A 57,671-nucleotide genomic window follows, 5' to 3' on the forward strand; every position below is an offset into this window, starting at 1 on the left:
TCTGTCAAATAATGAATAGACTTTTATGCAACGCTAGTGATTTAATATAATCGTTTTTCTCTCCGCTGAATTGGTCAAAATCTCAGTATTCACCACGACAAGGGCCAATAAAATCATAAACCAATATTCAAAGCTAGAGCGAACAGCAGCAACCTGCCATCGTTTATTATATCCTTTTTTCCGATAGTTAATGAAGGTGCACGCTATGATCACAGCCCAAAGAATATGTAAGCTAGACAGAGTGAAAACACCACCACTTCCTGCGAGGTCTCCTATATTTTGAGGCACTAATTGCACAAGGAATTCGTTAAACGATGTCCTTGAGCTATAAAAGTAAACAAAAGCACCATAAAGTATGGGCAGACCCACGATGGAGACCGAAAGCAGCGATGACCGTTTTAACACACAATGGTATAACCCATAACAGATGAGCAAACACATCAAAGGAGCGGTGACAAAGTAAGACTGATACTGGGCATTAATGAGTAAAACGGGACCAATAGACCCAGCAATGAGACAAATCAACCAAATCAGAGACTCCTTGGTGATATGCTGCTTGTACACAGAATTGAAATGACTTTTGACTTCATTCTGTAATAAATCTTCCGCTCCAAATTGTGCCATCGCTTTCTTAGTCGCTTCCTTTTCACTTAATTCTTCTGCTTGCATCAAGTGTTGTTTGCTTTCTTCAAGGTGCTGTAGCCACTCTTCTCTTAGATCTTGCTTTTCCTGTGTATCTAAGGCCAAATCACCAAGTATACGTTCGATGTAGGTGTGAAAGTCTGTCACCGATTGCTTAGCCAATGGGCTCACCTACCATTCGATTGACCACTTTTTGAAAGGTACTCCACTCTTCTCTACGGTCTCTGAGTGCGCTTTTACCTGTTTTAGTGATACTATAGTACTTGCGTCGTGGACCGTCATTAGACTGTTGCCAATAGCTTTCGACCCATCCATGTGTCTCTAAGCGTTTAAGGGTGGGATATAACGTCCCTTCTTTAAAGCGTAGGAACCCCTCCGACTCTTCATCAATCTTCCTAGCTATTTCATAGCCATACATCGTCTTGTCTTCTAGTAATGATAATAAGATCATTTCGGTACTGCCCTTTACTAATTCTGTTTTACCCACGAAGCATCACCTCACTATATCGTCATGCAACATAGTCTATATCGTATCACGATGTAGCGACAAGAGCAAGGCTTTATATGCTTTCCCAGGCATATTAAGTCTGCTTTTACTCAATTCACTCAATTCGAGAGGAGAGGCGTAGTTGCAAATTCTTTTTGATCGGCTCTTTGCTGATCATCCCCCCACGGAGGGTGATGTAATAGATTTCACCCGCTTCGACTTCGAAGCTTAGCATCTGTGTGGGTCTCCCTGCGCTTACGCCTGTTCTAGTGATCAGTTCTCGATTCTCGCCGTACAGGGAGATTTCTGCGTCTCCATTTTGCCCATCAATAAGCTCTATATTAAGCTTAAATAGCCCTTCCTCCTTACTTTTTAAAATAAAACTCTTATCATAAAATTTCTCATGCACCTCTGTTTGAGTGGATTGGCGAATATTAGGCGAGACATCAATGGTTTCACCAACTGGAAACGTATCAGCCTTTTCTACCAACCGATTACCAATTTCGGGAGTGCGGTCGTAAAGAATATCTTCTTCGATCGTGTCTAATACATTAGACATGAATTGCTGATCGGTGATGAGCTTATATCCCACAAATAGGACCATGGGCGTCACTGTTAAGAGTAAAATGGGTTTTCTTAGGTGCTGATGTTTCCCAATATAATAGACAATAAAAAAATAAAGGCCAAACAAAGGTAACCCTATCACAGCGACAAAGGCAGGGATCAATACGTCCACTTCCTCGAAAACAGAGAAGGCGTAGACCAACCATCCCACGAAGACGTTGAGTAATCCCATACCGGTGATATAACCTAGACGCATCTTAAATCCTCCTTCGGGATGTTTCCTACCATTCTAACCTCTTAACAACACACACACCAGTCTAATTTAAGACAAAAGAGTAGATAACATGGTTCATTAAAGCTTAAGAAAAGAAAAACGGTGACTTATCTATTACGTTCTTGGGTATAAAATCATCATTAAACATTGACAGATGGAAGCCTATGAGAACATAATATATAAAACGTAAGGTAAACCTAGATGAAAATCTTAAACATATACAAATAAACGATGATGAGACGAGTAAATAAATGGACCATGTCAGAGAGTGGAACTCATAGGCTGAGAAGTTCCTCATGCAAAGTTTATTGAACCTATCTCTGAGTTGTTGGCATAATAAAGCCAAACGCGAGCCCAGCGTTAAAGGGTAAAGTGGAGGGGTACTCTTGCTAAAGCGGTTTAAAACGCTATATTCAAATATTCAAGTTCAAGAGTATAACTCAACAAAGGTGGTACCGCGGAGTTCTCCGTCCTTTACAGGATGGAGGACTTTTTTGTTTTTGAATATTTAGGAGTGGTGGAACACAGATGAATAAAAAAAGAATTGTCGTTAAGATTGGGAGCAGTTCACTAACCAATACGAGCGGGGGACTGTCCCTAGAAAAATTACACGATCATACTGAAGCACTGGCCAAGCTGATGAACAACGGTCATGAGGTGGTACTGATCTCCTCTGGAGCTGTGGCTGCAGGATTCACCTCTCTTGGCTATCCGAGTCGCCCCGTCACAGTGGTGGGTAAACAGGCAGCAGCAGCAGTGGGCCAAGGATTGTTAATGCAAGGTTATACCGAACGATTGGCGCAACACGGTATCACAACAGCTCAGCTACTACTCACGCGGCAGGATCTGATGAAAAAGGAGCATTATCATAACGTCTATTCAACGTTAAGCGAACTGATCCAACGTCGCGTCCTTCCGATTATCAACGAGAACGATTCTGTATCCGTAGAAGAACTGACTTTCGGAGATAACGACATGCTTTCAGCTTTAGTGAGCGGTTTTATTCATGCAGACATGTTGATGATGTTGACGGATGTAGATGGCATATATGACCAGAATCCTGCTCACCCAGAAGCTCGTCGTTTTCACTATATTGACCATGTGACAGATGAATTGCTAAATATCACGAGCGAGAACGGGTCAAAAGTCGGGACTGGCGGAATGAAATCTAAACTCAAGGCGGCCCAGACGGCCACGTCACTCAGTGTGAAAACCTTCATTGGTACAGGACAAGGTGCACAGAAACTCACGAATATCCTAGAAGGTAAAGGCGAAGGCACGTATATATACGACAAGTCTGGAACCGATCTTAAGAACCACAAACAATGGATTGCTTATCATTCTCAATCAAGTGGTCACATCGTCATCGATTCTGGCGCTGTCGAAGCGATCATGAAACACAGTAAAAGCATATTACCCGTGGGTGTGTCAGACGTTCAGGGCTCGTTTTTACAAGGAGATGTGGTTGACGTATTGAACCCTAGGGGGGAACTTATTGCTAAAGGGATGGTCCATTATACTGCCCAAGGCTTAAGAGACATCATGGGGAAACCCAGTTATGATATACAATCGCATGACCCGTTCAAAGCCGAAGTTATACACAGAGACCACTTAGTATTAATTAAGAAAGGAATGAATGTGACATGAGTGACCTAACGAAGCAGAGTGAAACGGTTGAAAAAGCGAAAAGTGCCTATCAAGCTTCACGCGCCCTATCCCAGCTCGAAGCAGAACAGAAAAACAAAGCCTTAACAGCGATGGCGGCAGCACTGAGAGAAAACACAGACTGGTTAATTGACGAGAACCGAAAGGACGTACAGTCAGGTAAGCAGAAGGATTTATCGTCATCCTTACTGGACCGATTGACACTTAATCAAAACCGGATCGATGATATGGCCACAGGGTTGGAACAGATCGCTGGATTAAGAAATCCCATTGGCGAGACACTTGAACAGTGGAGCAGACCTAATGGCCTGAACATTGAAAAAGTACGTGTCCCTCTAGGTGTTGTGGGTATCATTTATGAAGCACGACCTAATGTTACGGTTGATGCTACCGGTCTTTGCTTAAAAACGGGCAATGCTGTTGTCCTTCGTGGGAGCTCATCCGCTCTTCATTCAAACAAGGCCATTGTTTCCGTATTACATGAAGCCCTAGAACAAGTCGGCCTCCCACCTCAAGCCGTTCAGCTTGTTGAGGATACCACCCGTCAAGGCGCACAGGACATGTTCCGCTTAAAAGAGTATTTGGATGTCCTTATTCCGCGGGGCGGCGCATCGTTAATTGAGAGAGTCGTACAGGAGGCCACTGTCCCCGTCTTAGAAACGGGTGTCGGTAACTGTCATGTGTACATTGATGAAACTGCAAAGCCAGAACTCGCGATCGGAGTGACAGTCAACGCTAAAACACAACGCCCATCCGTATGTAACGCTGCAGAAACGATTATCGTTCATCACAGTTGGGCACAGAAGCACGGGGATGCTCTCATCACTGCTCTACAAGATAAAGGCGTTGAGATGAGAGGGGATAACGAAGCCCAATCCCTCTTTCCATCCATATCAGGCGCAACAGAGGAAGACTGGCATACAGAATACCTAGACGATATTGTAGCCTTAAAAATCGTACATTCAACACAAGAAGCGATTGAACATATTCAATACTATGGCACGAAACACTCCGAAGCTATATTGTCTGAAACGGAAGATAATGTTTGTCTCTTTCTTAATAGCGTCGACGCATCGACTGTCTATCATAATGCATCGACCCGTTTTACAGACGGTTTCGAATTCGGGTTTGGAGCAGAAATCGGGATCAGTACACAAAAGTTACACGCACGTGGCCCCATGGGACTTGAAGCGCTTTCTACAACCAAATACGTTGTGCGCGGGTCGGGGCAAATGAAGTAAAGAGCTTGGATATAAGTCAGTGTAAGAGGCAGCGTCAGTAGGTTTAAGCCAGTGTCTGGACACTGGCTTACTTCTATTTTGTTGTTCCTATCTGTCTCAACCGCATTAACAATTGGGAGAACCCTCTTGCTTGTAATAATAGGAACGACTCGCTGTATGTGTGTTTTGCTCTAGAGGGTGGTTTTGCGTTATATCTTTTTTTAGCAGTCCGTATACCACATAGTCAACGTAATGGTCATAAAGCCATTCTCCCTCTCTCGTGATACCTTCCTGTGTAAACCCTAAGCGTTCGGGGATGGCCCGGCTTCGAGTGTTACCTTCTGCACATTGAATCGTGATACGATTCATATTCAGTTCATCTAAGGCATAACGGATCAAGGCTTTTGTTGCTCTGGTCATGATCCCGTTGCCCTCATACTCTTTTCCTAGCCAATAGCCGATCGTTGTTTTCCTGTTTGCTCGATCTATATCGTGAAAACCTATGACACCAACAAGTTCTCCCCGCCACCAAATGCCGACATCAAGACCGGTGCTTGATGCAAATTTTTCCCTAGTCAGCCTAATAAAAGTGTCAGAGTCTTCCTGTTGTTGCGTTCCGTCGACCCAAGGAAGCCACTCCCTTAAGTGTTTACGATTGCGGTCGATGAGCTGAAAAAGTGGTTGGGCATGATTAAGCTCTAGGAGTCTGAGTTCTAGTTCATGATCGATTGTAAATTTGAACATATATGTACCTCCTTCTCCCCCTTCAAAGAGTTAAAGATTTAAGCCTTGCCTTTGTTTACGTGTGTTTGGCCCAAAAGTTGCAAAAAAAAGAGAGAAAGAGCTTCAGTGAAACCCTTCTCTCTTTAAAGATAATGTATTTTTAATCGATGATGCCCGCGGCCTTTAAAACATCTCCATTGATATCATAGTCCTGCTTAATGATCTCATAAAAATCTTCAGGACCTGCATAACTTGTTGACACACCTAAGTTTTCGAAAGTCTCGATAACCTGTTCATCTTCTAACACTTCTTTAAAGACGTCATGCAAAATTTGAACAACTTCATCAGGAGTATCTTCTGGCGCTACTAAGCCAGTCCAAACGTCTGACTGGACATCCACCCCTTTTTCTGTAAGAAGCGGCACGTCCGCCAACTCCTCAGGTTTAAAAGTGCCTGTGTTCACAATCGGGCGGAGTTCCCCTGACTGAATGTGAGGAAGAGCCTCCGTTGTTTGTACGAGAGCACCTTCCACATGACCCCCTAGTAACGCCGATAAAGCTGGAGCTCCACCTTCAAATGGTACGTGCGTTAATTCTGCTCCTGTCTCAGCCGTAAATGCTTCCATTGAGATATGTTGTGTAAGACCTGCGCCAGAGGTTCCGTAAGAGAATGCTTCTGGATTGTTACTCACATACTCAAACCACTCGTCATAATCTTCCCATGGTGCATCAGCCTGTACGACCAAAACATTCGGTGTTCCGACAACCTGTAGAATAGGCTTTAGAGTATCAGGGTTGTACGCAGTGTTATCTGTATGCGGTTTGATCGTCATCGGACCAGATGTTGTCATACCGATGGTGTAGCCATCCGGCTTAGCAGAAGAGGCTTCTGTTGTTCCGACAACACCTCCCCCTCCAGCTTTATTAATAACGTTCACTTCTACTTCATTCGGCATATATTGAGACGCCACAGACGCTAGTGCCCTTGCTGAAGTATCCGTTGTCCCACCCGGCGCATAAGGAACGATAATATCAATAGATCTTTCAGGAAAGTCCGCCGCAGTTTCATTGGATGTACTCTCGCTTTGGCATCCGGCCGCAAACACTAACATCATAGCAAATAATATCATCATTTTTTTCATCAATGCTTTCATCCCCTTTTTTTAGTATTAGTTCTCATGAGTCTATACTAGTGATGACCATTTAGTGTTCTTTGTAACATTGTGTCAATTAAGATTTGAGATCTGATTCCATAGATGGTTTTGCCTTGTAGATGTACCATGCTTTCTTTAATAGTGGGAAGATAAAAGTTGTGATGGCGATTAACAAAAATGTGGCTGTGATTGGACGAGTCATAAATACGCTTAAATCTCCACCAGATCCAATTAATGCACGTCGTAAGTTAGCTTCAATGATAGGGCCGAGAATAATACCTAAGATTAATGGCGGGAGTGGGAAATCAAACTTCTCTAATAGATAGCCAATGACCCCAAAGACTAGGGCAACCCATACATCAAAAAGATTATTCGATAGTGAGTAACTTCCTATAAAGCACAACGTGACCACGATTGGTAAGAGAATATTTTTGGGGACGTCTACAATCTTCCCAACGTAACGTACTGCAAATAAGCCGATGAGAAGCATAAAGATATTGGCTATAATTAACGTCCCGAAAAGGCTATAAACAAGGTCTTGTTCTTGTTGGAACAAGAGCGGACCGGGTGTCAATCCTTGAATTAAAAGACCACCAAAAATAACGGCCGTCACCACATCACCAGGAATACCCAACGTTAATAAAGGAATGAGGGCCCCACCTGTCACGGCATTATTTGCTGTTTCAGTTGCAATAACCCCCTCTGGTGTCCCATTGCCGTATTGAGCCTTCTTCTCTGGTTTTTTAAAGCGCTTTGACTCGTTATAACTGACAAAAGTCGCAATGGACGTCCCAGTTCCTGGGATAATACCGACAAAGGTCCCGATGATAGCTGAGCGCAAAAATTCAAACCAGTTTGACATGACCTCTTTGATCGCAAGCTTATGTCTACGATATTTTACTTTCTGGTGTGCTGACTTCATCTTAGTTTCTACTTCTTTAATGACTTGAGAGACAGCAAATAACCCTATTAAAGCAGCAATAAATGATACGCCACTCGATAGATTAGAGCTCCCAAAGGTAAAACGCATGACCCCACCGATCGGGTCCATACCGATAGTTGAGATCAAAAGACCTATGCCTGCCACAATGAGTCCTTTAGTGACGTTTTTGCCCGACACGGTACCCACGATACTTAAACCAAAAACAGCTAGGGCAAAAAACTCAGCGGGTCCAAATTGTAAAGCGGCATTTGCTAGTTGTGGGGCAATAAGGATGAGAATGATACAACTGATAGTCCCACCAATAAAAGAGCTCACTGTAGCATAGTTAAGCGCTTTACCAGCTTCCCCGTTTTGGGCCATAGGATAGCCATCTAGCAAAGTCGCTGCAGCTGAAGGCGTCCCAGGGGTACGGATGAGTATGGCCGTAATTGCCCCCCCATACATACCGCCTAGATAAATCCCAAGTAGCATGCTGATACCGGCTAATTCGGGGAGTGCAAATGTATAGGGAATGAGTAATGCAATCCCCATTGTGGCTGTTAGTCCAGGAATCGCACTAAAAACGATTCCTAGTAGGACGCCCATAAACACTAGAACTAAAATTTGAGGCTGTAAAATTTGTGTTAACACTTGTTCCAACTAGATAACCTCCTCTCTATCATGGCATGGGTACATTGAGCATCCAGTCAAAGACAACAAAAATAATAAGTACTGAGACTAACGGAACTGAAATGAGTATTTTATAATTACGAACACCTAGCAAAGCTAACAGCAAAGAAATAAAAATTAACGTACTCAACTGATAACCTATTATTTCTAGACCAAACACATAGCCAATCATATTGGCAATAAGGAGCATAACCGAACCCATATTTGAATCGCCTGCACTCATTTGTTTATGATTGCTCAAAGTGATTGTCAGTATTTGAAGTATACAAAGTAAAATAATAAAATAAAGGATTAACTTCGGGAAAAAAGCAGGGCCTAATTCTACTGCACCTGTAGGTTCAGGTAGTTCCTTGACAAAGTAAAGCATCAGCCCACTAAAAGCTATGATGATCGCCTGAACACTCAATTCTTTCTTCACTCACCAGCACCTCCTAAGCACTGTTCTTTAGCAGTTCTCGCAGTATGCCGTAAACTAATGTACTTCTTTCTGCAATACTGTCTACCCATACGTACTCCTCAGGGGCATGGGCAAATCCACCATAGGCCCCTAGACCATCTAATACAGGTATGCCTGTTTGGGCTGCATAATTACCGTCACTGCCACCACCAACGAGTGTATCTTCTATCTTTAACTCCAAATCGTCCGCCACTTTCTGAGCAAGACTTAACAGTTTGAATGTTTGTTCTGTCTTTAGTAGAGGTGGACGGTACACGCTCCCGTGGATTTTGAGTTGTGTTCGCTGATTTTTCACCTGTAAATTTTTAAACGCTCGTTCCACCCGTATTCCCTCATCCGGCTCTAAAATACGAACATCGATTTTGGTAGAAGCATAAGCAGGGACAACATTGAATAAATCGCCACCTCTTATTTCTCCCGTGTTAATCGTGGTCCCCCTACTATGGTCGGCAAGTTTCACAATCTGTGTAATCTGGTAAGCCAGTTCCTCTATGGCGTTCGCCCCATCCTGTGGATTTAACCCAGCATGGGCAGAGATACCCAGTACCTCTAGACTGAAGTTGCCCCCACCCTTTCTCGCTGATTTGAGTTTCCCATCGTTTGTGGCAGGTTCAAGGACTAGAACGGCCTCACTTTGTTGTGCTTCCGCTAGTACAACATGCTGCCCAGTTGGGCTGCCAATCTCCTCGTCAGATGTTAATAACCAAACAATCTTCACTTTATTAAGATCATGGCTGTTATGCTGCAGTAATAGTTGAAAAAGATGATAGACCATAACATAGCTTTGTTTGATGTCGAGCACACCGGGACCCATCGCTTTTCCTTCATTGATCCAAAAAGGCATTTGTTTTAAAGTTCCCTTAGGGTACACAGTATCTAGATGACTTAAGAGCAGAATTTTCTTGCCTCCATGACCAAGTTGGATACGTAAATGATCGCCTTGCTCAACCTCCATTATCCGTTCGGTTTTGACAGGAAAAGCATCACTGAATACATCAATAATATCTTTTCCTAAACGATCAACCCCTTCTTTATCGTGGGAGTAAGATTCAATTTGCACAAAGCGTTCGAGTAAGTGCAAAGCATTATCATTATTCTTTTTTAGGGCGTCTAAGATTGTTTTATCCATGTATGATCTACCTTTACTTTTCTAGTTTTAACCGTGCCAAAGGTCTGGCCATAAGGCCGTTTCCATGGGATTTGCTATCCCATAAAACGACCACCATTCACATCTAGAACCGCTCCTGTGACATACTTAGATTCACTAGAGGCTAAGAACAGTGCTGCATCAGCTATGTCCTCTTTTTCACCTAACTTGTTTAAAGGAATCTCGCTCAGGACACTATGTCTATTTTCTTCTGTGTTTTCTTCATAGAAGAGATGGTGCATCCGTTCTCCACTAATAATTAAACCTGGGGCGATGGCGTTAACGTGAATCCCGTCTGGCCCAACTTCTTTCGCTAATCGCCTGGTAAAAGAGATAATACCTCCTTTAGCTGCAGCGTAGGCGACACCTGTCACAAGGCTAGCTGTTCGCCCACCAATAGATGACATGTTGATGATGCGACCACCACCATTTTCCTTCATGTATTTGACAGCTGTTTGAGAGGCGAGAAACGTTCCCTTAAGGTTGACGTTTAGCACTTTATCCCAATCTTCTTCCTCAATGTCCTCCAACACTCTAGGGGTTCTGAGGCTACCACCTGCATTGTTAACGAGAATGTCTATAGACCCTTGTTTCTGAACGATTTGCTCAATCATCGCCTTTACTTGGGTTTTATTAGAGATATCACCAACAGCATAGTCTACTTCAAATTCCTGTAATCCTTTCGCAGTCTCTTTGACTAAGGTATCATTCATATCATTGAGGACCACTTTGGCCCCTTCCTTGGCAAACTTGTGAGCAATTTCTCTACCTAGTCCCCCTGCAGCCCCTGTTACAAGTGCTACTTTTTGATCAAGTTTCCCCACCAGATTCACCTCACGTTTCCTTGATAATGTTTATTCCGACCCTACGACTGTCGTTAATATCTAAACCTCAAGCGTAATGTGACCGCTTTCAATTGTGACGTTATAAGTCATAACCTTTACATTTTCAGGATCGAAAAGAGAACACCCAGTCTTGATATCAAATTCCCAGCTGTGCCAAGGACACTTGAGTATTTCTCCTGCTTTTTCTAGCGTGTACTCCCCCGGCTCCGTTGCTGTACATGTGCCATCTAAGGAACCCTTTGAGAGTGCTGGACCTTTATGCGGACATACATTACGTAGGGCATACACGTCTCCGCTGGATGACCGAATGACAACGATTGGCTTTTTATTCACTGTGACTTCTTTCATTTCTCCATGCTTCAACTCATCTTCCCTGCAAACGGTGTATTTCAAAGTGTTTCACACTCCTTCTATCATTTACAGTCATTGTTCAAGAACACTATAGCTTGTACAGTTCTTTCGCATTCTTATATAAGATTTTTTCCTTTAACCCTTGAGGTATTTTAGGAGGTAATGTCCGCTTTGGAGAATCAAAGTCCCAATGGGGGTAATCGGTGGAGAACATGAGCATATCCTCCGATCCCATCATATCGACAATGTTGAGGAAGTGGTCGACAGATAGATCATGCCAAGGTTGAGTACAGAACTTTAAGTTTTCCCTAAAATAATCACTTGGCATTCGTTTTACCCACGGTGTTTCCTGTCTTAATCCTTTGTATGCCGCGTCCATGCGATTCATCATAAAGGGCACCCATTCGAAACCACCTTCAATCATAGCGACCTTCAAGTCTGGGAACTTATCAAAAACACCGTTAGTAATGAGACTGATGACCTGTGTCATGTATGCTTGGGGATGAGCAGAACGCCAAGCCACATAGTAGCGCAGGAAATCACCCCCTTGGAATGAAATATCTGCTGAAAGATGCATCCCAATAGCTAGACCTTGACGATGAGCAGCTTCAAATATGGGATGATAGTAAGGGTCACCCCAAGCAAAATTACCCACTGACATCATGACTTGAACCATTTGTGGGTGAGACCCTACACGCTCAATCTCTTTTACTGCTTCCTTAGGATCGCTAGGGATGGTCACTGAGCCCCGTAATCGTTCATCCTTTTCTAACCACTCATGTATGGTGTAATCGTTATAAGCGGCTGCACGTGCAGCCGCAAACTCAAACCAACCGTTAGCCACTGTAGCTTCATGGAACCAACCCCCAAGAATGGCAAAAGTAATCTCTTGTTCGTCTAGCAGTTGCTCCTTCAAAAGTTGAAAATCAGAGCCAGGTTCCCTACGTTCTCCACCAAACGTGTCAGCGCGATACTTTGTTCCCTGACGAACCTGGTGAAACGGGACCGTTTTGATTGGTTTCCACCCGTAATCAGTGATATATCTTTTCCAATGATCGTTCAGATAAGGGAGTAAATCATGAACGGAACTAATATTATGGTGTACATCCGTATCAATAACGTCTAGCTTCTTCCTTCTACTAGTTGTGTGATCTTGTGCATTGGCTTTGACTTCTACTGCCATCCTCAATCCCACCTTTCTTTTTTTCTGGTGACTAAGCTTCAAGTGGACTGATTTTCAATGCTTTCGCCATTTCATTTATCTTGTTAAAGGTTTTCTCTTCCATAGGGATACCCTGCTCTTTATTTCGTTTTTCCTTCAAGAATTCAATTTCCCCAGGTAAGTAGATTTGGTTGGCCCCTTCTGCTTTTTTAGACTCTTTAATATAAGAAACAAGTTGTTTCATACTCTCATAATAGAGCTCTAATGAAATCAGTTGCTTGATATCAATCGTTAACATAAAATGTGAGATGGACTGCTTCTGACTAACGTCGTACATAGACGGGATCATTTTGGAGAAATGCCCGCCAGACAGTACACCCGTTAATACTTCAGCCATTACAGCTAAGCCAAAACCTTTGGGTCCCCCAACTGGAGAAAGAAATCCTCCGTTAATAATCTGATCAGGATCAGTTGTAGAGCGCCCCTTCTCATCAACGCCCCATCCTTCCGGTACCTCTTGCCCTTTTTCCTTCGCGAAAAGAACCTTACCAAATGATGTGTTACTGAGCGCCATATCAAGTACCATGGGGTCTGTTTCTCCTGTCGGCGCTGCAATGGAGAGTGGGTTATTCCCTATCACCTTTTCTGCACCTCCTACAGCTGGCATAAGCGGAGACACGTTACTAATAACAATCCCAATCTTATCTTGTTGTGCCGCCATGAGTGAGTAATAGGCAGAAATGCCAAAGTGATTACTATTTTTGACCGCCACTACCCCGATTCCTGACTGTTCTGCCTTTTCAATTGATTTCTGCATTGCTTGATAGGCCACCACTTGTCCGGCTGAATAATGCCCGTCCAAAACGGCAAGGACATCGTTCTCATTGCTCTCTGTAATCTTAGCCTGGTTACGTATAAGCTCTTTCTGAATCCGCTCTACATAAATCGGTAATCGCAGAAACCCGTGGCTATGAATTTCTCTAAGGTCCGCTTCTAGTAATGCCTCAGTAATAATACTTGCCTCGTTTTCAGGCATATCTAGCTGGGTTAGGCACGTATTTGAGAACTGCCGAATATGATCTATATCGATGTACATGGGAAACTCCTTTCTGTGTTCATAGTCTTTATACACTCTCTACAGGGTTAGATAGCTTACCAATGCCATCAATCTCAATTACAACCTCATCCCCGGGCTTCATTGGGCCAACACCAGATGGCGTCCCTGTCATAATCAAATCCCCCGGTTCTAACGTCATAACTTCAGTGACCTTGACGAGTAAGTTCTCGATATCATGAATCAAGTCATTTGTATTAGAGTCCTGTCTCACTTCCCCATTCACTGTCAGCTTTATCCCCGCGTGGTTCGGGTCAATATCTGTTTCAACGACAGGCCCTACTGGCTTATAGGTGGTGAAGGACTTTGCACGTGTAAATTGGCCGTCCTTCTTTTGTAGATCTCGATCGGATACATCGTTGGCACACGTATATCCAAAGACATACTCTAGTGCATTCTCCCTCGTTAAGTCTTTTGCTGTTTTTCCAATGACAATGGCAAGCTCAGCCTCATGGTCGATACGATGCTCAAGATTTGGTAGTTTAATAGATTCACCGTCGCTAATGACAGCTGTCGGTGAGACCATGAACATCATGGGTTCTTCAGGTATGGCTTTACCTTGTTCCTTTGCATGAAGGACATAATTCAGCCCGATTGCCACAATTTGCCTTGGCTCTACCGGGGAGAGTAGCTCCACATTGGATAAAGGATATGTTTGATCCCGTTCTTTCGTTGCTGCATCAAGAAAATTCCCGTCCAATTCTCGGATCACGTCACCTTCAAGTTTCCCGTATTTCACTGAATTGTTTTTTTCAAATCGAACGTATTTCATATCGCTTCCTCCAAATTCAAATTATTTTTCTTGAGTAGTAAGTAAATGGTCAAGGTAGTTGTAAAATTCCCATTGTGTCATTCTCAGTACTTCTTTACCTGCTCGCGTTTTATGGTTAATCATACGGCTCTCTGCTAGCATGCTATCTTTTTTAACTAAAGCCTCAAAAATTGCTTCATGCTCCTTGATAGACTGGGTAATATGTTCATCGTTCTCCTTAAACAAAGACGGATAACGCCGCGTATTACTCCACAGTTCTCTTATTGTACGAATAAGTAGTTTGTTATCGCAGGCATTGTAAATGGTGTCATGAAAGGCAATATTTAATGTTTCAAATTGCTCATAATCTTTGAGCTCGAATGCTCTTTTAGACTCTTCTATCATCCGTTGAAGTTCATTAAAATCATCTTCCTGCAAATGTTCAGTGGCTAACCTAGTAGCCAACCCTTCTAGTTCTACGCGTAATTCAAAGATGTCTTGTATGTCTTTTGCCGATAGCGTACTGACAACTGCCCCTGTATGAGGCTTGAATTCTATGAGATTATCTGAATCTAGATGGCGAATCGCTTCCCTGACCGGTATTTCACTGCTATTAAACCGCTGTGCAAGTCGACTAATGACAAGCTTTTCGCCAAATTCGTACTCCCCATTAAGGATCTCTTCCTTAATGGTTTGGTAGATCATTTCGGTTTTTGTACGATATGCTTGCAAATAACGTAACCCTCCTTAGAAAACGCTTTCATATATCATATATGATATAGGATATATGACACGACATTTTTCGTCAATAGATTTTGAAAATTCTTGCTGCATCATTTCATTCTAGTCAGTCCACAAAAAGAGCGTTGATCTCGACAAAGACCAACGCTTGACAATGAATTGAATAATTATCTCTATATTAGTTTAAAGGGGCTACTTCAAATTCTAGTATCCTTCTGAGATTGACCTTAAACAGACTTCTCTGTCAAATGTCATTGTTGATCTCAACCCTATATATCATTAACTATCATGATCATCTACTTTACTCCAAACTAGTGAATCGCCATAAGACTCAACAAAAAATGCCATATCTTCTTCTTTAACATCGACAGTTATGTCAATATCTTCATCCTGTGCTTGAATAGATTTATTACGATTAATTTGCTCTAGAGTATGGTCTAAGCCGCTCAGAGCAGCCCAATAAATAGCCTTGCCTTTGGGAACTGTCACCTTGTAAGAGCCTGGTTCAATGTCCTTACCCACTAAGTACATCCCATCTGAGAAGGATTCGTTCATGACGTGCGGGTGCGTGTCTTCGTTATATTTTACCCAGTCTCCTCCAATAACTTCTAAACCTTCATCATCTTCTTTAACTTCCACATATAACTGTCCCTGTGAATACCCAGAGGTAATGTTATTACTCTCTCTTCCAAAGCTGCTTAATCTAGCGAAGAGGGTAACATAATCCTCATCCTCTCCAGACTCATAGTATATACCTGGTTCAATATCTACACCAACCTTATACTGACCAGAACTAAACTTTGTGAGTATTTCATGGTTATTTGGATTAAATGCCTCCCATTCTCCGTCATCGAAGAAGTATGGTTTAAATATATGATCAGACTCATTAATTTCAACGTAAGCCGGTTCTCCAGAAGCTGAATAGCCACTACTAATGGTATTCCCGTCTTCATCTATAAGCTGCCAATGTACTTCACCAGTTGTAAAGTAAAGACCAGGCTGTATATCCTCGCCAACAACGTAGACGTATGGGTCTTTCTCGTAAACATCTATCATATATGACTCGGTATATTCTCCGTATTTAATTGTAAGTTCAGCTGTTCCCTCATTTGCAGCAAAAAAGTAGGCGACGTCATCTGAGTTAACACCAGTTTCAATCACATCGGGATTACTGGAAGTTAATTCAATGTCTTGTGGTTCAATTTCTTTCGTCTCCTCTCTCTCTGTTCCATTGTATAAGGTGTTAATGTAGCGAATTGAGGTTTTGGGGACATGATGCTCTCCATCAACAACGTAATAGTGATCTAAGAAAGCATCTAGAAAAAAGTAACTATCTATTATACGATCAATCTTCTTATTGTAATGGTTTGTCACGGTCTTTGTAGTGGTTTCATTGTTAATATTGATTTCATTCATTTCGACCTCGGCATAAACGGTGGCACTCACAGAGATTGTAGTAGAGATGGACTCATCGACCGTGAGAACAAACCAACCATTACGATCAAGATCATCCTGTTTCTCGTAAACGGCCTTCTCTACCGTTTCATCATCTGCATTGGATATCTTTAATTCAATACCAGAAAATTCATTTTCGGGTTTGACCATTAAATGGACATCTTCTGGATTGGAAACCACTGCTAATTCAAAATCAGCTTCACTGTACACATCGTCTTTTACGGTATCGCGCAATATTAAGTGGCCGTACTCGTCTAAAGAGGTGTCACGATCCGGATCTTGTCCCCCAGGGGTACCGCCTCCACCAGCAGGTGGGGTTGAAGCGTCTTCATCGCCATCCTCTTCTTCAGGTGGTGTAGTTACACCGCCGCCATGTTGAGCATTGTCTTGTAGCTTCTTTTCTGTTCTATTAAGGATCACCACCGCTTCAGCTCTAGTCGCACCAGAATTAGGACTAAAAGACCCATCGGAGTAACCGGATATGAGTCCTTCACTACTGGCATATGACACATAACGCTTTGCCCACTCAGGTATACGATCCTCATCGGAGAAATGACTTTCTGCAGAAGGGACATTCTCTAACCCTTCTTCAAGCATGAGCGCACGGACTGCCATCGTCGCCATTTCTGCTCGAGAAATATCAGCGTTAGGTTTGAACGTACCGTCTTCATAGCCTGTAATAATACCAGCGTCAACGGCAGCATTAATAGCCCCCGTTGCCCAGTGATCCGTAGATACGTCCGTCAATGCGGTTTTGTCTTTTTCTTCGTCAAGGCCTAAAATACTGCTAATGACTACAGCAAACTCTGCTCGGGATATAGAAGCGTTTGGTTTAAACAATCCGTTCGGGTAGCCTGAGATATGACCTTTTTCTACCATAGCGTTAATCGTTGATTCCGCCCAATGTCCCTTTATATCGGATGCGCTGAAGACAGGAGTAGGTACAGATAATACCAAAGTTAAAATAAGTAATAAAATCAATCGTTGTCTCAAGTTACTCTCTCCCTTTTAAATTTTTCCTTGAAGTCTACAACCATGTTCATAATTCCGACTCGTCTAGTATTGTTAAAAATAAAACTATCAACCTATTTTGTTATCAAATCACCTCTTCCTATTCTACCAACTATTATTATGTATGGATTTTTTATCCACAAATATCATACTACAATACTATTGTTCTAAATTAAAGATTAAATTGAAAAATATGTTAAAAAAGTTACAATTAGTTCCAAAGTTCAGGGTACATGGCCTGGATTTTTTGTATACTCCGGTATCGTCAATGTTTGGAGATCATGAACAATTGCTGTACGATTAGGTTAGATTAACGGAAGACGGAGGTTACATCAATGGCGTTTGGCATTACACGTAAGGAATTGAACCAATGGAAAGCTAAAATAGACCGCGGGGAAATTGCGCTTATCACACATTATTGGGTTCACCCCAGATTCCCGGAGTGTAAAACGGTAACGAAAGCAGGTGCTAAGAACTTAGAAGAACTAATTCAGTGGGGCAAACAATACGGCTTGAAGCCTGAATGGATTGATTTACGGGACGACTATCCCCATTTTGATTTGATCGGGGACAAGCAGATTGAAATTCTGCGGGAAGAAAAGTGTGTAGATCAACTCAAGCGTTTCAACTTAGAGGATTAACTTACTTGCTCATGTGTTGGCATCTTAAACCAAAGGCCTTGTCTTCTATCCAATTTGTAGAACAAGTCAACATTAAAAAGAGGAGGTCTTACTAGACCTCCTCCACCTCAAAGCGATCATTTAGCCAATACGTGACTACTTCCACTTTAGGATACCACTCTTGCACAACAGCCTTCGCTTTTTGAAGGTGTTTTTTCTGCTCCTCCACTGTTGTTGGATTACCAGCACAATCGTGGTGTCCTGCAATGGCAATAACCGAAGACTCATGGTTATGGACTGAAATGTCTAGACGCTTTTTGATGTTTTCCATCGTTGGCTTGTCTGATTGATCAGCGATGATTTTATTGGGTCCAGGCTCTGTAATCATATCGACATGCTGTACCTGAAACGTTTCCCTCATTTTTTTGATCATGGGCAACTGTGCGCGTCCGTCCATACAATTAATCACTGTTCCAAATGTGTTCTCCATCTCTCACCACTCCTCGTCTCATTCATTAAGTGTGTTTCTTTCAATTAACCGCTCTAAAAATAGGTTAATCGACATACCTCAAATTGACAAGTCTTTCTTCAAGGCTGTATAGAACAAAAGCACTAGAGCTTAGGTTACTCTGATGTTCATGGTGGAAGCATCCGCATATATCACCGCTAACCATTCTTATATAAAGTTTATGCCATGTTGAAATAAGCCACTATCACAAGTAAGACGAATATAACACACGTCTCTCCTATTATCGATCCTGTTTTAACATGAAGTGGGGTTTTGATCTTAGACTTAATCGGATACAAAAATTGCACCCCTTGAGGTGTAATCATGTCTAGCACGATATGACTAATAACACCGGCCACGAGACCCATTTGTAAATCATAAGCCCCTCGAAAGTCTAGGTGACCCATCCCCCAGTAGATAAATAATATAAATAATAGACTATGTGTGATGGTGCGGTGACCAAAAAACTTGTTCACACCCTTTGATACGACAGGTATCTTCCTCCCTACCATTGATCTGGGGTGACAAATATCTGGGAGTAAAGAACCTACGATAGCCGCACTATAAAGATAAAGAGGTTCGTAAACCTGTATTGGATCTAAGTATACGGTTAAGGCAGCGGCGGCTACCCCCCCAACAATATGTGTAGGTGCATTCATGCTGTACCAACATCCTTTAAGCTAGTATGGTATGGATTTCCATAACCTTACCATACCATAGAACACACGTTCCTTGCAATGGATAAAGCTATCACGATAAAGAATATAAATCCTTTGTCACACTACGCCTGCTCTGCCTGTGGACCTTGATGGATGTCCATTGCATTGGTCTCTGGTAATAAGAGGTTAAGTCCGGCGGCTAACATCAGCAGTACAATGGCAGACACTAAGGATACAGCGTAACCACCTGTCAGATCAAAAAACAGCCCCGGAATATAGGCCCCGAGTGCTGAGCCCACCTGATGTCCTAAAGATAATAAACCGAACACAAACCCAACGGAATGGTTCTTAAAGAATACACTCGCTAGCATCGTCGTGGGAGCCACTGTAGCAAAATCCACAAGACCAAACATAATGGCAAAAATAAATAATAGTAACCATTGATCGGTGACGAGTAGTAGGAGGATCGTAAGTCCCCTCAAAAAATAGAGAATAGCAAGGAATTTACGGTTACTAAAATGGTCTGCTATCTGTCCCGAACTTAGCGTTCCAATCATATTAAAGGCGGCTAATAAACTTACGGCCAACCCCGTCACTTCTGTTGTGAACCCATGGTGATGAGACATCGGAATAAGGTGTGTATCAATAAGGCCGGTTGTGGTATATCCGCAGATGAAAAAAGGCGTCGCTAATAACCAAAACAAACGACTTTTTAATATAAAGAGGAGTTTGGGTTGCCTCTCTCCCTCTGCAGATTCTTTCTCTTTTGTTTCATCCTTGATATCAATTCCCCTGCTGGCTTCCTTCCCTGAACGACCACCATAGGGAGCTTCCCCCAACTCAGTGGGTGACGTCCTCAGAAACATGATAAGCAGCGGGAACACGATCAAGATCAAAAAGCTGCCCATCACCAATACAGCCAGCTGCCAGTTAAACCACTCAATCAAGAATAAGCATAGCGGAACCACGACGAGCTGACCCGCACTCATCCCTGCTGTGATCATCCCCATCGCTAATCCCCTTCTTTTCTGAAACCACTGTGTGACCGCAACAGATGCTGCTACGTTGGACGCCCCCCCAAACCCAATGGCAGAGACGAGACCATACAGAACAATGATCTGCCAAAATGACGTCACAAAAAATGTCAGCAATGTACTGACACCCACTAATAGGGCGCTGTAGGATAATATGATCCTCACCCCATATCGATCGACTAGTCGACCAAGAATAGGCTGAGATAGGCCAAAAACAACCAAGCTCAATGTGGCGATGAGCGAGGTGGCACCTCTTGTAGTTTCAAACTCGTTCTCCCATGGCTGTAAAAAAGCACCCACAGAAAGGCGCACCCCTTGTACAGATAGTAAGGCAATAAAACAAAGTATAAGAATCATCCAGCCGTAGTGTACCTTTTTCACGTTCCTCTCCATCCCTTTCATGTTTCAATGTTTCTCGTTAACCTTGTTCGCTAGCCTGTTATATTCTGATATGATTATCTTATAAAGAATCTGTCCTTACTGTAAGCTACAGTTTAACTTATTTTTATGGGGTCAGTTCTGGCCTTTACGGCGTCTTAGGAAAGGAAGGATATATGATGCTAGAGGTGACACTATCGTTAAATCCCGATTCGACACAACCTTTATACATCCAAATCTTTGAATACATTAAACACGAAATGATACAAGGAAAAATATCTGCGGGTACTCGTCTGCCTTCCATCCGACAACTCTCTGAGCACCTGAGAGTGAGTCGCAATACGATAGAAACGGCTTATCAACAGCTCATCATGGAGGGATATGTAGAAAGCCGCCCCCGCAGTGGACTATATGTAGTGGATGTGAATCAGGATGATGTCAAGTTACCAGGAAAAAGCGGCTACGATCAGTCACCGATTGACAAAAGTGAAAGTCAGCTAGAAGAAGAAACAGAAAACATCAGAATTGATTTTAGATATGGTAATGTTGACGCCGAACACTTCCCCTTTCATACTTGGCGAAAGTTAACCTTAGAAGCTTTACATCCTAATCATAAACGTTTGTTTATTTATGGCAATCCCCAGGGTGAACAAGACCTCCGGTTCGACATTGCAAAATACCTTCGTCACTCTCGTGGTGTGAATTGTACTGCAGAGCAAGTCGTGATAGGTTCGGGCATTCAATCCCTTTTGAACCTTCTTTCCCTTATGATTAAAGCTGAGGGCCGAATAATCGCTATGGAGAATCCAGGATATGATGGGGCACGGCGTGTATTTGAGGCACAGGGATTAGCCGTTGCACCTATATCCCTAGACAAACAAGGATTGAATGTTAAGGAGCTGTACCATAGCATGGCTAATACAGTATATATTACACCTTCACATCAATTTCCATGTGGGATGACGATGCCTGTTGCACGTAGAATGGCGTTGTTAAACTGGGCTTATGATCAAAACGGACTCATTATCGAGGATGATTATGATGGCGAGTTTCGATATAACGGTCGACCCATACCTGCTTTACAAGGATTAGACCAACACCAGCATGTCGTGTATGTCGGTAGCTTTTCTAAGTCATTACTTCCTTCCCTTCGCATCAGCTATATGATTCTCCCTCCAACACTTATTGAACGCTACCGCGAAACTTTTCTTGGTTATGACACCCCTGTCTCCTACCTACATCAGAAGACCTTACAATTATTTATGTCTCACGGACATTGGGAACGTCATTTACGTCGGATGAGAAAGGTTTATCGATCAAAACAGACTGTACTTTTAGACGCATTAAGTGAATATCTGGGTACACTCGAAATCGATATTTTGGGTCAGGATGCGGGATTACACATCTTACTTCGAGTCAGAAATGGACTGTCCGAAAAAGAACTAGTGGACAGAGCTTCACGACACCAAGTGAAGGTTTACCCGATCTCCCACCATTGGGCAGATCCATTACAAGCCCACTTAAATGTGGTCCAGCTCGGCTTTGGAGGGTTAACGGAGGATGAGATTATAGAGGGGGTACAGAGTTTAGCTCAAGCGTGGAAAACATAATGCTATCACTCTCTCGTCACCTTAAACTGTATGTCACCCTCTATCCTATACTTTTTGTCTTCTTCTCCTGGTTCATCATCCTTGACATTGAATTGCGCCGAGCCATTAACAATATAGAAACCCGGTGGGAAGTCTTGTTCCATAATGCGCTTCATAAAGGCGATGTACTCTGAGTCATCCTCGGGACCATAGCTCCCACTTCCCTTATACCGTTCACGTAACGGCTCATCCTTGGTCAGTGTTGTGGTCACAAGAGGCTGGGGCATAGAATACCCGATCTGGTATCCTCTCGTTTTCTCATACATGGGAAAATAAAACGGGGATGCAGCATGGGAGATAACCACTTCATCTTGATCACCGACATACTCTAGCTCAGCATAAAGATTAATGTTCTCCCCTTCCTTGTACGCTGCCTTCTCCGTTACGAGGCGATAAATAAAGTCCCCTTGCGTGACTTCCACTCGCGTCTCTTCAACCTTAAGCTCGTCTTCGTTTTGTTCTCCCGAGTGACCTGAGTGACTTTGGTTGGTATGCACTTGTTCACCCCCACAGCTTGCTAGTACTAGCATAAAGACCGCACACATGGATATGTAAAGCATTCGGTTTCGTGGTTTCATCTTCTTTGTCTCACTCCCTCTGTCTTGGTATTTCTTTATTTTTCATTCCTATCACTTGCTCTTGCTTACATAATCGCTTACATAATAGACGCCAACCAGTTGCGCATTGTTGCACCATAAAAAATGCGCTAAGTAAACTTAGCGCGCAAAGATTTACTCCTTACCCTTCCTTACCCTTGGCTTATGGTCTACGGTTTTATAACTGAGTACCACCAGAGCGGTTGTCATTTTACTCGTTTAGTGATTGTTTTTCATTGAAAACTGCTGAAACACGGTGTTCTCAGGTACGGGATAAACCTCACGCCCGGCGATGCTGTTGATGATTCTCTGGTTACGCTGGACGGACAATCGCAAGTTCGTTGCCCCAGCCCCGTGGGAATGCTCTAGATTTGAGACTGTAAAGATATGATTTGCACGCTTGTCCTTGTCCTTAAACTCTATCTTATAATCAAGCGATACTTTGTAGCGGTGTTCGTCCTCCCAAACGATCTGATCGCTAAACTTCTTCATAAAGTCGGGTATAAAAAATTGATAGCCTGTCGCTAAGATGACTTTTTCTGTTTGGTGAGTAAAGGATTGATCTTCTTGGTATTGATGACAGGTTAGCAGATATGTACGTTGTGGTCCTCCTTGATTTTCATTGACAGGCTTAATCCCTCTCACTTCAGCGACCGGTTGTATTTTTATGGGAGGGTCTTCACGAGAAACCGAACGTTCGTAGAGCAAATCATATAAATCTGCTAAAGTGTGTGGGTCTACCCCCTTACGAAGTGGATTCAATGTGGGTAATGTTTCCATTCGCGTGTCGAATGGTAATGAATGAAAATACTTAATGTAGTCAGGAGAAAACGCTTCTTGGGCCACCTTTCCCTGCTCTAATTGGAAGATACCAGGGGCCTGTGTAAGTAACGCCAATTCGTATCCAAAGCGTTCCTGATCCTGGAGCAAATCGTAAAAAACTTCAGCTGCACTTTGCCCCGAGCCCACTATGGTGATGGATTTTGCTTGGCCCAATGCGTCCTTATGAAACATATACTGACTGGTATGAAACACATCTTTATCATATGCTTCAAAGCCAGGGAGTATATTCGGAATGCCACCTGTCCCAAGGACGACATGTCGACTATAATAGTGTTCTGTCTCCTTTGTCTCGGTGGCAGTTTCTCCAGCTTCACTCGACACCACTACTTCATAATAGGGCTCTGATGCGTCTGAATGCTCTATAAGATCTACCACTTGTTTGCCAAAATGACAATCATCCAGTTGAGAAGCCACCCACTTGGCGTAATCATTATATTCTGTTCTCGGTATCTTAAAGCGATGAAAATTGATAAATTGATATAATCGGTTGTGGTGGTGCAAATAATTAAGAAACGTATAAGGACTCGTCGGGTCAGCTAATGTTACTAAATCAGAAAGAAAGGAGGTTTGCATATCTGCTCCCTCTATTAACATTCCTGGATGCCAGTCAAATGCTTTTTCCTGTTCAAAGAATAATGCCTCAATATCATCCACTCGGTCTAGTAATGCAGCTAATCCTAAATTGAATGGTCCTATTCCGATTCCAATGACATCATAAATTTTTTGCTGTGTCACTATGGCTCATCCCCCTATCCTTACTTTTGCGAAAACGATGTATTTATTATTTATCTTTACCCGCCGATGATTTTTCAATCCTCATTATGCATGTCTTCTACCGTAACTTCTTGCAAACCTCATCATGCGTTTATACATTTTGCGATCAATTTTTTTTAAAGGGTAGAATTGGGGTGAACTAGAGTTAACCTCTAGGAGCCATAGATGTCCATGATGATCATAAGCAAAGTCTATTCCCATTTCGTGCATGCCCGGTCTTTTTGAATTCAACACGCGTGAAATTTCAACTGCACTTTGGCTCAGTTCTGCTCTTCGTTTATCTTTCTCAGACGGAGATAATTTCAGCTTTTTAAATAATTGATTGAGGAGAACAATTCTTCCTCCTTGAGCAAAATTGGTCACAATGTTCCCCTTTTTTCCCACCTTGCTAAACATACCTGTGCAAGTCCAGCTCCCTCTAGGTTTGCGCTGAACCATCACACGTAAATCGTAAGGTCTCCCTTTCACTTTTTCTAAAGTAATCCCTTGCTGGATAATCATTTTGCGTCGTTTCTTTTTGTTGAGATAACGATATAAAGGTTTGATTTCTCTAAAGGTTTTCGTTTTTTTAAGTGACTTTAAACGAAGATACGTTCGTTTTTCGGACCTAGACTGTTTTCTAGTCAATTTATATATGCCGTGACCTTGGGCACCTTTATTCGGCTTAATATACAGTTTGGGGTATTCCCTCACCATCTTAAGTAAGTTCCTTTTTGAAAATAGGGTGGTGTCAGGCAAAAGGGGCTGTAATGTGTAAACATTGGATAAGTGTTGGTACACAAGATACTTTTGTCTCATACTTTTGCTCTTATAATATTTTGTCTTCAATCGTATCACCTCTTAATGATACTCTATGTCGATTCATTTCTTAATCTATTGTACATCTGCTCATTTTTCACAAAATGTGTTCATATCTAACGTAAGTGTCTACAGCAAAAGTCACTCTCTCTCATAAGATAACTTATGAACATTGACTAACTGAAAGAGCAGAGGTGAATTTTGAAATGGGATTAGCAGGCTTTTCGAAGATGAGGAAATATAATAAGATGAAAAACAGATTACCAAAAGAGGTACTACCAGATACAAGGACGTTCAATAGGGGGACTTTTAATGGTATGCTTGCCCATTATCAGCACATTGTACTTAAGCCCGATAATGGAAGAAAAGGCAGAGGTGTCGTTAAGATAGTAACGCTAAGGTCTGGCCGTTATGAAGTACATTTTAAAAAAAGAAAAATGGTTATAACAGGGCATCATAACCTTTCTCAATTAGTAAAAAAGATCACTTCTTCAAAAAGATACGTGATCCAACAATATATCCCTCTAGCTAGGATAAAAGGACGTCCTATTGATTTTAGAGTGATTGTTCAAAGATATAGAGGTCAGCAGGATTGGAAAGTGACAGGCCAAGTCGCTAAGGTTGCAGGGTCCGGTTACTTTATTACGAATGTAAGACCGACCAACGGAAGAGTCCTCACGTTAAAAAACGGGATAGAGCATTCAACGATTACAAAGTCTCCAAAGGTTATCACACCGCGATTACATGAGATTGCACGAAAATCTGCCCAAGTGCTTGGAGAAGGTTTTCCAAGTCTAAACATCATCGGATTTGATGTTGCCATAGATAATAGCGGCAAAGTCTGGGTATTAGAGGCAAACTTTGACCCTGGCCTATCTCATTTTAGAAAATTAAAAGATAAATCAATGTTGAAAATGATTACGGCGTATAAAAATGTGAATAAAAAACTGGCCAGAAGAAGTAAGATAAACACTAAGAGGATAGCTCGGGCTCATAGAAAGCTTCGCAGAAGCCATAGATAATGAAGAACACCTTTAATAAGACACCATAATGAGGTTATCATCTGCTATGATTGATGACGTGATAGGCATAATCAAAGGAGGCTCTAAACACTTTTTCTCTCATTTCTTGCGTCGCTGTCACCTTTAATATGTTTTTACCCGGTTTGATGTTGACCTCAATCAGTTTAAGACTTCCATCACGACAAATGGCAAAATCTATACCAAATTCAAAAAATCTTCTGCGATAAGACTTCTCTAGGTGTGAAGCAATTTTATAAGAAAGGTCTTCCATCTCACGGTACATGTCTTCAGCTTGACTATGATCAAACTGTGTTGTGAGATAATCCATGGTGTGGACTAAATCACCGCCACTTTTAACATTTGAAGTCACATTACCTTCAGGTCCCAGACGAGTGACAATGCCGAGTATATTCCACACACCTGTATGGTCCTTGTGAATTAAAACACGATGATCGGCAATACGTTCATCTTTGCCACGAATGTCAAGCCAAGGTTGCATGATATAGCGTTTATGCTTTAACACCTGCAACTTTTTGCGCACCTGATACTCGTCTAACTCATATTGCTCCTGGTTCTGATAAACAGTATATCGATGTGCGTCATCCTCTCTTTCAAGCCGATAAATCCCCCTGCCACCCCAGCCATTAACAGGTTTAAGTATAAGCTGGTTTTCTGAGAGAGCTTTAATCACATCATCAATGTTTGTCATAAGTGTCGTAGGGATGAGATAGGGGGAAATCTCTTTTGATTTTTTTAAGTGGCGGTGTATGTTTAATTTTGTCCCCATTGAATATCCCACAAAGGGCACTTTACTTTGTAAACGTATGGCCATACGCGCATCCTCTGGACTCGTATAGTATCCACGATCATAAATAATGCTTGGAAAGGGTACCACCCTTTTGACCCAGCCGTTAGGTGTAAATTCAAGTGCGTGTATTTTACGTTTGGCTAGGTGAACATCTCTAGGGGTAAAAGCAACGACCTGTTTGAAACCAGCCTCCATCGCGGCTAGAGCTAATGATGTTAAAGATTTTTTATATTTAAGACTATTTTTCATGATGCCAATCATTTCAATGCTCCTCCTCTCACCTCCTTTATTATATGCAGGCGAATAACATCCTCGTTACATAAAAAAGGCGGTTGCCTAAACCAACGCATACACGTGTCAAGCAACAGCCTTTCATATAAGTGGGATCTGTTTTTCTTTTCGGTTTGTTACGCTATTCTTTCTTAAAATGCTTTGTACTTCTGACTGTGTCAATGGGGCGAACCTGTTGCTCAATCGCTTCACGGTGGGGCTCTAAGAATGGTGGAAGTGCCAATTTCTCTCCAAGCGTTTCGTAAGGTTCATCTCCCATGAATCCTGGACCATCCGTGGCAAATTCAAATAAAATTTGGGGCGCCACTCTGCTATATAAGGATTTGAAGTAAAAACGATCAACATAACCTGACGTCTGGAAGTTAAAGCCTTCTAGTCGTTTCTGCCACTGATCTAATTCTTCGCGATCCTCAATACGGAAAGCGGAATGGTGTACAGTACCGTAACCTTGTCGGGCCTGTGGCAATAGAACATTATGCTCGACGATGACCCGGGCACCGTTACCCCCCTCCCCTACTTCAAACAAGTGAAAATCACCTTCCTGGGCCACTTCCTTAAACAACAGAACCTTTTCCATCATTTCTTTAAAGTATTCAAAATTGGCGACACGGACGAAGATAGGCCCTAACCCGGTAATAGCGTACGCCAGCGGTATCGGTCCGTCTTGCCATGGCGTACCTGAAGCCACTCCCTCGTCAAGCTCGTCTGAAATGAGTTGATACTGCTGATCATCAAAGTCGACAAAGGACAAGGTTTTTCTCCCAAACTGCTCTTTAATCCCCGTATGTTTAACCTCTAGACGATCAAACCGCTCAACCCAGTATTCAAGCGCCGCATCACTAGGGACGCGGAACGATGTTTTTGAAATTTCATTCGTCCCATGAACGCCTTTTGGTATACCTGGAAAGTCGAAGAAGGTCATATCAGTTCCTGGACTCCCAGTATCATCAGCGAAGAACAAATGATACGTCTGAATATCATCTTGATTGACCGTTTTTTTAACGAGACGCATCCCTAGTGTATAAGTGAAAAATTCATAGTTCTTCTCTGCACTACTCGTGATAGCCGTCACGTGGTGAATGCCTTTTAAATCGTTCATCTCTATCCCTCCAACTCATACTTATGACGCTAAGGTGTGTGTTGTCCATTATCATGTCCAACGCGTTTTTATAAAAATCATACAGCCTTTTTAGAGGCTCAATTTATAGGCTCATGATCTATTATCTTGAATTCGAGATATCTCTATTTAATCTAAGATTGAAGCGGATGTCAACACATACGCTTGAAAAAAGACGCCCCCCTCTAAAGAGTCAGACGTCCCTTCCTTCTCATTGTTTTATTGTATTTTTATGATGTGATGTCATTAACCTCTATCCTTAACCTTTCTCTGCACCAGCCGTCATACCTTCCACAATATAACGTTGGAACAAGAAGAAGAGCAACATTAATGGTATAGAGATGAGTACTGCTCCGGCTGCGAACACCGTGAAGTTGTTATTGGCTTGTCCAGACACGAGGGTAAATAACCCTTGTGCTAACGTCCAGTTTTCACTAGAACGGAGTATGACCTCTGCCATGATAAAGTCCATACTTGCAGCGATAAAACTGTTATAAGCAATAAAAGAGACAATCGGCGTCGCTAATGGCAGCATGATATGATAAAAGGTTTTTATATTTGATGCACCGTCTATTCTAGCCGCTTCATCTAAACTCCTTGGTATGCCATCAAAGAACCCTTTGACAATCCATGTGTTAAAAGCAATACTCCCTGCAGATAACACGAGAATGTACCCTAGATGAGTGTCTAAGAGTCCAAAAACACCCAACAGTGAATAGATGGCGATCATCCCCATAATGGTAGGAAACATCTGCAGGATAATGATAGCCATGAGCCCTTGTTTCTTACCTCTAAAATTAAATCGGGAAAAACCATAACCTGCTAAAACGCCAAAGAAAGTGGACACAACCATATTGGCTACAGCAACGACCACCGTATTTTTATACCATGTAAAGTAATCGTATTTAGTGAATAAGGTTTGATAGTGCGACCAGTTGAGCTCCGAGATGTTTGGAAATATTTTAGATGTGTGTAACGATGAGCCAGGGTTTAATGATCCAATGAAAACAAAGTAGACAGGGAATAGACAGATAACCATTAAGGATACTAAGATTCCGTATATGAGCACATTGGTTAATATCTTCTTTAATTTATGGTTATACATGTTATCGCACATCCCCTTTCAGCGATTTGGTATTCCTTAAGTTGAAATACGCAAATCCGGCAATGATAAGGAAAACAAGCAATGCCACAGCAGACGCAACCGCATACTGACCGTTCTCTAGTGTCATACGGAAAATCCATGACAAGAGGATATCGGTATGCCCAGCATAGTTATAATCTGCGTTAATCGGTCCACCTTCTGTCATCAAGTAAATGAAAGTTAACTGATTAAAGTTAAAAGCGAAAGTAAAGACCATGAGGGGTACCGCTGACACCATGACGATAGGGAATGTGATCTTTCTAAACTGTTGAATGAAGGACGCACCATCCACTTGAGCTGCCTCGTATAATTCTTTACTAATAGTCGTGAGTATCGCTGTAAATAAAGCCATCCAGAATGGAAAGCCTAACCACAGGTTCGTGAGCAGTACCGCGATCTTGGCCCATGTCGGATCGGATAACCACGGGATGGATTGGAGCCCGACCGCATTCAACATCTGATTAATGACACCCGTTTGTCCGTTATACAAATTTCTGAATATTAGAATAGTCACAAATGCAGGTACAGCCCATGGGATAATAAACATGTTTCTCCAAAATTTCTTGAACTTTACCTCTTTGCGAGATAACACCACGGCCACAAAAAGCCCGGCAAATACCACCATGACCGTAGACAACACAGCCCAGACCACAGTCCATGTGAATACACCAAGAAAAGTGCTACGCCAGGATTCCATTGTAAATAAACGTAAAAACTGATCAAACCCAACCCAATCCACTAGCGCCCTAGGCGGTAAATAGTTTGGCGATGAGTAATTGGTGAAGCCAATTAAAGCTGTAAAAATCAATGGAAAGACGGTCAGTAGGATCATGAATAGAGCTGCGGGTGTTATTAAAAAATAAGGAAACCCCTTGTCCCAAGAATTTTGAATAGAAGCCTTGAAAGATAATAGCGGCTCCCCTTGCTCTCGTCCTTTACCTGTTTTATAAGCATCGCGAATATTAATATAATAAAGGGCTAAAAATCCAACTAGTGCAATGACAATTAACAGACCATCTGCCATTAACAGTATAGAGTGATCGCCTTCTTCGACGATTTTTCCTCTTCTCCTTACTTGCGGTGTCTCACCTAGAGTGATGAGACCATGGAGTCCGGTAATGATCGTTTTGGACCAAAAAACGAGGATAAAACTCTCAAATAAAAATAACAAACTCCCCTTCAAATACTGCTTGTTGTAGATCTGGCCTAATCCCATAAAAAAAACAGACAACCATGCTGCTACTTTGCTGTGACGCCTGACGACGCCCGTTTGGACTCGTTGTGTCTCCATGGCTCGGTGCTCCCTTCTTTCAAAATCTCCTACCCTGGTCACGTTTTTTCTCTCTCTCTATTGTTACGATCCTATTAATCTAGTCACGAGGGGTCAGTCATAGCGTCATCAGTGAGGCGTCGTGTCAAAACCGTCGTACACCACCTCACTGAGGCGTCGTGTCAAAACCGTCGTACACCACCTCACTGATACTACTGTTACCTTATCACTCGTTCCCTATAAAATTAACCTTCTTAGGTAGCCTTACTTTTGTTGCTCTTGGATGGCTTGTTCAATGGTGTTTACTGCTTTATCTAAAGCCTCCTGAGGATCAGATCCGTCATTCCACACATTGGCCACTGCAGCTTCCATTGGGTCCCAAACGAGTGGCATTTCTGGAATATTAGGCATTGGCACAGCATGCCCCACTTGTTCTAAGAAAGCAACAGCATATGGATTGCTTTGTATAGCTTCATCATCAATTAATACTTCGCGCGGTGGTAAATGACCGGCCACTTCAAATTGTCTTAACAGGTTTTCCTCATTGGTGATAAATTGCGCTAACAAAGAGGCTGCATTCGGATATTCTGTATACGCATTGACATAAAAACCACTTGTACCAGAGAAGCTCGTAGGGTTGTCACCGTTATCTAAGACAGGAAGTGGTGCCACACTGAAGTCAACACCGGCACTTTTGTACCCTTCTACAGCCCATGGCCCGTTAATATCTAACGCTAAATCACCATTTTCAAACAAAGCCGTTTTAACGTCATACGTAATATCCTCTAATGCAAATGCCGGAAGCAATTCATGACGCATACGTTCGATGAGCTCAACAGCTTCTACAGCGCCTTCATTATTGAGACCGATATCGCTCACATCTGTGTTACCGTCGCCAAACACATAGCCACCATAACCCCCGAAGAACGCATAGTTAAAGTAGAAGTTGCCGGGTTCCATCATGAAGCCGTATTTATCGCTTTCATCATTAATATTGCTAGCGATTTCAAAAAGGTCATCCATCGTTTCAGGCGCTTGTTCAACGAGGTCATTATTATAGAATAAAGCGTAGGTTTCTATACGGTTAGGATAACCATACAGCATACCATCGAATGTAGTGGCTTCAATCGCTGCGTCAACAAACGCTTCTTCATATTCTTCGGGCCAGAAATTCTCAATAACGAGCCCTGCTGAAATGGCACGTCCAATACGGTCATGCGTAGACGGAAAGACGTCTGCAGCTAGCCCTGAAGGGCCATCCGTTGCCAAACGTTCAGGTGCATCCTCTTGTCCAACTTCTTCTACTGTGACAGGGATGCCGTATTCTGCTTCAAAAGCTTCCGCCATTTCCTTTGCCCAGTCAAGACTTTCGTCTCCATCACTCCAAAGTGTTAATTCTGCTCCCTCTTCAGGAACAACTTCAAAGTCTTCACTCAAGCCGTCCTCTGCTTGTCCATCTGATGGGCTGCTATCTGCGTTACTCTCATCAGAACCACAAGCCACTAGGGTAACAGATAACATAAACAATAATAGCAGTGTTAAGATACGTGATTGTTTAAACATAATTAAATCCCCCTCATCTTATTAATCATTATTTTGTTATAGGAAAACGGTTGCACAAACGATTAAAAAAACTGAAGAAAACGGTTGCACACTGTAGTCATATTATACTTTTTCCTCGGAATATTGGCAATACTTTTTAGATAAAAACCTTTATCCTAATCCCCCTCCCCGATTCGCTAGCCCTTCACCGAACCACCAAACACACCTGAGACAAAATGCTTTTGGAACATTAAAAATAGCACGATCATGGGGATCAGTCCGATGACTGCTCCGACCATCACCTGACCGTACTGTACGACCTGCCCCGGCTGTACCATCATCGATAACATAAGCGGCAGGGTATACATCTCCTGCGAATTGACGGCCACGAGAGGCCAAATGAAGTTCCCCCATTGTTGCATAAAGGTGACGATGGCTAGGGCGGCACACGCAGGCTTCATCGTGGGCAGTACAATCCTGAAAAACATGCCGATTTCTCTACATCCATCCACGCGAGCAGACTCTAATAGTTCACGAGGGAAATTCAACATCTGTTGTCTCATAAGAAAAACCCCAAAAGGCGTCACTAAGAAAGGGACAATCAACGCGTAATAAGTATCAATCCAGTCGAAAGTCATCATCATGATAAACATCGGCACGAGCATCACCTGTATCGGCACCATCATCACAAGTAGCACAATAAAAAATAATGGCTCGCGTCCCTTAAACGTATACTTAGCAAAAGCAAATCCAGCTAACGCGGAAAAAAGCACTGTGGTGGCTGTGGTTATACCTGAAACGAGAAGACTATTAAACAAAGCACGCCATACGGGCATCGCCTCTTGTAGCGCTTGTAGGTTGCTAAAAAAGTTTGTACCCGGTGTGAATGTTGGAGGCACTCTAAAGATTTGCTGTTCTGACAGCGTGGCAGCATTGATCATCCAATAAAATGGATAGATTGAGATCGTTACGCCTATTCCGGCAAAGATATACATGAGTAAGCGATTGAACTCTCTCCTTCTGACGATATCCATGTTATATCTCACCCCCTTTGGCTAACTTGATTTGGAAATAAGATAGGACGGCAATGATCGTTGTGATAACATAGGCGCCAGCTGAAGCCAAACCAAAATTGAACGTACCAAAAGCAGTATCATAAAGGTACAGAATGACGCTCATGGTCTCGTTTCTGGGACCACCACCTGTCAGGACATAGGGTTCAGCAAACAATTGCAGCGTCCCTATCGTCGATAAAATAGCACAAAATAACAAAACGGGCTTTAACATCGGAACGGTAATCTTAAAAAAGCGGGTTACCTTTCCCGCACCATCGATACTCGCCGCTTCATATAGATCACTCGGCACCGTCTGTAAACCTGATAGGATAATGACAGCGTTGTATCCTGTCCAGCGCCATGTGACGGCAACAATGATGAGTACCTTTGCCCAAATTCCTTCAGAGAACCACGCAATCGACTCAAGGCCAAGCCACCCCAGCCATTGATTAATCAGTCCATACTGCTCGTTAAAAATAAGAGAAAAGACGAGAGCATATGTCACTAAATCTATGAGGACAGGTAGAAAAAACGCCATCCTGAAAAATCCTTTAAATTTTAAATGCTTCACGTTGAGGAATACGGCGATCAAGGTGGCCAGCAGCAACATCATAGGAACTTGAACAAATAAGATGAGACTGGTGTTGCCTAAAGACTTCCAAAAAAGCGGGTCTGTCATTAACATCTTGTAATTCTCTAAACCTACAAACGTACTTTGCCCGCCCTGCCAACGGCTAAAACTCAGAACCAATGCGTACACGAGTGGGTATAACATAAACGTGCCAAACAGGATAAAAAACGGTGAGATAAATAAATAGGGGTGCAAATTAAACACTCGTATTATCGATTTAGACAAGTGTCTCACCTCCGATAAGGGGCTTGTGGGCTTCATTTTTACTCACTGATGTCTAGTCCCGTGGCTCTCGCCGCTTGCTGCTCAGCATCCCTTAGGGCTTCTTCAGCACTCTTTTGACCGGCCATGACGTCTGCGGTTGCATCCTCAAAAGGCTTCTGGAAATCGAGGAAATGGGCGCCGAACTCTAGAGGCGGGATCTCTGTGGAAACCTGCCCAAAGAAATCGGATAAAGGGATACCAAAATAATCGTCAGTGGCCTTGAATTTCTCAGTTTCATAGTACGGTTGCCATGATGGGAATAAGCCGTGTGCCATCTGAATATCCTGCCCTTCATTCGTCAACAACGTGAACGCGAGGAATTTCCACGCTAACGCTTTGTTGTCGGATTGCTCCGTAATTGCCAGGACGGAACCACCGAGGTTGGCCTGGTTAGGTCCGTCTTCCGTAAACGCGGGCAGAGGCATGACGCCCCACTTCCCTTCTTGATCTTCGGCTTGAGTCTTAATCGTACCAGCATACCAAACGGGATAGATCATTGTGGCCGTTTGACCATTCGCGACCGCACGGATACGATCGTCCCAAGAAGAAGCGTTCAGGACAATCCCTTCTTCATTGAATCGCTTGGTCATCTCAAGGGCTTTTATATTGGCTTCATGAGTAAAATTGATACGCCCATCAGCGTCGTAGAATTGCCCCCCTAGTTGATTTAATAACATATACCAAACGTCAGTAATATCACCACTGACTGTGTCATGGGCCATCATATAAACACCGTCTCGTTCATTCTGCAGTTGCTTGCCTGCCTCTATAAAAGCATCCCAAGTCGTTAATGTATCCGGGTCTATGCCCGCTTGCTCAAAGTAGTCCGTTCGGTAGTAAACCCCAACTGGACCTAGATCCCAAGGTACAGCATACGGAACGCCTTCTTTCTCTACCTGTAACCAAGCTGTTTCAGCAAACTCATCCTTGTGATCCCCTAACTGCTCGGATATATCGACAAACTGATTCGGAAACCTTTCTAAAAAATTAGGAAAATCTCTCTGTTGGATTTGCACGATATCTGGTGCCCCTCTACCAGCGGTTAGAGGCGGAATAATACTATCATAATCACTCGTCACGTACTCGACTGTCACTTGAGTATCAGGATATGCTGCCATAAACGCGTCCGCTGTTTGACTCAACGCGTCAGCGGCTAAATTCCATGCAGCGACCTTGATTTCACCTGAGGTCCCATCACCCTTTCCGATATCCTCGCTTTCATTACTCTTGTTTTCTCCTGTGCACCCCGCAAGCATGACCCCGACCAACATCACGAAGCCAAGGTATCGTAAAAATTGATTCATCAGACTCTCCCTCCCATATTGATATAAGACCTAGGACCTGCCTGACCTTTTGTCACCGAAGTGAAAAAGCGCTTTATTTACTTTATAAAATTAATTTATATATTATGCGCAAAGATCATTAATATTTTCTTATCATTTATTATTTTCTGACTAAATTAAAAATGACATTAGAAAAGCCCTTTGGCAACGTCCAACGAAGACTTTAAAAAGTCTTCAAACGTCCAAAGAGCTCATATATCAATAATATGCGATTAAGCTAACAGCTTCTTCATCTTTTGCTTCGTTTGTGGGTGGTTCCTAAGGGTTTCAAGGTCAGGATCATCCTGAGCCTGCTGCGAAAAAGTCTGACCCCCTTCGTGCTCAATCACATCCTGTAAGATGTGATAAGCTTCATCAACCTCACCTAGCGCTGAAAGATAACAAGCCTTGTTATACAGATTGGAAATATCTCTAGGGTCTATGTCGAGTGCTAAATTAACATAGCGAAGCGCTTCCTGGGGCTCCCCTTGTCTATGCTTGGCCACACTAACGAGACTATAGGCATCATCGTACTGTACGTTCAACTCAATGGCTTTTAAGCCACACGCTTCAGACTGTTGATAATCCTCCAGCGCCTCGTACACTCTCCCACAGTCATAGTAATAGTACGGTTGGGGATCTATCTCTATGGCTTGGAGGAAGGAGGCTTCGGCTTGCGAGAGTCGATCAGATTCATAATATAACAGCCCAAGCGTATGATGTACCCTTGCATGATAAGGATTTTCTTCTAAGCAATGTTTTAGCATCGTTTCGGCACTATGGTAGGTTGCTGCTTTGTCCTTGTGTTCCATTCCTTGATACTGAATCACCATAACCCAGCCTAAGTACAGCGCGAGGTCAAAGTTGAAGACGTCTTGTCCTTCTAACTTTTCATTGGCCACTTGTGTCGCTTTGTTCATATCCCCTTGCTCTCTGTAGTATTCACACAGCCATATGATCGCCCGTATGTTTTGTTTATCTAGGGCATAGGCCTGCTCGTATAGCGTCTCTAGTCGCTTCTGACGCTTATTGGCTTTTCGTCTTTCCTTAAATTTTTCGATCATAGGGAGTGACTCGATCCGTGCACTCATGCGACACACGTATTGTTCATACTCATAAGCGGTATACAAGTACGCTTCGCTTTTCTCTTCATGAGAGAGCTGAAGTTGGTTGATCAGTGTAAGAAGATCGACTTCAGCCTGTTGGGCCACCACAGACTGGATGAGTGGTGTATATAAAGTGCGCTGTTGAACATGACGCTCTATTAAGCTTAGTGTCGTCTTTAGCGACTGATCATGATCTTCGTTTTTAAGGTGAACGGCGACTAAATGTTCATGTAAAGGGAATGCATCCTCGTCGACAGATAAGGCGTTATTAATCAAGGCATGTTCTTGTTGAACATCACCTTCTTCCCCTGCCACATAGGCTAAGGCATCAAGACGCCACGCCTCATTCACACGTCCCTGTACGTCAGATAAATATGTTTTAACAGCGTCTAGTTCATCCATTTGTGATGCAAGCTGAACGAGATATTGGATGTCGACATCTAATGGATTAAGCTCAAAAGCTGAAAACAGATGGCGATGCGCCATAGGGGTATCCTCTTTTTGATTTCCTATCTGCGCCATTCTTAGATGGACAGCGTACATCTGTGCATCGAGAGCTAAACACTGCAGATAATATGTTTCCGCCTTTTGAACATCCTGCCTTTGTAAAGCGACCTCACCCAAACGATACAAAGGAAAGGTATGCGTATCGATGGCCAACGCTTTTTCATAGTACGCCACAGCCGTGTCGAGATGATTGGCTTTTTCATAAAGGCAACCTATATAACACATCAATTCGATCTTATTTTCATGACACGCGTTCAACTGCTGTTGTAGATACTCCCGCCCTCGCTCGTTATACGGTGTATCCTCGATTAAACGCACATACAGATCCCAAGCGGCTTCTCGTTGATTTTCTTCATGGGCTATACCCTCCTCTAGCCAGTCTAGCGCTTTTTCAGTATCTTCTTCGGTTACACTCAGCGTCCACAACAGTTCCCCGCCATTAATAAGAAAGTCACTGTTATCCCGGAAGTTCATCCTCTGATTTTGAAGTAAGGCACTCGCTTCTGACTTGTCTGATTCTGCTAGCAGCTTCGCAAGAGATAACACTGGGTACGGAACGTCACCATGCTTGTCCATGGCTTCAGTATAATAGGCCTGAGCCTGCGCTCCTCTCCCCATTTCTCGTGTCAAATCACCTAAGGTCATTAAAAGTGAATAATCTCCCTCAACGTGAGTTAATCCTTCCTGAGCGATTGCCACCCCATGCTCAATATCTTGCCATTGCTGCGCATATAGCCAAGCTAACTCACGATGAGCGTGGGGAACACTTGGGTCCAACTGTCTCGTCACTTCAAATCCTCGACGGGCATGCCTAAATCTCCCCAAAGCTTGATCACATCTCGCCCGCTCATACCACGGATGGGGATATCGTTTAAAGTCTTTTATAACCTGATGGTATAACGTTCGCGCTTCTTCATAGCGTTGTGTCTCAAATAGGACCAAACCCGCGTTCATCCTGTTCCAGAAGTCTTGGTCATTCATATCTATAGACGCCTGGGCATAAAACCAAGCGTTTTCTGTGTCACCTGTATAGAAGTAACATAGGGACAGATACGAGAAGGTATCATAATGAGTAGGGTCTAGCTCTAACGCTGTTTTAAAATATTGTATCGCCTGATCAAACTGCTGTTGCTCGTATGCCATCCGTCCTCGTAAAAAATAGTATAAATGTACGCGCTGTGTATGAACGGATGTGATGGTCTGTTCTGCCTGCTCATATTCACCAAGCCTTAAGAGCGCCATTGCCCCAGTAAGCTTATAGTAATCTGAATCAGGGTGCGCTGTTCGTAATTGTTCAATCGTCGTTTTTAGCATCTCTTCTACATCTGGATGACTTAATGACCGTACCATATAATTTTGGACATACGTGTGCGCCTCGTGTTCCTGTAGGAAGGACATGAACTTGTCCTTATGAGACGAGTCGTTGAATATGTCTTCATCTTCAAAGGCATAGAGCTGGCGTACGAGGGTATCTTCCGTAGAATCTAAGCCTTGTAACAACGCTTCATAAGCTTCAGGAATTACCGCGATCGACAAGCACTTGTTGTGGCCATACTGCTTTTCGATGTCCGCATAGCTCACGATCAGGGTTTCTGCCATACTAGGATCTTGAATATAGAAGGCTTGAAGATTGTCATCATACCCTTTAAGCAGTTGAACATGGGCTGAGTTCGGATAATCAACGCTGATGACCACTGAAACTCCCTGTTCAGTTAATTGCTTGTAATGAGCCACGGTCCCAAAAAAGTAACGGCAACTCATCCCCTGCGCTTCTAAGTACGACACGGAGCTAGATAACTTCGTCCCATTCACATGAAAGATATGCCTAGCAATCTCGTCCTGTGTATAATGGCGTTCATACCTCTTCATTAACATGACAAGGGTGGCCGGTACACAGTAATTATATTTCTGTAAGATAGGCTGTGTTGGTAGAGTGATCATGAGCTCCGGTGCGTACGTCTGACAGTTGGCGTAAGCTGAACCCTCAAACACTTGCGGGTACTGAGCCACGTGTGCCTGAAATGACTCAAAATCTCCCTTTTGGTAAAAATACTCTGCCCGTACGTACTGAAAATACGGTTTATAAACGTGGTATGGACACGTCCTTTCAATCTCTTCTGTGACTTGTAAAAAAGTCTCCCAATCTTCTCGTTGTTTCGCTTTTCTCGCTTTTTCCATTCGGAGAGGCAAAAACATGGGGACCGTTTGAATGCCCTCCTCTATCACCGCCATCGATTGGTGGATATCACCCTGAGCAGCATAGATTGAGGAAAGAAGGAGATAGGAGTACTGTGGTTTATCATCATTTTGTATCCCTTGCCGTAGATAGTCTTCTGCTAGGTCCCAGTCTCCTTCATTCACATACAGATACCCCCATTGGTCTAAAAGATCATTTTGTACGTCCTCCTGTTGGGCCACTTCTGATAAATAGGATTTGGCTTCTTTCAATCGCTTCATATGAATAAGCGCACGAACAAGGGCTAAATACGCCCGTCGCAACATTTTTTCATCTGATTGTTGTTTAAGCTCCTCAATCATGGTCTTTAAACGCGTTTCCGCTTCTAACGCTTTTCCGTTCTCAAGCAATTCATCACAGTATAAAATACGGGTCAACGTCGAATTGTATTTTCTATGTACGAATTTGATTAAGAATTGACAGTGGCGATACATCATGCCGGCATCAAGCACACGAAGAATGTTGAGAATATCCTCCTCATCTATACGATTGAGCACCTTTTTGAGGTAGGCATATGAACGCTGCTCATAGCACGCTTTAATGGTGTCGACTATGAATGGTAGGGCCACATCTAGACGATTTTGTTTGACGAGCGGCTCTAAGTCCTTAAAATCTCTCAAAGCTGTTGTTTGCAGACCCATCCTGCTTCTCCTCCTGCAACCTATTTTGTTTATATTTGTCATTTTGTGTCTATACAGATTTTCGTTTACACGCTGAGACTCTTGTACGTCCATTAGGAAAAAATGACAAAAAGATTTTCCCCTATCGTCATCTGCTTTGTCATGAAAGATTAATCAAATTTAAAAGATAGATTAATATATTTATGGTATTTTACAAGTAGAAAGATATAAATATTAGGAGGAGGTTTACTCACATGGAAATGAAGAAAGTGCTCAGTGTCCTGTTTCTTTCCCTTACCCTGGTCAGTTCTAACGTCTTTGCAGCCCCTGCAGGGCATGACGCTTACAAAGAACGGTATATTGAAGTGCAATTGCTAGGGACTAATGATTTTCACGGCCAACTCGATGTCTATAGCACAGTCGATGGTCAAATGGCCGGAGGTGCAGAGTACCTCGCAGCGTATTTGAAAGCTTATGAAGAACAGAACAAAAACACGTTGATCGTGCACGCCGGTGATATGGTCGGTGCAAGTTCCCCCGTTTCATCCCTCCTACAAGATGAGCCCTCCGTTGAATTTATGAATCGTGTCGGCTTTGATGTCGGAACGGTTGGCAATCACGAATTTGATGAGGGTGTAGAAGAAATGATGCGCCTGATTGACGGTGGTGAACATGAGGTCACAGGTGAATTTGAAGGCGCGAACTTTCCATACACAGTAGCCAATGTTGTCGATGAGGAAACCGAAGAACCTATACTGCCGCCGTACATCATCAAAAAAGTGAACGGTATGCCCATTGGATTTGTGGGTGTTGTCACAACGGATACTGAGAACATCGTGCTTCCCAGTGGTATTGAAGGGGTCACATTTACAGATGAAGCCACAGCGATAAACAACGCCGTTGAAGGATTAAAGGCTGAAGGCGTTAAGTCTATTGTCGTGCTTGCCCACGTGCCCGCTTCCTCTGATGAAGACGGTGCAAATCCAGCAGGCGAGGTGGTTGATTTCGCACCACAGCTAGACGATGAAGTTGATGTGATACTAGCTGGACACAACCATTCTTATACCAATGCGGTTGTCGACGGAAAATTAATCGTACAATCTTACTCCTATGGCACCGCTTTTTCAAAAATTGATCTCCAAATCGATCCGAGAACAAAAGATATTGTCCAAAAAGAGGCAAAGATTATTACCACGTATCATGATGGCATAGACCCTGACAGTGAAATAAAAGATATGGTTAACGGGTACGTTGAAGCTGTTGACCCGTTGATTAATCGCGTGGTTGGCCAAACTAACGAGATCATCACAAGAGACCAAAATGAAGCGGGAGAATCAGCTCTTGGAAATCTTGTGGCAGACTCACAAAGAGCGGCCATGGATACTGACTTTGCTTTCATGAACCCCGGCGGCATACGGACAGATCTAGATGAAGGTGAGATTACATGGGGCGAGCTGTATACGATGCTTCCATTTGGTAATAGCTTGGTAACCATGACCCTTACTGGCGAACAAATCGAAACATTACTTGAACAACAATGGGCGGGGTCTTATCCTCGCATCTTGCAACTATCAGGCCTACACTACACATGGGATCAAAACGCCCCCTACGGTGAAAAAATCATGTCGATGACTGACCATGAGGGCCAACCGATCCAACCGGATGGATCATATAGCGTGACGGTTAATAATTACATCGCTGAAGGCGGGGACGGTTTTACAGTATTAAAAGAAGGAGAAAACCAAACGTACGGCCCTCTAGCACTAGATGCGATGGTAGAGTACATCGAGAATCAGGGAGGTTCTATCGAGGCACCTGAACTCAATCGGATTGCTGTGGAGTAAGTAAGATTGAGGCACCCTTGAGCTCAATCGGACTGCTGTGAAGTAAGTAAGATCGAGGCACCTCAGCTCAATCGGACTGCTGTGGAGTAAGTAAGATCGAGGCACTCAATCGCACTGCTGTGAAGAGTGAAAGAGTAAGAAAGAGTAAGAAGATGTAAGGACCCTAGTTTAAACATTATACTTAAACAAGAGGACCTGTTTGGCCATCATTTATATGCGCCCGTGGTAGACAGTTAAAATAATAAAACTGTTACTAAGAGGAACATGATCAGGGCAAACAGGTTCTTTTTTTTCAGGGTATTCGGCTGTGGGGAAGCAAACTCATTTTTATTGTTTCGACTAGCACTTTTTGTAGGACGACAGAACATGTATGTTAGTCTGACTTTTTTCTACCAGGAACAGCACCTTCGGAGGGCTGAAAATGATCCTCTTGATAAGAGTAAGTGATGTGTGTATCTAAATGACGGTCTCCTGCTAAATCGTGCTTAATCAATTGTTTTCCCAGTTCGGGTGTCATATTTTTATACCAGATGCCTTGAGGGTAAACGATGACAACACTCGCATCTTCACACCGACCGTTGCAGCGGGTACGGGTCGTATGTACCGTATCATCTAGCCCACACGCAGATATCTCTTCTCGTATGGCCTGTGTGACTTCCTCTCCCCCGTTCCTCATACAACTGCCACCATTACATATCAGAACGTGATGCTTTGTCGTAGACAGATCCCATGTGGCCAAACTTATCTCTCCTCCCATTAGCGTTAATTGGGCAAGTACACTCATTATCTTGACTGCTCCTCACCACATTTTACCCCAAAGTGGACGCTTATCTCCACACCTCACGATAAATGGATTGACTCATTTTGCAGCCGTTCGTAACTTCGCATTCAAGCATTGCCGCATATCTTAAAACCAAAACAAAGAGTCTCCAGTATTAGTTTGAAGATCTTTTCCGTCTATTAGCCATCACTACTCGATCCTTTTCTTGTCATGTGTAACAACCCTTTTGAAAACGGGCATACATATTACGGCACTCACTGCACAATCTAAGCATAAAGACGCTTTTTTTTGGAGGAGTTTTGAGTGAAGACAGGTAAAGAACAGCTAACAGCAACAGAAATGGGGAAACTTTGGGCTACTTATGTTGGGAATACATTGGGAAAATATGTGATTAGTTATTACCTTCAACATGTGGATGACAAGGATATAAAAAAGGTTTTAGAATATGCCTTGGGTTTATCAGAAACCTATATAGAGGAGATTCAAGCATTTTTTAAACAATCAAATTTCCCCATACCTGTTGGATTCACAGATGATGATGTGAACTTAAAGGCGCCGAGACTATTCAATGATGAATTTTACCTTCATTATTTAACGTATGTGGGTAAAGCTGGAATGAGTATTTACAGTGTAGCTATTCCTCTAGTGACGAGGAAAGATATTAGAGATTTTTTTATTAATTGTCTTAGGGATACAGCACATTTAGCATCTATTGTAACAGACACCTTAAAATCAAAAAATTCCTTAATGAACACACCAGTCATTCCTGCACCAAAGAGAGTCGAATTTGTAACCAATCAAAATTACTTAAACTCTTTTTGGGGAGATAAGAGACCGCTTCATATGTTAGAAATCACTCATCTTTATGGATGCATTAACAATGATGTCACTAGTAAAGCCTTGATTATGGGTTTTTCTCAAGGGGCAAAGGACGAAAAAGTTAAGAAATATTTAGAACGTGGGAAGAACCTTAATCAAAAACACATCGAAATGATGTCTGAAAAACTAACTGAAAACAACTTACCATCACCAAACCTTCAAGATCATTTAGTCACTTCTTCAACTGTACCTCCATTTTCAGATAAACTGATGCTGTACCATAAAGTTGACATGTTCTCAATGAAAGTGAGGGAATACGCAAACGGTGCGTCACTTGACGGAAGAAAAGATGTTGGTACCTTGTTTGGTAAAATGCAAATGGATTCCGCCATATATGTAGAAGATGGTGCCAATATTATGATTCATAATGGAGAGATGGAACAAATACCATTAGCTGTTAATCGAGACGAATTAGTTTCAAAATCATAATCACCCAGAAGCGTAGATTTTAGTTAAAAAGTGTAGGTGTATTCATCGACATACAAAAGCCCTGACTTTTAGCCAGAGCTCTCTTGATGTTATATGGGTTTGTATACGTCACGAGTTCCTCTACAGCTTTGTTTTTCTCTCTGTTTTATTAGTGTCTTCATTGTCTTCCCTTGAATGTAAAGCTTCGATCGGTAAAAATTCAAAGATTTCCCCGGTTTCAACGGAACGGGCTAGCCGTTCCAGCCAATTACAATATTTTCTGTATTCGTCCAATTGCTGCAAATTTTGTTCGGCTCGTTGTTTCAATGCTTCTTCTGTTTCTTTATCCTCTATGACTTGCTTCAGCATGGTTTCCGCATTATCAATGGCAGATAGATTTAATTTGGCCTCCCTCTCCCACTTGCTTCCGAAAAAATGGGAAAAATATTTAAAGAAATTTTTCTCCGCCATAAATAAATCTTTCCGGGCCCCTTTTTGCCATACTTTCTGGACTATATTTATATCCTGTAATTTGCGGACGGCTGTGCTCATACTCGGTTTACTCATCCCGAGGTCATCTTTCATATCATCAAGCGTCATGGGATCATGCTTAAAAAACATCATGGCGAATAATCTGCCGATTGACGGTGTTACGCCGTATAGGTCCATTGTTTCCGCAATAGAATTGATGACGGCACTTTCCGCACGTTCAATTAATTGTTCAGCTTCTTTTGCCAAGGAGTATCTCCTCCTTCCTTTAAGCTGTATGATTTAATAAATTAAATTTATTAGATATCATTTTATAACTCTATATATCACTTATAGCATACAGGATAGCGCACTAAAACATACGCGATAGAACGCTATAACATTCAGGGGCTTGTTTACCAAAAAACTAAGCCCCTGATGTCAATATGCTTTTTATTTACTGTTTTTTTGTTCTAATTGAATTAAACTCAACAGACTTAAACCCTCATTTGCTTATCCAGAAATTGTACCTGCTTCAGGTGGATGTACGCCATGACGGTAAAAGTCAATATGAAGCGGTTCAAGCGGTTTACGTCCAAGAATTAAGTCCGCTGCTTTTTCCGCCAACATCAATACCGGTGCATGAATATTACCGTTCGTGACGTAAGGCATGGCTGATGCATCGACCACTCGTACATTGTCGAGCCCATGGACCTTCATGGTTTGCGGATCTACAACAGCCATAGGGTCTGAGTCAGGTCCCATCTTAGCCGTACAAGACGGGTGAAGGGCTGTCTCGGCATCTTTCTTCACCCATTCCAAAATCTCCTCGTCTGTATCAACGGAAGGACCAGGTGATATTTCTCCCGAATTGTATGGTTTCATCGCTGGTTGAGACATGATTTCCCTTGTCACACGTACTGCTTCAACCCACTCGCGTCGATCTTGCTCGGTAGAAAGATAATTATAGACCATGCTCGGATGCTCTTTAGGATCTTTCGAACGTATCTTTAATGACCCACGAGCATCAGAGTACATAGGTCCGACGTGTACCTGGAATCCGTGACTCGTTTCCGCTTTTTGTCCATCGTACCGAACGGCTAACGGTAGGAAATGGAACATCAAGTTAGGGTATTCGACGTCCTCGTTGGAACGAACGAAACCTCCCCCTTCGAAATGGTTGGTTGCTGCTGGACCTTTACGTCCGAGTAACCACTGTAAGCCGATCCAAGGCATCCGTAGTTTATTTAAGTTCGGCTGTTCGGACACCGGAAGCGGACAAGCGTATTGGATGTAGGCTTCGAGATGATCCTGAAGGTTTTCACCTACACCTGGCAAGTCAACGACCGGTTCGATTCCAAGTGAACGTAGGTGATCGGCATCGCCTACACCTGACAGTTGAAGTAGCTGTGGCGTGTTGATTGCACCGCCGGAGAGGATCACTTCACCTGCATTTACCTGATGGGTTTTGCCATTTCTTTGGTATGTCAAACCTTTAGCTCGAGTACCGTCGAAATCGATACTTGAAACGAAAGCACGTGTTTTTACTGTCAGATTCTTACGCTTCATAGCCGGATGAAGATACGCACGTGAAGCTGACATCCGTCTGCCTTTGTACACATGCTTATCGAATGGTCCAAATCCCTCCTGGCGAAAACCGTTCACATCTGGCGTTCGCGAGTAGCCAGCCTCAACAGCTGCGTCGAAGAAGGCTTGGAATAGAGGGTTGGTAGCCGGCCCGCGTTCCAATTTGAGAGGACCGTCGTGACCGCGGTATTCATCATCTGGGTCCGCTGCTAAAGCCGTTTCTAAGCGCTTGAAATACGGGAGACAGTGGGCAAAGTCCCATGTTTCCATACCTGAATCTGCTCCCCAACGTTCGTAGTCCATTGGATTACCTCGTTGGTAAATCATGCCGTTGATTGAGCTCGAACCACCGAGCACCTTTCCTCGAGCATGCTTGACACGTCGACCGTTCATATAAGGCTCAGGGTCAGATGCGTATCTCCAGTCGTATAATGGCTTCCCTGCTGGGAAGGGCAAAGCTGCTGGCATTTGGATTAATAGGTCCCATGCATAATCACTACGTCCTGCTTCTAGAACAAGGACACTGCGCGTCCCATCTTCACTTAGGCGGTTGCCGAGTACAGAGCCCGCACTTCCGCCACCAATAATCACGATGTCATATGATTCATTCATCTTTTGTACCTCCTTGAAGACTGATAATAAATGCAATAATTTATACAACTTGAAGCGTTATTCATCAAAACTCTCCTTCAAGTTACTTAAACCAGTTAATCGGTTCAGGTTTCAAGTTGCGGAGAACATGCTTCGTTTCCGTATATTCCTCCAGCCCTGGTTTACCAAGTTCACGGCCAATTCCGGACTGTTTATAACCGCCCCATGGAGCCTGTGCGAAATACGGGTGAAAGTCATTGATCCATACCGTACCCATGCGCAATTCAGAAGCTACGCGCTCTGCTTTGTCTCCGTCCGTCGTCCATACAGCTCCGGCCAGTCCATAGATTGAATCATTAGCAAGACGTACAGCTTCTTCTTCACCGCTGAATCGTTCAACCGTTAATACAGGGCCAAACACTTCCTCCTGCACGATACGCATGTCCGAACGACATTCGGTGAAAATGGTAGGTAAATAGAAAAAGCCATTCTGTAGTTCTGGATCTTCTGGACGAGCGCCACCCACTAATAAGTGAGCCCCTTCCTGTTTTGCGATTTCAACATATTCCTCTACTTTTGCCCGGTGTTCAGCAGAGATCAACGGACCTGACTGAGTCTCTTCTTCAAAACCGTTACCTAGCTTAATTCGTTTCGTTCGCTCAGCTAGGGCTTCAACAAAACGGTCATGAATGGAATCCTCAACAAGCAATCTTGCCCCTGCAGAACATACTTGACCGGCATGGAAGAATACGGCATTCATCGCTTGGTCAAGCGCTATATCAAAATCAGCATCCGCAAATACGATATTCGGGTTTTTCCCACCTAGCTCCAAAGCAATCTTTTTCACGTTTCCGCTAGCCGCCTGCATAATTTTCTTTCCGGTGATAATGCCGCCCGTAAAAGAAATTAAATCAACGTCGTTGCTTTCTGCTAGCTCGTTCCCCACCGTTGCTCCTTCACCGAGAACAAGATTGACGACACCTTGAGGAAAACCGACTTCTTCCATCAATTCCGTCACCTTTATCGTCGTTAGTGGTGTGATCTCACTTGGCTTCAAGACAATGGTATTTCCTGTAGCAAGAGCAGGAGCAATTTTCCACGCTGCTTGTAAAAGAGGATAATTCCACGGCGTAATTTGCCCGCATACCCCTACTGGTTCACGCACCACTTTGCTTTGGCTATTCGGAATCGGCGATTCAATGATCTCGCCACCGTCCTTGTCAGCCAACCCGGCAAAGTAACGGAAAACCTCTGCAATATCATCCATATCGGCACGGCTTTCCTCAACGGTTTTTCCAGTATCAAGGGATTCCAATTCCGCAAGCTCTTCCTTATCCCTCTCGATCAATTGAGCGATGTGGAGGACTTTTTTTCCGCGCTCGTTACCCGGTGTACGTCTCCAATCACCATGATCAAAGGCGTTTCTTGCTGCAGCAATGGCCAGTTTCGCATCCTCCGCGTTTCCTTCAGCCACTGTGGCAATAACTTCTTGATTATATGGATTAATGATTTCTCTCGTATTTCCGGAACGGGCTTCAACCCATTCGCCATTTATGAACATTTTTTTCATGAAGTTCCCTCCCTGCTCATTAACTTTATTTAATTTTTTTTAAACGTTTTGAATGATTTTTATGATATCATGCTTTTTTTTGGTTGTAAACAGTGAGGGACTAACTTCTAGGATAGGACGTACCACGGGACGATACATTAATGAGAGCCTTTCTCATTACACAACCTTACTCAGCAAATCAATGACCTGATGGAAACAAAAATATGGGACGCAACCTATGGTTATCGGTACGTCCCATATCATAATATTTACTTAATAGTTTTAACTGCCTATCATTATTGCCCTTCATAGTCCATGGCCTAGCCCTTTAGGTTAAGTATAAAACCTCAAGAACTTATTCCAATGATTTAGGAGCACCTTTTACTTTGTAAACTCATCACTTCTCACCAATCTCAATAGGTTTTAGATCCTCAACTTTCTTGTTGCCTTTTTTATAAAATATAGATATTAGAGATCCTATTAAGAGCAAAAACATGCAAAAGGCAAGGGGAAACTCTGGAGTAATAGACTCCGATAAACCACCTGCAAAAAGATTACCACTCATGGCCATGACTCCTGACAATAAGATACCACCAGCACCAATACGAGCTAAATAACTGTCAGGTTAACGCATCAGCTCCTTCGAAATAACTGTGTGCACTTACTAAGCGTTTTCTCCCCACAACTCCTGGAACCATTGCACCAAAGGAAACTCTAAATAATAAACCTGTAGCTCCTAAAATAAGTAGACTTCCTGCTATAATCCATATATTGGTAGTTCCAACTGGTAGAGACAATACTAACGGGGCTATTTGGGAACAGACAACGACTAATGCAGCTTGCCATGGTGAACCTGTTAATTGAAGAACAATTAAAGGTATGGCTATCTCGCTGAAACGATGACCAAATATAGTAGCAAGCTGTCCAACCCACATCACGGTAAAATTTTTATTTTTGAATAAACTCATTAAGCTTCTCCCTATTTATATAGGCCAAGCGCCTAGCGTGGCTTCACCTAACGTCTTTCGTAGTTGCCTCTTATTGTACCGTCTGAATAATAAGCTGTCTTAAGTCCGAGATTCGATTAGGCATTTCCGGGGTCGAACAATTCAGTATATCGCACAAAGCAATTAAATCTTCTAGTTTAGCTATCTGGACCCAATTCTCATTCAAAGATCCTCCAGAATCCTGGTAAGCCTTTATAAAATGACGTTCGAACCAGGAATTTTCGTTTTCATACCGAAGTATATTCCCAATATCAACATATTTTCTTCCTGAAAAAGCAAACTCCCAGTCCAAGACCGCTGACACTTCAACCTCGTTTGGACTATCAAACATCAGTATATTTAGGCCATTGAAGTCAGAATGAACAAGAACTGACGGTTCATAAATTTCAGATAATAACGAACGGTGGGACACACAGAATGATCGAACCATTTCCGTCACTTCCGTTCCCAGATAATGACCGGTTGCACCACTATCTAGGCTTTCTAAAATAAAAGAGTAAAATTCGGCCTCACCCGTGTTAAATGGTTTAGCAATAGTAAGGTCCCCTGCTAAAAAGCCTGGGCAGTCGAAAGTATAGCTGTGTATGCGAGCTAATACATCACCAATAGATTCTGCAGCTTTTGCAATCTGTCGTTTTTCTCCTCTTTGCAGAATATCCCGCAGCAATACTCCCTCTTTCCACTCCAGTACAGCCCAGTCATATTCTATTAAATTTTGGCTTGTATCCAGATAGATGTAATCTGCTACAGGCACGTCGCCGCTCAATCTCTCAGCAATTGCTTTTTCTTTTGATGCGACGTCTGAACCACCCGCAGAAATCCTTAAAATGAAAGGAGTAGCTAGTCCTTCAAGTTCAACTTTATAGGTACCACTACTAAGTCCTGTTTTCATTCTTTCAGCTTTTATGAGCCGTTTATTTTTAAACACTTGGCTCATCATTATACTTATAGTCTCATAACTGATGTTTATATTTTTGCTTGTTCGTTCCCAAGATTCTTTCATCTTGGATCTCCCCTTTTTGACGCAGTTGATGAATTCTATATGCGTCGTGTTTCTAGTTATATGTAGTCGCGTTGACGTTGTTGTTATCTCTCAACATACTCTTTTAACGCCTTATTCATATCTTCAAATCCTTGTTTTGTACCCCGATTAAGTTTTGATTTCATAAAGGGAACTAACAATCCTTTGAATGTCTCTCTATGAATAAATTTCACAGCACCGTTTTCCAGTTCATTAAGTTGATAGATATGTTCACCAGAAAACAAACCTGGTATTGGTAAGCTTCCAAGCCACCTTAACTCCTTTTCTACTTCGTAACTAGTTATTTTAGGCTTAAATCTCATCCCTTTTTCTCCAGCTGGTTGGACAATGATCTCAATAATTGAATCCTTCTCTATTTTTCCCTTTACACTTATGATAAATGGATTCCATTTTGGATATTGATCAGTTGTAACCAATGCTGACCAAACTTCCTTAGCAGTCCCATTAATCTCAATTTCGGTTTTTATTTCAAACATATATATTAACCCCTTTCAATATTAGTAACTGCGATATCATATCACGTTCTCGTATCTACGACGCCTCTGAGCTTACAGGCATGGCTAAGCATTAGATAGCTCTTGGGCTTAGTCATGCTGCCTGGTTAGCGAAAGGGATGTGTCGCTAAATCTACATCATTGCTTTTAAAAAACTTTGTTGTGTGATTACGTCTCACTTCTAGGCGATCAAGCCGCCCTGGCGCGGAACAGCATGAAAACATTGTTATGCGATGGTACAATTGCTTTACCATGTCGTGTTTAATTTATCTGAATAGAACAATATAGCTTTTTTATAGGAAGTAATGTCCTGATCATTGCTTGTTTCACCAAGATTCTTTAATAAGAATGCCATAGATCTCTCATGATGTCCTAAATTATATAATGTCATCGAATAGAATACTTGGATTGCTCTATTCTCTGGAAATATATTAATGCCCTTTTCGAGTACAGCTTTTGATTTTTCATACTCCCCCATTGTCCTATATGTACTGCCTAATCCGATTAACGCACCTTCTAAATCATTTCCAGAGAGACCTTGTGAGATTGCCTTTTCATAATATGAGACTGCATCAGACTCTAGCCCTATGCTTTTGCCGACTTCATCAAACTACTCCCAAATACGATTGATCTTCAAATTTTCTCGCTTCTCCGGTATTGTAAGTTCATAGACGTCAGGGTTAGTTAATTTTTTCCATTCCTCAAAACCATAACTATCATCAAAGTATTTCAACATTAAAGACATCAAATTTCCATGAGTAATTATTATTACATTTTCTCTTGAACCATTAATCATTTCGTTAATAACGGCTATCCCTCGGTTCATTGCCTCTCTTGACGACTCACCACCTGGAAGCTTCATATCCAGGTCAACAAACGACTCTCTTAACTTATCCTTCCAGTCAACTCTATCTTCAGATGATAATATTCTCTCAGAAAGTCGATCATCAGTATGTATCTTTAATTTGATTTTCTGCGCTAAAGGATATATTGTTTCTTTCGATCGTGCATATGTACTTGAAAGAATAAAATCAATGGGGTTGAGGTTGTCCGTAAAAAAGTTGGCTAGATGTTCAGCTTGTAACTGTCCTTCTTCAGTTAATGACGCTGTTGGAGCTTGACCTGTTGCCTTACAATGTCTGACAAGATATATTCTCTTCATTGAGAACACTCCCTTTATTATTTTCGGCAATGGTTAGAACCTCGTAATCGTAACCAACCTGCTCCATGAATATATTTATTCTAAATGCCTCTCAAAAGAAAACCATGAGAATACCCTTAACCCTGAAAAAATTAGCAGTATTATGGCAAAAAATCGAAGTGTATCGTCATTCAATAAAAATAAAATAAGAGATCCTATTAAGGCACATATTGCTTTAATAGTACCAGAGAATCCGTTAATAGGTACGTTGCTAACAAACGCAGTTTGACAACCTTTTAATGACTTTGAGTAACAACTATCATGATATGGTACAACGAAAAAAAAGAAAGTAGAAACTACCAAATCTTCTTTATACTCTATTTGCAAAGAACACTCTTCACAGTAAACTTTTTCCTTTCTCATCATTCATCCCTCGTCCCCTGTCCTTCTATTTAAGCTTATTTTTATATTCTCTAGGTTATTTAACTAACTTAGTGTCTATTTTACAAGAATTGAATCGAATATGGGCTAGAAATAGGCTTTTAAAAATTCGTCCATGAGCGGCCGCACCAAATCGACAAGTTTCATATAACGTTCCGGCATTCACGGCGTGTTCGTCCTCCCTTTTGGAGGTTGGCGCAGCTTGCCAGTCAGTTAATCAACTCCGCCTGAACATAATCTTTAATAATTCATCGGTAGTCCAAACGAATATTGAGGCTATGGTTGAAGCGATAAAATACACATTCCCTTCAGCTATGTAACTTAGGACTGTACCGAAAGCAAGGCCAAAAATGATATGAATTCCAAATGCTAAGCCAAGCCTACTCTTCCCTTGTTTATGCTTTAGGATGAAATCTGAAAAAACTGAAACAGATATCCCTAATAAAAGAATGACTGGAGAAGAGAATATAAGAATAAATCCAAATGTCTCAAAAAAACTATAATTTCCTCCAGACATCATCAGTATTGTTAATATTATACCAGTTAGAATAGAACTACAGATGAAGACCAAACCTTTTCTAAGGACCATGCAACCCCTCCAGTAGTTGTTTGTTAAGACTAACTTTCATCCGCTCTGTCATCTCATCAACATTTGTAAGGTATGTGAAGACGAGCCGACTCGGTTAGCGAATGAGATTGTCCAGCGTTACCCGCCTATATAATGTTTGTCCTGAACTTATAAATATTACCAAAGCAACCTGCTTTAATGACGTTTGTGCAAAACCATTAACCATTTTTAAAAATCTTTTATTTCTTATTCTCCAATTCTAGTTCTTTTTTAATTTCTTCATTAGAAACAGATTCAATATGATTTTCTTCTTTGGTTGGTAATAGTTTTGATAGTTTATGATTTATGCTAATTAACAAGCCTATAATTATTGATGGAACTCCCCATTTAGCAAAGAAGTCAAGAGGCATATTAATCCAACCTAAAGGAATTCCAATAACCCAAACTAAAATGATAAAAGTTATAACAGCATATATAATACTCAAATAAATCCCTCCATTATATCTATTTGTGGTGTAACGACCGAAAACCAATTATTAAAGTATAGATATTCTACTATAAATTTTGCACCAGCATCTCGGCCATGGACTAACGTTCCGTGTTCACAACCCCTTGAGCTTACAGGGGTTTCTGAGCCTTAGCTAGCTATTAGCTTAGACTCAGGAATGCCGCCTCGCGTGGATTTGGGTAGATATATTGTTATAGGATGTTAACGCCATCCTTCTCAAATTCCTAATAACCATTACAAATTTAATTTATACTTAAGCTCAAAATAAGCATCAGCCAACCAAGGATGAACTACTTTTAACGATTCTCGTTGTTCCCAAAGATACTTAATATAAGAAAATGCCCCGTGTTCTAGTGAGATATTTAATTGGTTTTTAAGCTCTTCAATATACGGTGGAGTCCCTTTTTGATCCCATTCTATCTTATCAGCAACAAATAATACACGATCTAAAGTAGTTGAATTTGCACGCAAAGTAGTATGACAGCTTATTGCATCTAAAATTAACTCTTCATTAATATGAAATATTTCTTTTGCCATGACTCTTGAAATCTTTTGATGAATAATAAGAGGGAATGTTTCCTCTTCCGGTAAAACTTCGATTCCCAATTCGTTAGATACATTTATTCGTTCATTGTTAGGAAAAACTGCGCTTATATCATGTAAAAAGCCAGACATAGCTGCCGAATCCTGGTCAACTCCAAAATCTCTAGCTAGTCTCTTCGATTCATAGCCAACCTGAATAGAGTGTTTAGCAGTTTGATAAAAGCCATGCATTTCTAAAAAATTGCCAACATCTTTCTCAATGTCCCCTGTCTTCTCAAAAGATTTTACTAGATTTGCTAGAATCTCGTGCATATTTTCACCTCTCTTCCTCATTAGATCTCTTCAATTGAGTATGCTTTCATAAGAGAAAAAGATTTAGTGTTATATGATGGTTGGCTCTCTCGAGTTATTTACGAGCTGTTTTCCTCTTTTTTCTGTTACATCACACACACCTCTAGCGGAATACCATTAGGGTCCCGAAAGTAAAAAGCATAATAGTTCTTCGTATATTCAGGATAGCTTTGTGGTGTCCTAGTTACTTCAATATTATTCATTCTCAACATTTCATATATTTTATCAATTTCAGCCTTCGAATCAGCTAAAAAAGCAATATGGTCTAATCCTATATCTCTCACAAAATCCTTATGTACTGACGCCTTATTACACCTAATCCATATATTATGTTCATTCTTTCTATAAGATTTAACAGCTACTTCTCCATCGTCGTCTTCCCAGTCGTTGAAAAAACCAAGATGACCTAAGAGAAAGTCGTAGAATTCTTTCGATTCTTTAAAGTCTTTAACATTCAATATAATATGAGCTATCATTTGATCACCTCTATCACACTATTTTTTTGGTTTTTGTCATATTACATATAACGTTCCTGTATCTGCGACGCCATGAGCCTTATAGGCGCTGTCCTTAACCTAGAAATGCTTTTCTTATCGAAGGCGAGTCGACTCGGTTAGGCTCAAGAATGTGCCCCGAAAACTACTCCTATGCTTAAACTTTCCGTAACCGAGGGCGCTTATCGTCCGCTTGGTCGGTGGATTCTCTATCCATCTATTTCAGATGTGAGTTTATAAGGGCCGAATCGTTCTCGAATTCATGAACGGCACCCTCTTTTTTTAAAATAAATCCTTTGTGAATTAAGAAAGACTAAGTACTTATTACACAGTTTAACGGCCTACACCACTTCTTGGCCTCCTAACCAGTTCTCCTCCACAATTAGGACAAACATAATTCATATTTTCCGTACATTCATAACAAAATGTACATTCATGTATACATATATAAGCAGTTGAATTATTGTTAAGTTCCTCTGTACATTTTTCACATGAATTTCTCATTTCCAAAGACATAAAAATCCCCCTTTTATTAGATTTTTACATTTTTACTACGAAACACTACCCTATCTATTTTAATTTTAAATTTCTTTCATTTACATATGTTTATTAGTGTTTTTTGCAAACGGTGTTGTTTTTGACGGATTATCTATTGATTTGCTTTAAATTTCTAAGTTGAGGTGTTTTCTAAGGCCGTAGCCGGGCGCGACTGCGCTTAGTCGGTGCAGGTGTGTCTGCTGAATTTACTTCTCCGAAATGCTTCTTGCAGACCGAGAATTGCTTGCGATCCTATGCGGTAAAACGGTGATATCTGATGCAGACAGCATCCCCGATATTCATTGAAAACAATTAGCTTTATATGTACATATCACTTATTTTTGTTGCCTAATCTTCTACCTCAACTAAAAATATTCGTTCTTTAAACTCGCCTTTTTTATTTGCTTTTTCCTCTCTAACCCGTTCAAGATCGTCAATTGAAAAACCATGTGACTCAGCAAGCGATCGCAACAATTCCTGGATGTCCGCTAATTCTTCAAGTGCTTCTTCGTTTGATCTAGCATTCAGATATTCATCAAATTCTTCCTTAAGTTTTTTTCTTAATTCGGAATGATAGGCTTTCGAGTCCAATATCTGAGTTGATATCTTTTTAGATTGTGTACGAATAATTTCTGGGATTCGATCTCGAACTAGTTTATTATATATAGTCATTATTTTAATCTCCTTCGAAAAAAATGTCTTCTCCGATACCCCCTAGCCAACTAGGATTGTACATCACTTCTGACCTTCCACCCATCAATATTAAAACCACCAACTTGCTCAAAAACATGCTCTATCAAATTCCTATACATATTCATCATCTTTTTCTTATCGTTTAATTTTATGCCTTTTAAAAACATTTCAGCAAAATAAGGATCTGGAAATTCATCTTTTAAGTACCGATCTAAGTAAGAGGGTTCTGATAAGTATGATGATATCTGATATACTGGGATTTGCTCTAACTTCAAAAATCTACAATATTCACTAAATATAAAATTCATAAAATTAAAATAAACAAAGTTAAAATCTTGTCTTCTCTCTTCATAACAATCTAAAAGATTATCATATGAATCCCAAAGGGAATACTTCTTTATTTCTTTTATCACATTAGAGAGATCCTCATATTTTTTATCTTTCCAAATCTTCGCTTCAGCTTTTAACCTCTTAGTGATTCCTGTCTTATCAAGGATCACCACTCCTGTTAAAAATTGAACCATAGACATTGTACTATAGTTCTTATAATCATCTTTAAAGTATCTGATAATTTGCGTTGGTGGATTTATAAAATATTCAATGAGGAATCCTCTAACCACCCTGTTCCCGCGTTCTCTCCAACTAGTGTTCTCAGATAGAATTATATGAACGTCAATATCTGATCTTTTTGAAGGGTTACCTGTAATATAACTTCCACACACTAAAACGGCTTCAACTTCATCTTTGTCTACCCAATCTTCTAAGAATTCGCTTAATGCCTCTTTCCAATCTTGCCTCAAATGAATCACCTTCTTTAGGGGGGATTAAGATAACATTTCGTCGCGAATACACGTGTTATGTGATATCAGTCAGCTTATCAATTAAGCTACACGTCATGTTGAACCTTAGATAGAATTCGGTTAGCTACTGCCGTTGAATCTATTTGATCTGTAAAGATGTGTTCACCAATTTTAATCTCTTTCAACTTGTCTACACATTTTTCATTTTGTTGAAAGGTCCATCCTCCAGGAGTATCCCCTCTTTTTGTTAACCGAGCATGTAATGTTTCGTTAGACGCAATCAGACAAAAGTGATATATATCTTTATCAATATCTTTTAATCCGTTGTATATGTATTCGAAGTTTTGATGCTTGTATATAGTCATAGGAACAATTAGATGTTTATTATATTTTCGTTTTAATTCTTTTGCTACATTTACAACTAGTACTCTCCAAAGCTCCATATCTTGAAAATCATCTGTTTTCTCTTCCTTCAATTTAATCTCATCAGTAACAATTTTCCTAAGCATGTATCCAATTTCTTCTGGATCGAAAATCATATTGTTTGCAATAAATGGATGTAGCATGTTTGCTGCAGTGGTTTTTCCTGCACCAAATGCACCATTGATCATCACTATCATTCTATCACTCCATTGATTTGCTCTTGAATTTGACTGATTTCACATAACGGGCCGCGGGATTTGCGACGTTTCTGAGCTTTAGGACTGCTTGCAGTTCTAAGCGAAGCATGTTGCGCAAATGCCGTGGATTGGCGAGCTACTTTTCTTATATAGAATC

The 57,671-nt window shown here is 41.9% G+C and carries 54 protein-coding genes and 1 other annotated feature; of the genes, 7 read left to right on the forward strand and 47 right to left on the reverse strand.

Annotation, left to right across the window (positions count from 1 at the left end):
- Nucleotides 1-33 precede the first annotated feature (33 nt).
- From JKM87_RS05910 to JKM87_RS05920, 3 genes are all read right to left on the reverse strand, one after another.
- Nucleotides 34-804 carry a permease prefix domain 1-containing protein gene (locus tag JKM87_RS05910; protein WP_202079014.1) on the reverse strand — a complete coding sequence of 257 codons (771 nt, stop codon included), beginning with the start codon at nucleotides 802-804 and terminating at the stop codon, nucleotides 34-36.
- A complete protein-coding gene (locus JKM87_RS05915) occupies nucleotides 797-1,129 on the reverse strand; it encodes a PadR family transcriptional regulator (RefSeq protein ID WP_336885138.1) in 333 nt (110 codons plus the stop codon). The genes JKM87_RS05910 and JKM87_RS05915 overlap by 8 nt, the downstream gene beginning before the upstream one ends.
- Before the next feature lie 115 nt (nucleotides 1,130-1,244).
- Entirely contained in the window at nucleotides 1,245-1,949 is a 705-nt protein-coding gene (locus tag JKM87_RS05920) for a hypothetical protein (RefSeq protein WP_202079016.1), read from the reverse strand.
- A gap of 240 nt (nucleotides 1,950-2,189) precedes the next feature.
- Nucleotides 2,190-2,445: a binding site (T-box leader), on the forward strand.
- 50 nt (nucleotides 2,446-2,495) lie between these two features.
- Here JKM87_RS05920 and proB point away from each other — a divergent pair.
- Complete coding sequence (proB, locus tag JKM87_RS05925) at nucleotides 2,496-3,614, forward strand: glutamate 5-kinase (RefSeq protein ID WP_202079018.1); 1,119 nt, start codon at nucleotides 2,496-2,498, stop codon at nucleotides 3,612-3,614.
- Nucleotides 3,611-4,873 (forward strand): glutamate-5-semialdehyde dehydrogenase, encoded by a 1,263-nt coding sequence (locus JKM87_RS05930; RefSeq protein WP_202079020.1) that lies wholly within the window; start codon nucleotides 3,611-3,613, stop codon nucleotides 4,871-4,873. The genes proB and JKM87_RS05930 overlap by 4 nt, the downstream gene beginning before the upstream one ends.
- Before the next feature lie 105 nt (nucleotides 4,874-4,978).
- On the opposite strand, the gene JKM87_RS05935 is transcribed toward JKM87_RS05930, so the two are convergent.
- The 12 genes from JKM87_RS05935 to JKM87_RS05990 all read right to left on the reverse strand — a co-directional run bounded on the left by JKM87_RS05935 (nucleotide 4,979) and on the right by JKM87_RS05990 (nucleotide 17,356).
- Nucleotides 4,979-5,596 (reverse strand): GNAT family N-acetyltransferase, encoded by a 618-nt coding sequence (locus tag JKM87_RS05935; protein WP_202079022.1) that lies wholly within the window; start codon nucleotides 5,594-5,596, stop codon nucleotides 4,979-4,981.
- A 139-nt stretch (nucleotides 5,597-5,735) separates the two neighbouring features.
- Nucleotides 5,736-6,704, reverse strand: coding sequence for a Bug family tripartite tricarboxylate transporter substrate binding protein (locus JKM87_RS05940; RefSeq protein ID WP_202079024.1), 969 nt, complete (start codon nucleotides 6,702-6,704; stop codon nucleotides 5,736-5,738).
- Nucleotides 6,705-6,804: 100 nt separating this feature from the next.
- Nucleotides 6,805-8,301 (reverse strand): tripartite tricarboxylate transporter permease, encoded by a 1,497-nt coding sequence (locus tag JKM87_RS05945; protein ID WP_336885145.1) that lies wholly within the window; start codon nucleotides 8,299-8,301, stop codon nucleotides 6,805-6,807.
- 28 nt (nucleotides 8,302-8,329) lie between these two features.
- On the reverse strand, nucleotides 8,330-8,758 hold the full coding sequence (locus JKM87_RS05950) for a tripartite tricarboxylate transporter TctB family protein (RefSeq protein ID WP_202079026.1): 429 nt from the start codon (nucleotides 8,756-8,758) through the stop codon (nucleotides 8,330-8,332).
- A gap of 13 nt (nucleotides 8,759-8,771) precedes the next feature.
- Nucleotides 8,772-9,926 carry a M20 family metallopeptidase gene (locus JKM87_RS05955; RefSeq protein WP_202079028.1) on the reverse strand — a complete coding sequence of 385 codons (1,155 nt, stop codon included), beginning with the start codon at nucleotides 9,924-9,926 and terminating at the stop codon, nucleotides 8,772-8,774.
- Between the two features lie 74 nt (nucleotides 9,927-10,000).
- Nucleotides 10,001-10,768, reverse strand: coding sequence for a glucose 1-dehydrogenase (locus JKM87_RS05960; protein WP_202079030.1), 768 nt, complete (start codon nucleotides 10,766-10,768; stop codon nucleotides 10,001-10,003).
- A gap of 60 nt (nucleotides 10,769-10,828) precedes the next feature.
- A complete protein-coding gene (locus JKM87_RS05965; protein WP_202079032.1) occupies nucleotides 10,829-11,182 on the reverse strand; it encodes a Rieske (2Fe-2S) protein in 354 nt (117 codons plus the stop codon).
- Nucleotides 11,183-11,228: 46 nt separating this feature from the next.
- Entirely contained in the window at nucleotides 11,229-12,323 is a 1,095-nt protein-coding gene (locus tag JKM87_RS05970; protein WP_202079034.1) for an amidohydrolase family protein, read from the reverse strand.
- Nucleotides 12,324-12,354: 31 nt separating this feature from the next.
- Complete coding sequence (locus tag JKM87_RS05975; protein WP_202079036.1) at nucleotides 12,355-13,398, reverse strand: Ldh family oxidoreductase; 1,044 nt, start codon at nucleotides 13,396-13,398, stop codon at nucleotides 12,355-12,357.
- Nucleotides 13,399-13,426: 28 nt separating this feature from the next.
- Nucleotides 13,427-14,188, reverse strand: a complete 762-nt coding sequence (locus JKM87_RS05980; protein WP_202079038.1) for a fumarylacetoacetate hydrolase family protein — start codon at nucleotides 14,186-14,188, stop codon at nucleotides 13,427-13,429.
- 21 nt (nucleotides 14,189-14,209) lie between these two features.
- Nucleotides 14,210-14,899 (reverse strand): GntR family transcriptional regulator, encoded by a 690-nt coding sequence (locus JKM87_RS05985; protein WP_202079040.1) that lies wholly within the window; start codon nucleotides 14,897-14,899, stop codon nucleotides 14,210-14,212.
- A 288-nt stretch (nucleotides 14,900-15,187) separates the two neighbouring features.
- A complete protein-coding gene (locus JKM87_RS05990; RefSeq protein WP_202079043.1) occupies nucleotides 15,188-17,356 on the reverse strand; it encodes an S-layer homology domain-containing protein in 2,169 nt (722 codons plus the stop codon).
- Between the two features lie 353 nt (nucleotides 17,357-17,709).
- On the opposite strand from JKM87_RS05990, the gene JKM87_RS05995 reads away from it, so the two are divergent.
- Entirely contained in the window at nucleotides 17,710-18,015 is a 306-nt protein-coding gene (locus JKM87_RS05995; RefSeq protein WP_202079045.1) for a hypothetical protein, read from the forward strand.
- A 91-nt stretch (nucleotides 18,016-18,106) separates the two neighbouring features.
- Here JKM87_RS05995 and JKM87_RS06000 read toward each other — a convergent pair whose 3' ends face one another.
- The 3 genes from JKM87_RS06000 to JKM87_RS06010 all read right to left on the reverse strand — a co-directional run bounded on the left by JKM87_RS06000 (nucleotide 18,107) and on the right by JKM87_RS06010 (nucleotide 20,576).
- A complete protein-coding gene (locus JKM87_RS06000; RefSeq protein WP_202079047.1) occupies nucleotides 18,107-18,484 on the reverse strand; it encodes a carbonic anhydrase in 378 nt (125 codons plus the stop codon).
- A 197-nt stretch (nucleotides 18,485-18,681) separates the two neighbouring features.
- Complete coding sequence (locus JKM87_RS06005; protein WP_202079049.1) at nucleotides 18,682-19,161, reverse strand: metal-dependent hydrolase; 480 nt, start codon at nucleotides 19,159-19,161, stop codon at nucleotides 18,682-18,684.
- 122 nt (nucleotides 19,162-19,283) lie between these two features.
- The gene (locus JKM87_RS06010) at nucleotides 19,284-20,576 is read right to left on the reverse strand and encodes an MFS transporter (protein WP_336885139.1); all 1,293 of its coding nucleotides are present in this window, start codon (nucleotides 20,574-20,576) and stop codon (nucleotides 19,284-19,286) included.
- 176 nt (nucleotides 20,577-20,752) lie between these two features.
- Between JKM87_RS06010 and pdxR the strand changes: the two genes are divergently transcribed.
- On the forward strand, nucleotides 20,753-22,183 hold the full coding sequence (gene pdxR / locus JKM87_RS06015; RefSeq protein ID WP_202079053.1) for a MocR-like pyridoxine biosynthesis transcription factor PdxR: 1,431 nt from the start codon (nucleotides 20,753-20,755) through the stop codon (nucleotides 22,181-22,183).
- A gap of 5 nt (nucleotides 22,184-22,188) precedes the next feature.
- On the opposite strand, the gene JKM87_RS06020 is transcribed toward pdxR, so the two are convergent.
- From JKM87_RS06020 to JKM87_RS06030, 3 genes are all read right to left on the reverse strand, one after another.
- Nucleotides 22,189-22,752: a hypothetical protein gene (locus JKM87_RS06020; protein ID WP_202079055.1), complete on the reverse strand. Its 564-nt coding sequence runs from the start codon at nucleotides 22,750-22,752 to the stop codon at nucleotides 22,189-22,191.
- Between the two features lie 285 nt (nucleotides 22,753-23,037).
- Nucleotides 23,038-24,396 carry a lysine N(6)-hydroxylase/L-ornithine N(5)-oxygenase family protein gene (locus JKM87_RS06025; RefSeq protein WP_336885140.1) on the reverse strand — a complete coding sequence of 453 codons (1,359 nt, stop codon included), beginning with the start codon at nucleotides 24,394-24,396 and terminating at the stop codon, nucleotides 23,038-23,040.
- 84 nt (nucleotides 24,397-24,480) lie between these two features.
- Nucleotides 24,481-25,263 (reverse strand): YheC/YheD family protein, encoded by a 783-nt coding sequence (locus tag JKM87_RS06030; protein WP_202079057.1) that lies wholly within the window; start codon nucleotides 25,261-25,263, stop codon nucleotides 24,481-24,483.
- A gap of 164 nt (nucleotides 25,264-25,427) precedes the next feature.
- Here JKM87_RS06030 and JKM87_RS06035 point away from each other — a divergent pair, with 164 nt between their 5' ends.
- Nucleotides 25,428-26,255 (forward strand): YheC/YheD family protein, encoded by an 828-nt coding sequence (locus JKM87_RS06035; RefSeq protein WP_202079059.1) that lies wholly within the window; start codon nucleotides 25,428-25,430, stop codon nucleotides 26,253-26,255.
- Nucleotides 26,256-26,292: 37 nt separating this feature from the next.
- Here the strand turns inward: JKM87_RS06035 and JKM87_RS06040 are convergent, their stop codons facing one another.
- From JKM87_RS06040 to JKM87_RS06080, 9 genes are all read right to left on the reverse strand, one after another.
- The gene (locus tag JKM87_RS06040; protein WP_202079061.1) at nucleotides 26,293-27,324 is read right to left on the reverse strand and encodes a YheC/YheD family endospore coat-associated protein; all 1,032 of its coding nucleotides are present in this window, start codon (nucleotides 27,322-27,324) and stop codon (nucleotides 26,293-26,295) included.
- Between the two features lie 151 nt (nucleotides 27,325-27,475).
- Nucleotides 27,476-28,453: a ring-cleaving dioxygenase gene (locus JKM87_RS06045; RefSeq protein ID WP_202079063.1), complete on the reverse strand. Its 978-nt coding sequence runs from the start codon at nucleotides 28,451-28,453 to the stop codon at nucleotides 27,476-27,478.
- A gap of 277 nt (nucleotides 28,454-28,730) precedes the next feature.
- Nucleotides 28,731-29,576, reverse strand: coding sequence for a sugar ABC transporter permease (locus tag JKM87_RS06050; protein WP_202079065.1), 846 nt, complete (start codon nucleotides 29,574-29,576; stop codon nucleotides 28,731-28,733).
- 1 nt (nucleotide 29,577) lies between these two features.
- The gene (locus JKM87_RS06055) at nucleotides 29,578-30,906 is read right to left on the reverse strand and encodes a carbohydrate ABC transporter permease (protein WP_202079067.1); all 1,329 of its coding nucleotides are present in this window, start codon (nucleotides 30,904-30,906) and stop codon (nucleotides 29,578-29,580) included.
- A 243-nt stretch (nucleotides 30,907-31,149) separates the two neighbouring features.
- The gene (locus JKM87_RS06060; protein WP_202079069.1) at nucleotides 31,150-32,448 is read right to left on the reverse strand and encodes a sugar ABC transporter substrate-binding protein; all 1,299 of its coding nucleotides are present in this window, start codon (nucleotides 32,446-32,448) and stop codon (nucleotides 31,150-31,152) included.
- 176 nt (nucleotides 32,449-32,624) lie between these two features.
- A complete protein-coding gene (locus tag JKM87_RS06065) occupies nucleotides 32,625-33,461 on the reverse strand; it encodes a carbohydrate ABC transporter permease (protein WP_236838642.1) in 837 nt (278 codons plus the stop codon).
- A gap of 1 nt (nucleotide 33,462) precedes the next feature.
- Nucleotides 33,463-34,338, reverse strand: coding sequence for a carbohydrate ABC transporter permease (locus JKM87_RS06070; protein WP_236838643.1), 876 nt, complete (start codon nucleotides 34,336-34,338; stop codon nucleotides 33,463-33,465).
- A gap of 38 nt (nucleotides 34,339-34,376) precedes the next feature.
- On the reverse strand, nucleotides 34,377-35,681 hold the full coding sequence (locus JKM87_RS06075) for an ABC transporter substrate-binding protein (protein WP_202079073.1): 1,305 nt from the start codon (nucleotides 35,679-35,681) through the stop codon (nucleotides 34,377-34,379).
- Between the two features lie 251 nt (nucleotides 35,682-35,932).
- A complete protein-coding gene (locus tag JKM87_RS06080; protein ID WP_202079075.1) occupies nucleotides 35,933-40,189 on the reverse strand; it encodes a tetratricopeptide repeat protein in 4,257 nt (1,418 codons plus the stop codon).
- Between the two features lie 239 nt (nucleotides 40,190-40,428).
- Here JKM87_RS06080 and JKM87_RS06085 point away from each other — a divergent pair, with 239 nt between their 5' ends.
- Nucleotides 40,429-42,012 carry a bifunctional metallophosphatase/5'-nucleotidase gene (locus JKM87_RS06085; protein WP_202079528.1) on the forward strand — a complete coding sequence of 528 codons (1,584 nt, stop codon included), beginning with the start codon at nucleotides 40,429-40,431 and terminating at the stop codon, nucleotides 42,010-42,012.
- A gap of 373 nt (nucleotides 42,013-42,385) precedes the next feature.
- Here the strand turns inward: JKM87_RS06085 and JKM87_RS06090 are convergent, their stop codons facing one another.
- Nucleotides 42,386-42,751: a (2Fe-2S) ferredoxin domain-containing protein gene (locus tag JKM87_RS06090; protein WP_202079530.1), complete on the reverse strand. Its 366-nt coding sequence runs from the start codon at nucleotides 42,749-42,751 to the stop codon at nucleotides 42,386-42,388.
- Between the two features lie 345 nt (nucleotides 42,752-43,096).
- Between JKM87_RS06090 and JKM87_RS06095 the strand changes: the two genes are divergently transcribed.
- The gene (locus JKM87_RS06095) at nucleotides 43,097-44,101 is read left to right on the forward strand and encodes a DUF3231 family protein (RefSeq protein WP_202079077.1); all 1,005 of its coding nucleotides are present in this window, start codon (nucleotides 43,097-43,099) and stop codon (nucleotides 44,099-44,101) included.
- A gap of 120 nt (nucleotides 44,102-44,221) precedes the next feature.
- Here the strand turns inward: JKM87_RS06095 and cudC are convergent, their stop codons facing one another.
- The 16 genes from cudC to JKM87_RS06175 form a co-directional block, all read right to left on the reverse strand.
- Nucleotides 44,222-44,818: a choline uptake/conversion transcriptional regulator CudC gene (gene cudC, locus JKM87_RS06100; protein ID WP_202079079.1), complete on the reverse strand. Its 597-nt coding sequence runs from the start codon at nucleotides 44,816-44,818 to the stop codon at nucleotides 44,222-44,224.
- 243 nt (nucleotides 44,819-45,061) lie between these two features.
- Nucleotides 45,062-46,747, reverse strand: a complete 1,686-nt coding sequence (gene betA / locus JKM87_RS06105; protein ID WP_202079081.1) for a choline dehydrogenase — start codon at nucleotides 46,745-46,747, stop codon at nucleotides 45,062-45,064.
- Between the two features lie 82 nt (nucleotides 46,748-46,829).
- Nucleotides 46,830-48,296 carry a betaine-aldehyde dehydrogenase gene (betB, locus tag JKM87_RS06110; protein WP_202079083.1) on the reverse strand — a complete coding sequence of 489 codons (1,467 nt, stop codon included), beginning with the start codon at nucleotides 48,294-48,296 and terminating at the stop codon, nucleotides 46,830-46,832.
- Between the two features lie 376 nt (nucleotides 48,297-48,672).
- On the reverse strand, nucleotides 48,673-48,840 hold the full coding sequence (locus JKM87_RS06115) for a hypothetical protein (RefSeq protein ID WP_202079085.1): 168 nt from the start codon (nucleotides 48,838-48,840) through the stop codon (nucleotides 48,673-48,675).
- A 55-nt stretch (nucleotides 48,841-48,895) separates the two neighbouring features.
- Nucleotides 48,896-49,243 carry an MFS transporter gene (locus tag JKM87_RS06120; RefSeq protein WP_202079087.1) on the reverse strand — a complete coding sequence of 116 codons (348 nt, stop codon included), beginning with the start codon at nucleotides 49,241-49,243 and terminating at the stop codon, nucleotides 48,896-48,898.
- 70 nt (nucleotides 49,244-49,313) lie between these two features.
- Entirely contained in the window at nucleotides 49,314-50,285 is a 972-nt protein-coding gene (locus JKM87_RS06125; RefSeq protein WP_202079089.1) for a phosphotransferase family protein, read from the reverse strand.
- Between the two features lie 83 nt (nucleotides 50,286-50,368).
- Nucleotides 50,369-50,800, reverse strand: coding sequence for an SRPBCC domain-containing protein (locus JKM87_RS06130; RefSeq protein WP_202079091.1), 432 nt, complete (start codon nucleotides 50,798-50,800; stop codon nucleotides 50,369-50,371).
- Between the two features lie 265 nt (nucleotides 50,801-51,065).
- Complete coding sequence (locus tag JKM87_RS06135; protein WP_202079532.1) at nucleotides 51,066-51,407, reverse strand: tetratricopeptide repeat protein; 342 nt, start codon at nucleotides 51,405-51,407, stop codon at nucleotides 51,066-51,068.
- Nucleotides 51,408-51,428: 21 nt separating this feature from the next.
- Nucleotides 51,429-51,980: a histidine phosphatase family protein gene (locus tag JKM87_RS06140; protein ID WP_202079093.1), complete on the reverse strand. Its 552-nt coding sequence runs from the start codon at nucleotides 51,978-51,980 to the stop codon at nucleotides 51,429-51,431.
- A 1,227-nt stretch (nucleotides 51,981-53,207) separates the two neighbouring features.
- Nucleotides 53,208-53,453 (reverse strand): hypothetical protein, encoded by a 246-nt coding sequence (locus JKM87_RS06145; RefSeq protein ID WP_202079095.1) that lies wholly within the window; start codon nucleotides 53,451-53,453, stop codon nucleotides 53,208-53,210.
- A gap of 257 nt (nucleotides 53,454-53,710) precedes the next feature.
- The gene (yqeK, locus tag JKM87_RS06150; protein WP_236838644.1) at nucleotides 53,711-54,331 is read right to left on the reverse strand and encodes a bis(5'-nucleosyl)-tetraphosphatase (symmetrical) YqeK; all 621 of its coding nucleotides are present in this window, start codon (nucleotides 54,329-54,331) and stop codon (nucleotides 53,711-53,713) included.
- Between the two features lie 125 nt (nucleotides 54,332-54,456).
- Nucleotides 54,457-54,846, reverse strand: coding sequence for a VOC family protein (locus JKM87_RS06155; RefSeq protein WP_202079097.1), 390 nt, complete (start codon nucleotides 54,844-54,846; stop codon nucleotides 54,457-54,459).
- 351 nt (nucleotides 54,847-55,197) lie between these two features.
- Nucleotides 55,198-55,380, reverse strand: coding sequence for a DUF1272 domain-containing protein (locus JKM87_RS06160; protein WP_202079099.1), 183 nt, complete (start codon nucleotides 55,378-55,380; stop codon nucleotides 55,198-55,200).
- Nucleotides 55,381-55,749: 369 nt separating this feature from the next.
- Nucleotides 55,750-56,073, reverse strand: a complete 324-nt coding sequence (locus tag JKM87_RS06165) for a nucleoside triphosphate pyrophosphohydrolase (RefSeq protein ID WP_202079101.1) — start codon at nucleotides 56,071-56,073, stop codon at nucleotides 55,750-55,752.
- A gap of 50 nt (nucleotides 56,074-56,123) precedes the next feature.
- A complete protein-coding gene (locus JKM87_RS06170; protein ID WP_202079103.1) occupies nucleotides 56,124-56,894 on the reverse strand; it encodes a nucleotidyltransferase domain-containing protein in 771 nt (256 codons plus the stop codon).
- An 86-nt stretch (nucleotides 56,895-56,980) separates the two neighbouring features.
- Entirely contained in the window at nucleotides 56,981-57,514 is a 534-nt protein-coding gene (locus JKM87_RS06175; protein ID WP_202079105.1) for an AAA family ATPase, read from the reverse strand.
- Nucleotides 57,515-57,671 lie beyond the last annotated feature (157 nt).

Origin of the sequence: Caldalkalibacillus salinus (genome assembly GCF_016745835.1) — a bacterium.
Classification (GTDB): Bacteria; Bacillota; Bacilli; order Caldalkalibacillales; family JCM-10596; genus Caldalkalibacillus_A; species Caldalkalibacillus_A salinus.

Bases quoted from the DNA above. Each gene is read 5' to 3' on its own strand.
- JKM87_RS05920 (WP_202079016.1), bottom strand. From the start codon at position 1,949: ATGCGTCTAGGTTATATCACCGGTATGGGATTACTCAACGTCTTCGTG.
- proB (WP_202079018.1), top strand. From the start codon at position 2,496: ATGAATAAAAAAAGAATTGTCGTTAAGATTGGGAGCAGTTCACTAACC.
- JKM87_RS05930 (WP_202079020.1), top strand. From the start codon at position 3,611: ATGAGTGACCTAACGAAGCAGAGTGAAACGGTTGAAAAAGCGAAAAGT.
- JKM87_RS05935 (WP_202079022.1), bottom strand. From the start codon at position 5,596: ATGTTCAAATTTACAATCGATCATGAACTAGAACTCAGACTCCTAGAG.
- JKM87_RS05940 (WP_202079024.1), bottom strand. From the start codon at position 6,704: ATGATATTATTTGCTATGATGTTAGTGTTTGCGGCCGGATGCCAAAGC.
- JKM87_RS05955 (WP_202079028.1), bottom strand. From the start codon at position 9,926: ATGGATAAAACAATCTTAGACGCCCTAAAAAAGAATAATGATAATGCT.
- JKM87_RS05970 (WP_202079034.1), bottom strand. From the start codon at position 12,323: ATGGCAGTAGAAGTCAAAGCCAATGCACAAGATCACACAACTAGTAGA.
- JKM87_RS05975 (WP_202079036.1), bottom strand. From the start codon at position 13,398: ATGTACATCGATATAGATCATATTCGGCAGTTCTCAAATACGTGCCTA.
- JKM87_RS05980 (WP_202079038.1), bottom strand. From the start codon at position 14,188: ATGAAATACGTTCGATTTGAAAAAAACAATTCAGTGAAATACGGGAAA.
- JKM87_RS05995 (WP_202079045.1), top strand. From the start codon at position 17,710: ATGGCGTTTGGCATTACACGTAAGGAATTGAACCAATGGAAAGCTAAA.
- JKM87_RS06000 (WP_202079047.1), bottom strand. From the start codon at position 18,484: ATGGAGAACACATTTGGAACAGTGATTAATTGTATGGACGGACGCGCA.
- JKM87_RS06005 (WP_202079049.1), bottom strand. From the start codon at position 19,161: ATGAATGCACCTACACATATTGTTGGGGGGGTAGCCGCCGCTGCCTTA.
- pdxR (WP_202079053.1), top strand. From the start codon at position 20,753: ATGCTAGAGGTGACACTATCGTTAAATCCCGATTCGACACAACCTTTA.
- JKM87_RS06020 (WP_202079055.1), bottom strand. From the start codon at position 22,752: ATGCTAGTACTAGCAAGCTGTGGGGGTGAACAAGTGCATACCAACCAA.
- JKM87_RS06040 (WP_202079061.1), bottom strand. From the start codon at position 27,324: ATGATTGGCATCATGAAAAATAGTCTTAAATATAAAAAATCTTTAACA.
- JKM87_RS06045 (WP_202079063.1), bottom strand. From the start codon at position 28,453: ATGAACGATTTAAAAGGCATTCACCACGTGACGGCTATCACGAGTAGT.
- JKM87_RS06050 (WP_202079065.1), bottom strand. From the start codon at position 29,576: ATGTATAACCATAAATTAAAGAAGATATTAACCAATGTGCTCATATAC.
- JKM87_RS06055 (WP_202079067.1), bottom strand. From the start codon at position 30,906: ATGGAGACACAACGAGTCCAAACGGGCGTCGTCAGGCGTCACAGCAAA.
- JKM87_RS06060 (WP_202079069.1), bottom strand. From the start codon at position 32,448: ATGTTTAAACAATCACGTATCTTAACACTGCTATTATTGTTTATGTTA.
- JKM87_RS06065 (WP_236838642.1), bottom strand. From the start codon at position 33,461: ATGGATATCGTCAGAAGGAGAGAGTTCAATCGCTTACTCATGTATATC.
- JKM87_RS06075 (WP_202079073.1), bottom strand. From the start codon at position 35,681: ATGAATCAATTTTTACGATACCTTGGCTTCGTGATGTTGGTCGGGGTC.
- JKM87_RS06080 (WP_202079075.1), bottom strand. From the start codon at position 40,189: ATGGGTCTGCAAACAACAGCTTTGAGAGATTTTAAGGACTTAGAGCCG.
- JKM87_RS06085 (WP_202079528.1), top strand. From the start codon at position 40,429: ATGAAGAAAGTGCTCAGTGTCCTGTTTCTTTCCCTTACCCTGGTCAGT.
- betA (WP_202079081.1), bottom strand. From the start codon at position 46,747: ATGAATGAATCATATGACATCGTGATTATTGGTGGCGGAAGTGCGGGC.
- betB (WP_202079083.1), bottom strand. From the start codon at position 48,296: ATGAAAAAAATGTTCATAAATGGCGAATGGGTTGAAGCCCGTTCCGGA.
- JKM87_RS06115 (WP_202079085.1), bottom strand. From the start codon at position 48,840: ATGAGTGGTAATCTTTTTGCAGGTGGTTTATCGGAGTCTATTACTCCA.
- JKM87_RS06120 (WP_202079087.1), bottom strand. From the start codon at position 49,243: ATGAGTTTATTCAAAAATAAAAATTTTACCGTGATGTGGGTTGGACAG.
- JKM87_RS06125 (WP_202079089.1), bottom strand. From the start codon at position 50,285: ATGAAAGAATCTTGGGAACGAACAAGCAAAAATATAAACATCAGTTAT.
- JKM87_RS06130 (WP_202079091.1), bottom strand. From the start codon at position 50,800: ATGTTTGAAATAAAAACCGAAATTGAGATTAATGGGACTGCTAAGGAA.
- JKM87_RS06140 (WP_202079093.1), bottom strand. From the start codon at position 51,980: ATGAAGAGAATATATCTTGTCAGACATTGTAAGGCAACAGGTCAAGCT.
- yqeK (WP_236838644.1), bottom strand. From the start codon at position 54,331: ATGCACGAGATTCTAGCAAATCTAGTAAAATCTTTTGAGAAGACAGGG.
- JKM87_RS06155 (WP_202079097.1), bottom strand. From the start codon at position 54,846: ATGATAGCTCATATTATATTGAATGTTAAAGACTTTAAAGAATCGAAA.
- JKM87_RS06160 (WP_202079099.1), bottom strand. From the start codon at position 55,380: ATGTCTTTGGAAATGAGAAATTCATGTGAAAAATGTACAGAGGAACTT.
- JKM87_RS06165 (WP_202079101.1), bottom strand. From the start codon at position 56,073: ATGACTATATATAATAAACTAGTTCGAGATCGAATCCCAGAAATTATT.
- JKM87_RS06175 (WP_202079105.1), bottom strand. From the start codon at position 57,514: ATGATAGTGATGATCAATGGTGCATTTGGTGCAGGAAAAACCACTGCA.